Raw genomic sequence first — 57,671 nt, 5'->3', positions numbered from 1 at the left:
GCGTACAGCCCCTGCTGACCTGGTCGGTTGTAGTAGGGGTTGACCAGCATGATGCCGTGGGCACCGCGCTTTTCGCCTTCGCGGGTCATGTGGATGCTCTCTTCTGTGTTGTAAGAGCCAGCACCAAAAATAACAGCTGCCCGGTCTCCGACAGCATCGAGGACCACTTCGAGAAGTTTAAGTTTCTCCGCCTCGGAAAGTGTCGGCGACTCGCCTGTGGTGCCATTTACTACAATGCCATCGTTCTTTTGAACGTCGACCAAGTAAGAGGCCAGACGGGCTGCCTCGTCAAAGTTCACGGATCCGTCGTTGTTAAACGGTGTGAGCTGAGCCGTCAGAAGCGTGCCCCAATCTCGGGGGCCGAAGAATGCGCCCATATCCATAAGGGTACCGTCTCCGCGAACCCGATGGGGTCCATTGGGGAACGGAATCGCGAATAGTTCCTCCTTCCTATGCCCGCCTAACATCTACCGTTTCTGTTGATGGTTGATGTTGTGCGAATTTTTCGGAATTTGGGAAATTTTTTGGGATGTTCGGTTTTCAGAGGTCGTTTGGGGGTGTTCCTTGATTGGGATGTTACGGGACAGTTTTTTTTGGGGTGGGGCTTTGGGCTGGGTTTGAATCTGGGGATGGGGTGGTTTTTGGGGGTTGGGGTGGATGAGTTGGGGGGTTGGATTGGGGGTTGGAGAGGGCGTGCTGGGTGAAAAATAGTACTAAAATTTGGTGTTTTTTGGGCGTTTTTTTGGGTTTTTCTTGGTTTTGGGGCGGTTTTGGCGAGGGGTGAAAGTGGGTGGCAATTTGGGGGGATGTCGGTAATAATGGACCGATGGTAGAGGCTGTGCTTGTTAGTTTTGTCTGGGGAGTTTTGAAACCTCATTTGGTGGAGCTTGCGGGGTCTTTGGGCGGGAAGGTCCTTGAGGGGGCGGCTTCGGAGACGGGTAAGCAGGTCCCGGGTTTGGTGAGCAAGGTTTGGGGGTTGGTGCGCGGGAAGGTCGAAGAGAGTCCAGCGGCTTTGGAAGCGGTGCGTGACCTTGCCGAGTCTCCTGGGGATGAGGATTATGAGCGGGCTTTGGTTGGGCGGCTGAAGAAGCTTCTGGAACAGAACCCGGAGATTGCTTCTCAGCTAGAGGCGCTGCGACAAGAAGGGGATGTTTCGGCGGGCGCCGGGTCGGTGGCTTTTGGGCATGGTGCTCACCACAATGCGGTGGTGATGGGCGACGTGGGTGGCGATTTGAATATCAAGGTTTAGTCGGGCTTTATGGACTCATCCCAAGTAAATAAACCGGGCATTTCCGTTGGCGATCATGCAACTGGGGTTGCCGTTGTTCAGGGCGGTGTGCGTGATGTGCATTTCCATGCTGCGCCTGTACGATCGAGCTTGCATCAGCTTCGTGCGCCTTTGGGTGACTTTGTGGGGCGGGTTGGAGAGATTGAGAGGCTTATGGCGGCGCTTCAGCAGGATGGGGCTGTTGGGGTTACTGGCATCAACGGGATGGGTGGGATTGGGAAGACTCAGCTCGCTTTGGTTGTTGCCAATCGGCTGAAGGACGTGTATCCCGATGGCCAGCTTTTCCTTGATATGAAGGGGACTGATGAGCATCCGCTTTCAGCTGAGGATGCGCTGAGGTGGTGTATTTGGGCTTTTGATGAGTCGGCTAAGAAGCTACCGGATGACCTTGAGAGTTTGAAGTCTTCGTATTTGGCGCGGCTTCATGGGAAGCGGGTTTTGGTTGTTTTGGACAACGCGCTGGATTACGCTCAGATTGAAGCTTTGCGTCCGTCTGAGGGATGTGGGCTGTTGGTGACTTCTCGGCGTGTGATCGGCGGGGTCACTGTGGTGCGGTTGGATCAGTTGCGTCCGGAAGAGGCACTTGCGCTTTTGAGTGAGCTTGCGCCGCGTGTGTCGCCAGAGGTGGGAGCGCGGATTTGCCAGTTGTGCGGCCATCTACCACTGGCTATTCGGGCTGCGGGGAGTTTGTTGGGCGGGACTCAGTCTTTGGAGCCTGAGGATTATGAGCAAGAGCTGCTTGATGAGACGACGCGGCTGGAGGCGATCGGGGCAGAGGGGGTCGCCAATGGCGTTGAGGCGACGCTTCGGTTGAGCTATCAACGGCTGAGCAGCCCGCAGCAGCAACTGTTTCGGTGGCTTTCGGTGTTCCCTGGAAGCTTTGCCTCGAAGGCCGAGGCCGCAGTGTGTCTGGATGAGCGCAACAAGGGGATTCAGGAGCTTGAACGGCTGAGTTTGGTGGAGTTTGACAGTGTCGCCAAAAGATATCGGCTGCACGATTTGGTTCGATTGTTCAGTAAGGGTTTTGAGGATGCGTCCAGGTTTGAGGCGGAGCTTCGGCATGCACGACACTATGCGGAGGTTTTGGCTGAAGCGGAAAGGCTGTACATCAGTGGGCACGACGGCGTGATGGCTGGTATCGAGCTTTCCAAGTTGGAACTTGAGAATAGCGAGGTTGCGCAGGCGTGGTGTGCGCAGAACTATCAGATCAGCGAGGAGATTGCAAACATGTGCAAGGAGTACGCGCTCAATGCCGTGGATCTGATCGACTTGTTGTTCCACACAGAAAGGGTGATTCGCTGGCTTCATGATGGTCTTGATGCGGCGCGTATGATTCAAGATCGGATCGGTGAGGCTGCATTGCTTGGCAACCTAGGAGTTGCTTATTCCGACCTCGGTGATGTTCGCAAGGCAATTGAGTACTACGAACAATCTCTGGTGATCTGCAAACAGACAGGCGACATCCGGGGAGAAGGAAATGCCCTGAACAACCTGGGATTGGCTTATTCCGCCCTGGGTGATGTTCGCAAGGCGATTGAGTACTACGAACAATCTCTGGTGATCTACAGACAGACAGGAGACATCCGGGGAGAAGGACAAACCCTGAACAACCTAGGATTGGCTTATTCCGACCTCGGTGATGTTCGCAAGGCGATTGAGTACTACGAACAATCTCTGGTGATCAAGAGACAGAGAGGCGACGTCCGTGGAGAAGGAGCTACCCTGAACAACCTAGGGTTGGCTTATTCCAACCTCGGTGATGTTCGCAAGGCGATTGAGTACTACGAACAATCTCTGGTGATCTGCAGACAGACAGGCGACATCCGGGGAGAAGGACAAACCCTGGGCAACCTAGGAAATGCTTATTACAACCTGGGGGATGTTCGCAAGGCGATTGAGTACTACGAACAAGATCTAGCGATCTGCAAACAGACAGGCGACATCCGGGGAGAAGGAAATACCCTGGGCAACCTAGGAAATGCTTATTACAACCTGGGGGATGTTCGCAAGGCGATTGAGTACTACGAACAATCTCTGGTGATCAAGAGACAGAGAGGCGACGTCCGTGGAGAAGGAGCTACCCTGAACAACCTAGGGTTGGCTTATTCCAACCTCGGTGATGTTCGCAAGGCGATTGAGTACTACGAACAATCTCTGGTGATCTGCAAACAGACAGGCGACGTCCGTGGAGAAGGAGCTACCCTGAACAACCTAGGGTTGGCTTATTCCAACCTCGGTGATGTTCGCAAGGCAATTGAGTACTACGAACAATCTCTGGTGATCTGCAAAGAGACAGGCGACATCCGGGGAGAAGGACAAACCCTGAACAACCTTGGATTAGCTTATTCCAACCTCGGTGATGTTCGCAAGGCAATTGAGTACTACGAACAATCTCTGGTGATCTGTCGACAGACAGGCGACATCCGGGGAGAAGGACAAACCCTGGGCAACCTAGGAAATGCTTATTCCCACCTGGGGGATGTTCGCAAGGCGATTGAGTACTACCAACAAGATCTAGCGATCTGTCGACAGACAGGCGACATCCGTGGAGAAGGACAAACCCTGGGCAACCTAGGAAATGCCTATTACAACCTGGGGGATGTTCGCAAGGCGATTGAGTACTACGAACAATCTCTGGTGATCAAGAGACAGACAGGCGACGTCCGTGGAGAAGGGAATACCCTGGGCAACCTAGGAGTTGCTTATTCCGACCTCGGTGATGTTCGCAAGGCAATTGAGTACTACGAACAATCTCTGGTGATCTTTAGACAGACAGGCGACATCCGTGGAGAAGGAGCTACCCTGAACAACCTAGGAAATGCTTATTCCAAACTGGGTGATGTTCGCAAGGCGATTGAGTACTACGAACAATCTCTGGTGATCTGTAGACAGACAGGCGACATCCGGGGAGAAGGACAAACCCTGGGCAACCTAGGAATTGCTTATTCCAACCTGGGTGATGTTCGCAAGGCCATTGACTTCTATGAGAAATCATACGGGATATTCGTTCGGATAGAAGATCCGAATGCACCAAGGGTGTTGGCTATGCTTGAGAATCTACGTTCGAGCCTTTAGACGTAGGGTCTCGCAGACTTTGCAAGCAAGTATCACTTATCTTAGCTACGTCCCGATCCTAGGTCATATGGCAACCTCGCGGCAGTAGATAGGTGAGTTCGGCGCATTGCGCTGGGGCGAGGGGTTTGGTGTGTTTAGAAGTGCAGCTTAGTCCGTACGCCATTTCCCCGATAAATGGTGTACGGACCGTGCTGCATTTGGTTCTTTTAGGAAGAAGTCAGGTTTTGCTTAGCGTTTTTTACTGAGCATCGCCTGAGTACAGTCTTGAGAAGACGTTCTGGCCGTTTGCTACCTTGATTTCGTAGAGTCGGCTTAACTCGACCGATACTGCGTGACCATCTGTGGCAGCGTATGAGGCCTGTCCTTTTGGTAGGCTGCCGTCGCCTGCACTACAGGTTTTTCCGCCGTTAAACGATCCTGAGGCGTTCTTTCTGGGCCAAGGACCGGCGACGAACTTTGCAGTCCATGGCTTCACTGCTGCTGGACTGCAGCCGCCCGTTGGGAGGGATACAGATCCTGATCCGCTTCCTAGAAATCCTAGGTCGAATGCGCCGCCATCTGCGACCATGACTACATCGGCTACGCGAGCGATTCCTGAGCTCGTGATGGACGGGATGCCGTAACCGCCTTCGATTGCGTAACCAAAAGGTCCATCGACTAACGCGGTTCCGATTGATCCGGGGCCGTCAAAGGCGTAAGTCGAAGCGGCGCCTTGTCCCATGGATGAAGCTGTTGGAGCGACTCCATAGTAGTAGTAGCGATCCGTATCCGACGTTGGGTTCGACTCTAGTGGAGAGGCGTAAATGTTTCGGTTCTTGGTGTATGGGAACACTAGTTCTTGCCAAGGCATGAACGGAGCGCCCGTAGGTGAGACAGCCCCTTGGCGAACGGTGAGGGGGAATGCGTCGTCGGAGTCGTTTGCGTATTGGATGTTTGCTAAGGCTAACTGCTTAATATTGCTGAGGTTTGCTGAAGCTTTAGCCGCAGTCTTTGCCTGACTGAAGACCGGGAAAAGGATCGCGGCGAGGATTGCAATGATTGCGATGACTACGAGTAACTCGATAAGTGTAAATGCGCCGGATTGTCGTTTGTATGCGATAGATTTTGTCATGTATTACTGATCCCTTACGAGACGATTCTTTATTCATGTCTCGATTGAGTAAGACGACGGGCGTAAAACACGATTAGTTCAAGATGTAATGATTGAATATAGAATTAAATGCCTTGTAACTATATGTGTCGGTTTACTTAGTATCGTTGTTTAATGCTTTACTTAACCGTGTTTCTCTTTAGGTAAGTCTTCTTGGACAAGACCATTTCGTTTTGGTATCTAGGAGACGGTGTGGCAATGGGAAATAGATCGAGGCTGGGCATAGGTAGATTGACGTGATTCTTAGGATGAGGACCAGTGCGAGGTGCTTGGGGTTTTGTTTGTTTTTCAGGTCAACTTGCAGCGCCGGTTGGGGCTGTTTGGGGGGCGTCTGTTGCTGGGTGCCAGAAGGCGGAGTTAGAATGGACAGGACGGTAGGAGTTGGAACGTATCACCAGCTGCACCCTCGCGCTCTTTAAGTTCGTCTAGGGGCATTGGTCTAGGGCTACTCCTTATTGCAATCAAATGACGTTATGACTGGTGTTCTTATTCTGAAATCTTCTCTCGATAAACCATGTTAAGTCTTCTCTTGTTCGCAGTCGATGTGTTGGGCGTTGATCACGCTCCTCGTGTTATGGGGGATCAGGTTAGGAGTGCCTATCATTCTTGGGCTTCTACTCCTCCGATGGGTTGGAACAGTTGGGACTGTTTTGGGACTACTTTGACTGAGGATCAGGCTAAGTCGCAGGCGGATGCGATGGTGAAGCACTTGAAGCCTTTTGGGTGGAATGTATTTACTGTCGACATTCAGTGGTATGAGCCGCATTCGAATGGGCATGTTTATAAGGATGGGGCCACTTTGCAGATGGACGAGTTTGGGCGGCTATTGCCTGCTACCACTAAGTTCCCTGCTTCGGCAAATGGTCGGGGGTTTAAGCCGCTTGCTGACTACATCCATGCTCGCGGATTGAAGTTTGGGATTCACATTATGCGTGGAATTCCTCGTCAGGCGGTAAAGAACAACACACCCATTAAGGGGACGAAGTATCGGGCGAGTGATGTGGCGGATGTGACCAACACTTGCAGTTGGAACCCTGATATGTACGGGGTTGATTTGCGGAAACCTGGTGCGCAGGCGTATTACGATTCCCTGTTTAGTCTTTACGCTTCTTGGGGGTTGGACTTTGTGAAGGTCGATGATATTTCTCGGCCTTATGACGATTTTCAGCTGAGGGAGATTGAGGCGATTCGTCGTGCGATTGACAAGTCGGGGCGGAAGATTGTGCTGAGTTTGTCGCCGGGCAATGCGCCTTTGGAGCGGGGCGATCATGTGAGTAGTCATGCGAATATGTGGCGTATTTCTGACGACTTTTGGGATCGGTGGGAGCCTTTGCACGGCATGTTTGACTTGCTTGACAAGTGGACGCCTTTCCGAAAGACGGGTGCGTGGCCGGATGCTGACATGTTGCCTTTTGGCATTGTTGAGTTTCAGCGGCGGACGCACTTTACTCCGGACGAACAGACGCTTTGTATGAGTTTGTGGTCGATTGCTCGGTCCCCGCTGATTTTGGGGGCGGACATGACGAAGATGGACCCTTTCACGCTTGGTTTGTTGACGAATCCGGAAGTGATTGCGGTGAACCAGAAGAGCACGGGGAATCGGCAAGTTTCAAGGCAGAACGATCTGATTGTTTGGACGGCGGATATTCCTGGTAGTCAAGATCGATACGTGGGGTTGTTTAATGCTCAGGATAAGCCGACTCCTTACGACTATTCTAAGGCCGCTTTTAAGAGTGCTCGCATTGATGGCAAGCCTGAGGAGAAGGTTGCTGAGATCCATGCTTCACTTGGGAAGAGCAAGCGTTTGATTTTGATGGTTACGGATGGTGGCGATGGGTTCTCGTTTGATCATGCTGCTTGGGTTGAGCCGACTTTGACGGGACCTAAGGGGAGCCTTAAGTTGAGTTCGCTGAAGTGGCGGTCTGCTAGTGCGGGCTGGGGCGAGGCGCGAGTGGACCGGACTGTGGACAATGGGCCGGTGATGATGGGCGGTGTGGCGCATTCGGGGATTGGGACGCATTCCCAATCGGTGATTGAGTATGAGATCCCTGAGGGGTACGACACCTTTGATGCGAAGGGCATTCTTACTGAGGGGAGCGAGGGCAAGGGCTCTGTGGAGTTTGTGGTGCTGACAGAGAGTGCGGTTTTGGAGAGTCCTTCACATGTTGCGGTTCAGGTGAATCTGGCTGATCTGGGTTTTCGGGGACCGGTTCAGGTTCGGGATTTGTGGCGCAGGAAGGATCTTGGAACGTTCTCTTCTACTTTTGAGCAGAAGATCTCGTTCCATGGTGCGGGATTGTATCGGGTGAGTCCGAGCTCTCACTAGCGTCCGACGTCGATGCGTTTGGCTACGGCGCGGACTAGGGCGCTGGGGTCGTTTCTTAGGGCCATTGCTTTGGCCCTGAGGTCTACGGGGATTCTTCCATTTAGCGCTAGCAGGGCTTGGATTCGGACGCCTGGTAGGGGGCTGGTTAGGGATTGGCCGGCTAGGGTTAGGGCCTCATCGGTGGCGCTGGCGGCTAGGATTTCGATGGCTGTTCGCTGGGTGGGTTCATCGTTTTCTGAGAGGAGTTGCCTTGCTACGACGAGCGCGATTTTCGGGGATTTGCCTAGGAGGGAGATGGCGGCTTTTCGGACTTGGATGTCGGTGGATTTGAGGAAGGGTTGGGCTGTACCTGCTGCCGATTCGTCGCCGATTGCGGCTAGTGCGATCATGGCGTAGCGGACTAGGACTGGGTCTTGGGAGCCTGCTAGGGTCATGAGTTCTGAGAGGCAGGACTTCTCTTCTAGGACTCCTGCGGCTTCTGTTACGAGTCGGCGGATGGAGGTTCTTTTGAAGAGTTCTGGCAGCATGGGGCCTGCGGTTTTGGCTTTGGCTTCGATTACTACGGAGAGGGCTTTGGCTACTGCGGCGTCGCTGGGGTCTGTTAGGGCTGTTTTGAGTGGGTCTTTGGCAGCGTCTGCTAGGAGGCGTGTGATGCTGGCTAGGGCCTGGATTTGGGTGGGGGTTGCGGTGGGTAGCTTGTTTGCGAAGAGCCATTTGAGGGCGGGGGCGCCCATGCCGACGAAGGTTCGGATGGCTTCGGAGCGCTCTTTGGCTACGGGTCCGACTCCGGTTGCGGTGGCTTGTTTGTAGAGGGCTTCTAGCTCTGGGGGGCTGACTAGGGGCAGGGAGCCGGGCTTGGGGATTTCGGTGTCGGGGAGGACGGCTATGTCGCCTCTGGTTTCGCCTGCGGCGAAGGCTACTGCCCAGGTGTCGTCTACTCTGGCTTCGCCGTCGGCTAGTCCGCTGGCGAACTTGGTGGGGCCGCCGAGGTCGCAGAATAGGCCGATGGAGCCTGTGCCGTGTGCGCCGTTTCCGCTGGCGGGTGGGCCCATGTAGCGGTTTTCGCCGTCGGTTGCGAGGAAGATTCCTACTCCGTTTGCGTTGCCTGTTCCTGGTCGGCTGTCGTTGGCGGCGAAGATGGAGTTGGACTCGCGGCTGAGGAGGAAGGCGACGCCGGACTCTTGTCCGAAGGCGTGGCAGACGGAGCGGTTGACGGTGAAGTTGTTGTCTCCGCCTAGCTCGAATAGGAACGAGCCTCCTGCTCGGGAGGCGAAGGATTGGGCGTGGTTGTGGGCGGAGAATGTGTCGCCGGGGCCGGAGTCGTAGATGGAGCCGATGCCCATTCTTTCGCCTACGGCTTGGCAGAAGGAGTCGCCGATGTAGGTGTTTCGTCCGCCTAGGCAGGTGACTAGGCCGAGGCCTCCGGTGGCTCCGTTTTCGAAGCCTGAGGACCAGCCTTGGCTGTTGCTGCGGGTGACGCCTGGGAAGAAGGGGGAGCCTTGGAGGAGGCCGGCTGCGCGGAAGATGTTGTCTCCGGCTTGGTCTACTAGCCAGCCTACTCCGAGGGTTCTGGCGCTGCCTTGGACGTAGCCTTTGCCTTCGTAGTGGTCGTTGCCGCCGGAGTCGAGGAGGAGGCCGATGCCGTACATGCCGAAGCCTTGGGAGAGGGCCGTGGATCGGTAGGTGTCGTTGCCTCCGTCTTTGTAGAGGGCGCCGACTCCGGCGATGCCGCTGCCGAAGCAGAGGAGTTTGCCTACGAAGCGGTTGTTGCCGCCTAGGACGTAGGCTAGGCCGATGCCTAGGAGGCCGGAGCCCATGTTGAGGTCGGGGCCGTCGAAGACGCTGTCTTTGCCGCAGTCGATCATGACGGAGGCGTAGTCGATGCCTGCGCCGTAGCGTCCGGTGTAGGTGTTGGTGCCGCCGAGGTCGATGCTGAGGTTGGTGTCTCGGCTGGTGTGGGTGTCGTTCTCTTGTCCGCTGACTTCGACGGTGACTCCTCGGGAGGCGAAGCGGACGCTGCCGGTCATTTTGGTGGTTTTGGCTAGGGCGCGGAGTTTGGGGAGTTCGTCTTGGATGCGTTTGGAGAGGAGGACGGAGGCGAAGCGGATTTCTGAGAGGTTGACTTTTGAGAGGAGCTCGTTGGTTTTTTCAGTGGAAAGCATGGGCTGCTTTACGAAGTCGAAATTGATGGAGGTATCGAGTGCGGCTAGGCGTGGGAGGGTCTCGATGAGGCTGCGTCGCTCTTCTTTGGTGAGTTTGGCGGTGGCTTCGCGGATCATTGCGTTGGCGGCGCTGACTGCGTCGATGAGCTTTGCGATGCTGGGGTGTAGAGCTTCGGGGATGCCTACTGGGGGGATGTCGGCTTTGGCTTCGGTGGGGGCGGCGGACTCTATGTCTCCGTAGACGTCTTTGGAGAGCATGGCTAGGAGGGAGGCTAAGGTGCCGTCGCCTTTTGCGTGGATGGTGAGGAGGGTATCGGCGGCGTCTAGGGGCTTTTCGAGGACTTGGTCTAGGAGGCTAAAGCGTTTGGGCGGGAGGGTTAGCGGGCGGAACGCGCCTAGGTCTTTCACGTTCATGTTGCCGAGGTAGAGCGTGTCTTCTACCCCTTTGCGCTCGCGCTGGGTGAGTTGTGCGTTCGCGGAGGACGCGAGGAGGAGTGCAACGAGCGGATAGAAACGCATGGCCTCCCCGAATTGTAGCTCCAACCCCGCAAGTTCGCTGGGGTTCCGGCGAATTTCTAGTCCAGGCCAGCTAATACGGCGTCTGAAACTGAGGTGGTTGGGAGGGTGCGCTCTTCGAAGGCTCGCTCGTCGAATGGGATCCAGGATTGGGTGTCCATTTTGTGTTGGAACTTTAGGGTGAGGCCTGGGCCTTCGGTGGAGGGGGATACGAGGGTGACGGCGGCTACGTTTTTGAGGGCGTCTTCGGCGAGCGGTTTTAGGAGGACGTCATCGAATTCGCGCACGAACCAGTGGAGCTCTTCGATTTGGTCGTTCTTTCGGAATTGGGTGGGGGCGTCTATGCAGACGATGTTGAGTTCGTTGGCTAGGCACTGCTCTGCTAGTTTGCTAAGGCGGGTTTGGGTGCCGGTTCCGAAGGCGTGTCGGTCGCTGTGTCGGTATCCGACGAGTCTGGTTAGGCCTGCCATTCGCATGCTGTTGCTGTAGACCATGGCTGGCTCTCCTCGTCTGATTGCGAGGTTGGGGACGCTTACTCGGGGGCCGTCTCCCCAGGGCCAGAGGATGTTCAGCGGCGGAATGCCTTCGTCTTCTCGGCGAGCGTTTAGTTCAAGTTCTGAAAGGAGGTTGAGGGAGTCGTCGATGTACATGCGGAGTTGCTTATCGCCGTCTCCTTCTGGCTGTACTTCTTGGAGGGGCTTTTGCTCGACCTCGGATGGGGAGTAGGTTCGCATGTCGCCTCGGTCTTCCCAGACGAGGCCGTGGTCTAGGGCTTCACCTTTTACGAAGGTGAGGAGTTTTGTGTTGAGCTTTGGGACGACGGCTAGGATTTGCTCAAGCTCTTTTTCCGTTGGGAGAACTGTGGGGGAGCTTAGCTGGCCGCTTGTGTGGGAGAGGATCGAGAGGTGAAAGTGGGTGGATCGATCGGGGGGATCGGCGGCTAGGGCCGAGATGGTGAGGGGGCCCTGGCGCATTTGGGCTTCGTTGGGGCGCATGCCTAGGAAGAGGGCCTCGGGGGTGTCGATGGCGGGCATGCTGCCGAGGCGCGAGAGCTTTCCTAGTTCGGTTAGGCGCTGGAGGACGGGTAGCTTTTGGCGCATGGGCGAGTCGCTGTCGCCCATTTTAAGTAGATCTGGAACGATTAGAACCGTTCTTCTCACAGACTAAGACTCCTATGAATTTTCGATCAACCGTGGTTGTCCTACGGCGACTGCTGCGATTTCGCCCGTTTCTGGTGCGTCGTTGAATGCGTGTTTGGTGAGGTCGTCGGGGACTGGGATTGGGTAGTCGCCGTTGAAGCAGGCTAGGCAGAACCGGCCCTTGTCTCCGCCGGATGCGTTTACTGCTCCTTCGATGCTGAGGTAGCCCAAGGAGGTGGCTCCGATGTACTCACCTAGCTCCTCTAGGGTCATTCTGGAGGCGGCTAGCTCTTTTTTGCTGGCCATGTCGATGCCGTAGAAGCAGGGGAATTTGATGGGTGGGGCTGTGATGCGGACGTGGACTTCTTTGGCTCCGCTGTCGAATAACAGTTTGACGATCTGCTTGGTGGTTGTTCCTCGGACGATGGAGTCGTCTACCAATACGATGCGCTGTCCTCGGATGTGGTCTTCGAGGGGCGTTAGCTTCATACGGACGCCGAGTTCTCTTAGTTTTTGGTCGGGTGCGATGAAGGTGCGATGGATGTATCGCGACTTCATCATTCCTTCTCGGTAGGGGATTCCGCTTTGCTTGGAGTAGCCGAGTGCTGCTGGGATACCGCTGTCGGGGACTGGGACGACGATATCGGCTTCGACTGGATGCTCGATGGCTAGGTTTGCACCCATTCGCTCTCGGGCTGTGTAGAGCGAGGTGCCGTACATGTTGGAGTCTGGGCGTGCGAAGTAGATGAACTCGAAGAGGCACATGCCGCCGGGTTCTTTGTCGTGTCCTTTGGCGTATCTCATGCCGTTCTGGTCGATGATGACCATCTCACCGGCTTCGAGTTCGCGCTCGGGGACTCCACCTACTGGGCCGAATGCGCAGGTCTCGCTGGCTACCATGTAGCCATCTCCGAGTCGGCCCGCCGTCAATGGTCGGACGCCGCTAGGATCTCGGAAGCCGAGCACCATGGTGGGTGTTAAGACCGTAACACTGTAGGCGCCGCGGACTCGGCGCATGACTTCTTTGACGGCTTCTTCGGGGCCTTTGTGCATGTTGCGCACGAGGAGACGAGCTAGGACTTCTGAGTCGCTGGTGCTGTCGAAATGCTCTCCCGCTTCTTCGAGCTCGATTTTGAGTTCTCTGGCGTTGATGAGGTTGCCGTTGTGGGCGACGGCAATTTGGCCTACTTGGCTCTGGCAGAAGATGGGTTGTGCGTTTCGGAGGGCGCTCGCGCCCGTGGTGCTGTAGCGGGTGTGGCCTACGGCCATGTGGCCTTTGAGCGATTCAAGTTGCTCGGCGCTGAAGACGGTGTTGACCAGCCCCATGCCCTTTTCCATGGCAACTTTGGAGCCGTCGCTTACAGCGATCCCTGCCGATTCTTGGCCACGGTGCTGCAGTGCGAACAGACCGAAAAATGTGATTCGAGCGGCATCCTGATTCGGCGTGTAAAGGCCGATTACTCCGCACTCCTCTTTAGGTCTGTCATCCAGTTCGAGCGGATCCATGATTTGAGAGTTTACCGATGAAGGACTTAACATTTGACTCGTAAATCAGCCACATCCAAAGAAGTAGCAAATTCGAAATTCGGACTTGAAAAATGGAAAACCATAAAAAACTTAACCCCGAGCGGATGCCCGAGGTTAGATACGTTGTTTTTGGCTTAAAACGCTTAAACGTTGTAAGAAGGTTTCTTCAACCAAGCCTTTGGAATTGGCTTGAGGCCGCAAGCTACCTGATTGAACTCCAGGCTCTTGATTACCGAAGTAGCAACCACGAGTTTCACGCTTCCGTTAGGAGTTTTGAGGTGAACAGTCTGGAGGTTCGGGAGCTGAACACGATTCTTGTGCGGTGCCTTATATTTCCAACCTTGTGAGTGTTGGTTTCGAATGTGCTTTGCGTTGTTTGCACGCTTACCGCTAACCTGACAGATCTTCGCCATTTTCTTAAACCTACGCACACCATTGCTGGCAGCGAAACGAGATTATACCAGCGGATATGGCCTTCGGTCTACACCCCTGCGCTTACTCTCCGAAAAAACCTGGTTAGATGGTAGGCACTGATGAGCAGTTCACTTGTTATACGCGAAATATTTAGCGTTGAGGACCCCATGTTCTTGGATGCGATGGAACTGTATGTGGAGTCGTTTCCGCGAGATGAGCGGATGCCGTTGTCGTCTTTCTTCAGTGCGGTTCAGCCGACTGCCTCTCATCGGTTGGGGGCTGGAACTCGGGTGCATTTGTCGATTGCCGAATCTGAGGGGGAGTTGTGTGGCATGCGATGGCACAGCTATCACCCCGAAGTCCGGCTTGGGTTCTTAACGTTCATTGCGGTTGATGGGCGGTTTCGAGGGCAAGGCATTGGTGAGCGGTTGTTTAACACTGCTGTTGAGCAGTGTCGATTTGATGCTCTTTGCCTTGGTGCCGAGTTGGATGCGATGTGTTTTGAAGTTGAGCGCGTTGATCTCGCTGCGGACGAGAATGAAGGGATCACCCGTAAGAAAAGGTTAAGGTTTTTCGAAAAGTTGAATACGGTTTGTGTGTCGCCGGGTTATGTTCAGCCGCCGATGGGGCCGGGGCGTGCTCCTGTTCCGTTGAACCTGATGGCTTTTGTTTGCCGGGAGGATTTGGACTTTGGTGATGTTGCGAGACGGTTTTGCGTGGGTTGTGTTGACTACTCGGCGAACGATGACGTGGTGACGCAGACTGTGGCCCGGGCAGGGCAACCGCCCTTATAAAAGGTTGTATGCTGGCCTTGCTATGACAGCACAAGAACTTATCCAACTGCAGATCAAGCAGGCGGGCAATCAACTCAACAAGGTCTTAGAGGGCCTGGGCGAGAGCCACAAAGACTTCCGGTCGTGTCCTTCTGCGATGACTGTTGGTGAGCAGGTGGCTCACCTTTGCGAGTGCTACCAAGCGGTGATTACGGAATCCGCTGGTGCCAAGTACGAGTGGGGGAGCTACGCACCGAAGAGCACCGAGTGGAGTGCTCTGATTGAGGAGTTCAACACGATTCGGAGCCAGGCAGCGGCGGCAGTGAACAGCGATGAAGATACGGCCATTCACCGCGGCACTGACTTCCTTGTGGCCCATGACAATTACCATGTGGGGCAGCTTGCTACTGCGCGTATTGCGCTTGACAGCACCTGGAACCCTTACAGCCTGTACGAGTGATTTTCTAGAGCACTCTGGCCAACGTCACTCCGTCTCCGATTGGGACTAAGCAAACCTCGACGCGGGGGTCGTTGGCCACCAGTTCGTTCAGCTCTCGAATGGCAATCGTCTGCTCTGTTTGATCCTTTTGATCAATCACTCGGCCGCTCCACAGGACGTTGTCGATGACGATGAGGCCGCCGGGTCTGACCATCTTTACTGCTCGTTCGAAGTAGTTTTTATAGTTCGGCTTGTCGGCGTCGATGAAGCAGAAGTCGAACGTTCGCCCTTCTGTTAAGAGGACGTCTAGAGTCTCGACTGCGGGGGCTATTCGCAGATCGATTTTGTGGCTGATTCCGGCTTCATTCCAGTAACGCCGCGCGACGTTTGTGTACTCCTCGCTGATGTCGCACGCTAGGATTCGTCCGTCTTCGGGCAGTGCGAGTGCCATTACTGTGGAGGAGTAGCCGGTGAAGACTCCGATCTCTAGCAGTTGCTTTGCGCCCGTGAGTTTGACGAGCATGGATAGGAAGCGGCCCTGATCTGCGCCGATCTGCATTCGGGCGTCGGGGGTCTTTGCGGTCTCTTCCCTTAGCCGAGTCAACAGTGGAGTTTCCTGCACCCAAATCGACTCGATATAACGATAGAGATCATTAGGAATCAGAAAACTCTTATTGTCCATGTTTTGGTTTTACTCGGGATATGCCGAACATTCGCCGGAATTGTTGACCACCGAAGTCATAAAAACCGGCCGTTCGCAGTCGATTCGCACACGCCAAACCGAGTTCGGGGAGCCTCGGGCGGGTAAGGTTCTAGAGTCATGAGGATTGCGCTAGGAGCCGATCACGCCGGGTTTGAACTCAAAAAGGATCTGCACGCCCAGATCGAAGCATTAGGTCACGAAGTTTTTGACCTCGGCGCACACGAATACGACGCCCTGGACGACTATCCAGACTTTGCTGCCAAGGTTGCGCATGCGGTGGGCAGTCGAGAGGTTGATCGCGGCGTGGTGGTATGTGGTTCTGGAATTGGAGCCTGTATTGCCGCCAACAAGGTGAAAGGCGTTCGAGCTGGGATCGCCATTGAGAGCTATACCGCCCGACAGGGTGTTGAACACGACGACATGAACGTCCTTGTGTTGGGCGCTCGCGTTACCGGCATTGAAGTGGTTCGAGAAGCACTTAAGTCGTTCTTGACGGCCGAATTTAGCGGCGAAGAGCGGCACGTACGACGACTCAACAAGGTTTTGGCTCTTGAAGCACACGGAGAAGGAATTTGAGCAACGGATTTGATTTTGGAATGATTGGCCTTGGCACCATGGGCCACGCGCTCTTGTTGAACATGGCCGATAAGGGGTTTAAAGTAGCCGGCTTTGACCTAGACCCCGCGAAGGTTGCGGCACTTGAATCTGATGGTGCTGGCGTTGCTGGTTTCAGCGACATGAAGGAGTTCGTTCAGTCCATCCGCAAGCCACGAGCGATCATGATGCTGGTGCCTGCGGGCAATCCTGTGGACCAGGTCATCGAGACTTTGAAGCCTCTTTTAGAGCCTGGGGACTTCTTGATTGACGGCGGAAACAGCCACTACAAGGATACGGACCGACGCGAGAAAGCCCTTCGCGGTGAGGGGTTTGGATTTATTGGAATGGGAGTCAGTGGCGGTGAGGCTGGAGCGCGCTCTGGTCCTAGCATGATGCCAGGAGGTACGCCTGAGAATTACGCACGCATCAGTCCGATTTTGGAAGCGATTGCTGCTAAGGCAAATGGCGAGCCATGCGTGGCACTGGTTGGCGCTGGGTCTGCGGGCCACTATGTGAAGACCGTGCACAACGGCATTGAGTACGCGATCATGCAGCTCATTGCTGAGACTTACGACTTTATGAAGCGGGGCCTGGGGCTTACCAATGAGGAAGCGGCCAAGCTGTTTGAAGAGTGGTCTGAAGGCGAGTTGGGTGGGTTCTTGGTTGAGATCACGGCTAAGGTTCTGCGATATAAGGACGCGGAGACTGGGCGTGACTTGGTTGATCTGATCTCGGATAAGGCGAAGGGCAAGGGCACTGGGAAGTGGACTTCGCAGGACGCTATGGACCTTGGGATTCCTGTGCCGACGATTGATGCGGCTGTTACGGCACGTGAGATGTCGGGCATGAAGTCGCAGCGCGTTCAGGCGGAGAAGCACTATGGCGCGAATCCGTTTTTGGGTCCTGATGAGAATGACGATCCTGAGAGCGCGCTTGGGGCGTTGGAGCAGGCTCTTTACCTGACGTTCCTTATTGCCTACGCTCAGGGAATTTCGCTGATTGCGAGTGCCAGTGAGGAGTATGGATTTGACACGGACCTTCGGGCTGTGGCGAAGACTTGGCGAGCTGGGTGCATTATCCGCTCTACCCTGTTGGGGCCAATCCAGAAAGCTCTTGATGCGAATCCGAAGATTGAGAACCTTCTGCTCAGCGATGAGTTGAAAGCGCTTGTGATGGAGCGGGAGTTCCTTTTGCGAGAAACCGTGTTCCGGATGGTGCTGAAGGGCATTCCGGCGCCTTGCTTCTCCGCTTCCCTTGCTTACTTTGACGGCTTCCGAAGTGCGGAACTGCCAGCCAATTTGATCCAGGGGCAACGAGATTTGTTCGGCGCACACGGCTACGAGCGCGTAGATAAAGAAGGCAGCTTCCACACGAAGTGGCTTGAAAAGTAAATTTAGATCTCGACAGCACGGATCGACGCGGATCCAACGACACGACAAACGTTTGGAAAATCGATGAACCCTACGCCACTGCAACCTTCGGTAGTCGTCATTTTTGGCGCTACTGGCGACCTTACAAAGCGAAAACTAATTCCCGCCCTATTCAATCTGTATTTGGACAAACATATGCCGTCCAAGTTCACCATTATTGGAGTTGGGCGACGCGGTGAGCTAGAGACATTTCGGCAGAACATGCACACGGCGCTTGCGAAGTACTCGCGGCGCGGAGTGCCTGACGCGGCAAAGTGGGAGGAGTTCGCTTCGCGAATTCAGTACCTGGTGGGTGGGTTTGACTCCCCTGAGCTGTACTCCGAGCTTTCCGTAAAGATTGAAGAATCGGAGGCCGAGTTTGGTGAAGCTGCCTCGCGCGTTTATTACATCTCTACCCCTCCTGAAGTGTTTGGTGAGATTGCGGGCGGACTTGGTCAAGCTGGTCTCAGCGTTCACAAGGACCGCGATCGTATTGTTATTGAGAAGCCTTTTGGTCGGGACCTTGCTTCTGCGATGGTTCTGAACAACCAGCTTTTGGCTGCTTTTGACGAGCTTCAGATCTACCGAATTGACCACTATTTGGGCAAAGAGACTGTTCAGAACATCATGGCGTTGCGGTTTGCGAACACGCTGTATGAGCCTGTTTGGAACCGTCGGTATGTGGACCATGTTCAGATTACGGTTTCGGAAGAGGTCGGCGTTGAGGGGCGTGGCGGTTACTATGAGACCTCGGGTGCGATGCGCGACATGGTGCAGAACCACCTTCTGCAGCTGATGTGCATCATTGGTATGGAGCCTCCGGTTAACTTTGAGGCGGACGAGGTTCGGAATAAGAAGGTCGATGTTCTGAAGGCGATTCGGGCCATTGGACCTCAGGAGATTGCGACTCACTGTGTGCGTGGTCAGTATGGGCCGGGCAACATTGAGGGCACGATTGTTCCGGGGTATCGGCAGGAAGAGGGCGTTGATCCGCACTCGGACATCGAGACTTATGTTGCGATGAAGCTTTATGTGGACAACTGGCGATGGCAGGGTGTTCCGTTCTATCTTCGAACGGGTAAGCGGTTGCCACGGAAGCTTTCGCAGATTGTGGTTGGGTTCCGACCGATTCCTCACCAGATGTTCCCTTCTACTGCGACGGACTCTTTTGAGGAGAACCGGTTGATTATCAATATCCAGCCGGAAGAGGGGATTCGTGTGAAGTTCCAGGCCAAGGAGCCCGGTAGCGGGATGCGACTGAAGACTGTGTCGATGGAGTTCAAGTACGAGGAGGCGTTCCACTCGCCTAGCCGTGAGGCCTATGAGACACTTCTTCAGGAAGTGATGGAAGGCGATCCGACGTTGTTCATGAGAACCGACCAGGCTTATCAGGCTTGGAAGGAAGTTATGCCGATTCTTCATGCGTGGGAGAGTGTGCCTGCTTCTAGTTTCCCTAACTACCCTGCGGGGACATGGGGTCCGGATGCGGCGGATGCGCTGCTGGCGCGCGATGGGCGAAGTTGGTACAACCCGTCTGTTCCTTTGAAATAAGCATGGAAAACATCCGAGTCTTTCAAGATCCGGCAGAAGTTGCTCTTGCCGCCGCTCAGCATATTCGGGCGGCGGTGGCGGCTAAGGAGGGGCTTTTCCATCTGGTGCTGAGTGGTGGGAGTACGCCTAAGGCTTTGTATGCGCTGCTGGCACAGGATCCGTTTTTCTCTGAGATTGATTGGGAGCGGGTTCATTTTTGGTTTGGTGACGAGCGGTTTGTGCCGCCTAGTGACGAGCAGAGCAACGAGCGGATGGCGCGAGAGGCGCTTCTGAACGAGCTTTCACTTGCTCCTGATCAGATTCATCCGATGTACGACGAGACGGAGGTTGATGAGGCTGCTGAGTCTTATGAGGCGGAGATCCGGTCTTGGTTGCCTGATGGACGCTTTGATTTGGTGCTGCTTGGGATTGGGCCTGATGCTCACACGGCTTCCCTGTTCCCTGGCGAACCTTGTTTGGACGAGAAGAGTAAGTGGGTTGTGCCTTCGTTTGGGCATGCTGGGATCAAGCAGCGGATTACACTTACTGCGCCGATTTTGAACATTGCTCGTGAGGTTCTGTTCCTTACTTGTGGGCCGGATAAGGCCGAGCCGATGCGGTGGATATTGAAGCAGGCGTTTGAGCCGCATAAGTATCCGGCGCAGTTGGTAGCTGCGGGGAATCCGAATGTGTTGTGGTTTGTGGACAAGCCTGCTACTGCGGGTTTGTAGCGGGCGTCGTACACTAGGCTATGGTGCATGAGCCGACTGAGTTGATTGAGTTTCTAGCTCCGTATCCACCTGCGGTGCGGGCTTTGACTTTGGAAGCTCGGCTTCGGCTTCATGAGTTGGTTGGGCCGGCTAGTGATCTGTTCTTCGACGCTACGGCTGCTGTTTGTTCGGGGGTCTCTTACACGGGGGAGGCTCGGGACAATTTTATTAACTTGGCGGTTTATGCGAACCATGTCACCCTCATCTTCCCGTGGGGGGCTCGTCTGGTGGATCCTCACCATCGGCTGAAAGGTGAAGGAAGCCGTGTGCGCAATATTCGGCTTACTAGTCTTGAAGTGCTTGAAGACCCTGACGTGTTGGATCTGATTGCTCAGGCGGCTGCGCTGGCTCCACGACCAGAGGTGCCCATTGAACCCGTCAAGTTTGTGAAGGTTTACAACGGGCCTAAGCGACGCCCTTCTTCCGTAGGTCAATAGGCCCAAAAGGTTAACCCAGGCTTAACGGGCACTCCTTGTACACTCTTTTTCGTCTGCGCCGGTAACGCTGACAACAACCTACCCCTGGACGAGGAACGCTAGGGTCGATAACGAGTCAAATCCCTATGAATCGGGACTGATGTGGGTGTTGGGCTTTTACCATGAGATATTCCACTATCCAGAAGAAGACGGGCGGTTTTACGCTCATCGAACTCCTCGTAGTTATTGCAATCATCGCGATTCTCGCCGCTATTCTGTTCCCTGTTTTTGCCCAAGCTAAGGCTTCTGCTAAGAACACTCAGGACCTGTCGAACATTAAGCAGGTCTCTTTGACTAACCTGATTTACAGCGGCGATTACGACGATTCGTTCGTTCCTTGCGGTGCTTCGGACCCTTGGAACAACGGCAGCCAGACTCCTTTCAACACGCCGAATCCTCCTGCTCCTAACGTGTGGCATGGTTGGGGACTTGAGCTTTCTAAGTATGCGAAGAGCAAGGAGATTTTCCGCTCGCCGATGCTTGAGAAGAAAGGGGCGTTCACTGGTGGTTGTGCCACTTCGAGTGGTATGGAGATGACCAACACCTACAGCATGAACTACTTGCTGAACGGCGACAATTCGTACAAGGACTACGGACCGACTGTTCCTCTTTCGCAGACTGCGGTTAACCAGCCAGCGAATACGGTTGCTTTTCTCCTAAGCAACTCGCTTCCTCCCTACGGATCTTCATGGGGCTGTATCTATACGACGCTTGAGGCGTCGGACTTCATCAACAAGATTCGATTCCGCGCGCACTATAACGATGGCGGAAACCTTGGGTTTGTGGATGGACATGCGAAGTTCTTCAAGGCTGCGCCAGCTGATGCTGCGAACAACGGCACGAGCAAGCTGCCTGGTTCCGGAAATGGTCCTCGCTGCACGATCTACACCTGGAAGAGCCGCAACATCTGGACCGTTCCTTCTATGCCTGACTCGAACGGCGGTTACGTCAACAGCGGCAGCGACTCTGACTGCCCACTTGAGTAGTCTTTCTTGCACGATGTGCTGACTTTATAGTCAGCACATTTAGGATTGCACTGGGGGGATTCGATGGTAGGTTGCGTCTCCCCAGACGAAGCCGATTGCGTCTAGGAAGGCCTTGGCGATGATGGCGTTGCCGTGTTCGTTGGGGTGGACTCGGTCCCAGGAGATGGCGGAGGAGTGGCAGTGTTTTAGGGCGTTGTCGAAGGCTGCTTGGGTATCGACCAGGATTGTGTTGCTTGTTTTGGCTTCGTGCCTTATTTGGTTTGAGTACTGGTCCATCATGGCTCGCATGGGATCTGCGGTGAGTGGCTCTATGTAGAAGGGGGTCATTAGGATGATGCCGTCTACTTTGGGTTGGGTTGCTCTTACTATCTCGTGAATCGATACCGAATACTGCTGGAGCAGCACGGCTTCGTTGGGGCGTGTGGGGGAGTCGAATTGGCGCCAGACGTCGTTGGTTCCGATCATGATGCAGACGTATTGGGGCATTAGGTCTAGGACGTCTGGTTGCCAGCGGTTGGCTAGGTCTGAGCTGGTATTGCCACTGGTTCCCATGTTCACGATTCGGAGGTTGAGATCGGGGTAGACGGCTTTGAGCAGACTGTCGACCATTGATACGTAGCCGTTGCCTAGTGCTCCGAATAGACCCTCGCCGATGGGGCGTGCTCGGCCGCAGTCTGTGATGGAGTCCCCGATCATAATCAGCTTTGATTTGGGTTTGAGAAGCATGGGTAATCACTTTACCCAGGACAAAATCGGACAGTTTCTGGACTTTGAAACAACTTTGCAATGGATACAGGGTGAAATACGAGCTATGCATCGCAGCAGATTGCTCGCCTTCGTAGCGGCCGCCGTTTCACTCTCTTGTTTGGCGCTTCCCTACGCTCAAAATGCCGGCGGAAAAACGTGCCTTGCCTTCATCACCTATGAGTTGGCGAAGGGCGATGGGAACTTTTTTAGTTATTACCGAATCTCGGATAAGAAGATTGCCATTCGGGACGGTGACACGTTTGTTTACAGCATCTACCTTGATCCCAAGAATCCTTTGCCTAAGGGTGGAGTGGATATTGATTTCCAGGACGGGGGCGTTCCTCTTCGGGACATGGGGCTCTCGGATCAGGACGGGAATCGGGTTCATGGGGACGGGAACCTGGAGAAGGCGAAGGGCAAATGGTATACGCGGCATATCCCTTTGAGCGATGCTAAGGGGCGCACTACCAAGTGGTTCAATATCCAGTCTGAGGGGGATTCGTACGGGCGATATATTCAGTTCCTGTCGGATATCTACATTCAGCACGCTGATGGGACGAAGGACGTTATCTATGACGGTGGCAAGCCGACTCACTCTGAAGCTGTCAGTGTGAATGGATATAGTGGTGCGCCTGCTTGCATTGCGGTTGATAAGGACCAGATTGCGGATGGCAAGGACATTGAGCCGTTTATTGCGGAGACGAATGCTCGGGTTCTTAAGCTACAGAAGTTGGATGAAGCGCGGAAGGACCTTGAGGTCACTAAGGCGTTTCTGAAGCGGACTCCGGACCCGGCAATTCAGAAGCATGTGGATGAGGCGATGGCTTTGCTGGATGCGGCTATTGCTAAGAATGCGAGCCCTGAGGAGATTCAGGTGGTGCTTCATGCGGCTAAGCATGCGCTGTCTCACACGCACCCTGTGATGACTCAGTACACGGGCCATTTGGTGGGGCATGCGCATATTGATTTGCAGTGGCTTTGGGAGTGGCAGGAGGGGATGGTTGCTACTCGGGACACCTTTAATCAGGCTGTGAAGTTTATGGACGAGTTCCCTGGCTTTACCTTTAGCCAGAGTTCTTCTTGCCTTTATCAGACGGTGGAGGAGAGCTATCCGGAGATCTTTAAGAAGATCCAGCAGAAGGTGAAGAAGGGGCAGTGGGAGCTGGTGGGGGGTCGCGTTTGCGAGGGCGACACCAACATGATCAGCGCGGAGTCGAATGCGCGGCAGTTCCTTTATGGGCAGCGGTACTTCCGGGAGAAGTTTGGGAAGACGGCTAAGGTGGGTTGGGAGCCGGATACGTTTGGTCACAACGCTCAGATGCCTCAGATTTTGAAGCTGGGGGGCTGTGATAGCTACTACTTCTGTCGCGGTGGAAAGGGCAAGCCGCTGTTTTGGTGGCAGGCGCTGGATGGCACCAAGGTTTTGGCTTTTGACGAGCCTGCGAGTGGGTCTTGGTATAACAGCGATCTTTCTTATAAGCAGTTCCAGGAGGTTTTAGACTTCCAGACGAACACGGGCTCTAAGGACATGCTTTGGGTTTATGGCGTGGGCAACCACGGCGGCGGGCCTACTCGTGAGCATATTGAAGAGGCGCTTCGTTGGATGAAGACGCCGGGCAAGCCGAAGGTGCTGTTCTCTACGGCGACGCAGTTCTTTGACAAGCTGAAGAGTTACGATCTCACCAAGATTCCTGTGATTGATAAGGAGCTCAATCCGGTGTTTGAGGGCTGCTATACGTCTCATAGTGAGATTAAGCAGTTGAACCGATTGGCTGAGTACTCGACGACTTCTGCGGAGGCTGTTTCGACGGTTGCTTCGTTCTTTGGGTTTAAGTATCCGCGCGCTGAGTTTCGGAAGAATTGGGAAGATATCTGCTTCAACCACCATCACGACACGCTTCCTGGTAGCGGTATTCATGCTCCTTATGACCGGACGCAGACTGATTTGAAGCGCGTTTTGGCGGACAACAAGGCGATTGTTACTCGGGCTTTGGAGACTTTGTCTGTGCGGGTGACGCCTGAGAAGGGTGCGATTACGATGATGGTGTTTAACCCTTCGGGCTGGAAGCGGTCGGGGTGGGTGGAGACTTATCTGGTGGCTAGCGGGTGGTCGCAGATTAATGTGGATATGGACAAGGCCGTGGCGGTTGCTCCTGATGGCAAGTCTTATCCTGTTGAGGTTGTTGACCGGGTGAGCCGACGGGTTCGGTTCTATGCTCCGGAGCTTCCTGCTTATGGGTACCGGGTGTTTAACCTGAAGAATGGAAGCACGACGGCTATTCCGGCTGTGGCGGTTAAGAGCTCGCTGGAGAACGAGTTCCTACGCGTGGAGTTCGATGTTGAGAACGGGACTATCAAGCGGATTTTTGATAAGGCTGCCGGTCGAGAGGTTGTTTCTTCGTCGGGTTCGTTTGGGCGACTTGAGGAGCACTACGAAGAGCCTAATGGGATGAGCGCTTGGGTTATTGGGCCGATTAAGTCTGTCAAGAACATGAAGTGTGTGGGGCAAAAGGGGCCGGGTGAGTTCTTGTACTCGACTCCTGCGCATCATAACCCTGGGAAGGAGACGACGGTTGTTCAGCGATTCAAGCTGGCGCCGGGCAGCCGACAGGTTGAGGTTGAGGTCGATTGCGATTGGCAGCACATCGGGACCGACAACGAGGCGATGCCGTTCTTGAAGGTTGCGTTTGATACGGCGGTTGCTAACCCGACGGCTACTTATGAGATTCCGTTTGGAGCGGTGACCCGGCCTGCGGATGGTAAGGAGTGGCCTGCGCTGAACTGGGCGGACCTGAGCGCTAACGATTACGGGGTGAGCATTCTTAATGATGCTAAGAGTGGGCACTCGGCTAATGGAAGCAGTTTGCGTCTTAGCTTGATTCGGGCCAGTTACAGCCCCGATCCGAACCCGAATCCGGGTCGGCATGTTTGGCACTATGCGATCTATCCTCACTCGGGTGGTTGGCAATCGGCTGAAACGGTGAAGAAGGGGCTTGAGTTCCAGACTCCTTTGATGCCCGTTGCGGTGCCGTTTGACGCTCAGGGGAGCGCTCCTCAGGAGTTCTCGCTGTTGGGGCTGAACAACCCGAACGTGGTAGCGACTGGTCTGAAGTTGGGTGAGGACAGCGGGAACTTGATCTTGCGCATGTATGAGTCGAGTGGTCGTAAGGCTGATCTTAAGTTGGATACACGATTCGACAGTACGGGTGCCTCTTGGGTGAACTTCATTGAGGACAGTCTGGGGGTTGCGCCGCTGAGCAAGCAGCTTCTGCCGATTTCTCTGCGACCTTTCGAGATCCGAACGGTTAAGTTCAAACTGGCGCCTTTCCATGTTAAGTACTAAGCTGGCGTTGATGTTGTTGGTGGGTTGCGGGCAGGTGTCTGCAACCACCGACGCGCGTGTGGCGAGTAAGCAGATTCAGGCTGTTTACGACCAGTGGTCGAAGGCGTATATGGCGCTGGATGTGGATGTGCTGATGTCGATTTTGGCTGACGACTATGTGCTGACCTCTTTCACCAAAGACAAGCTCACGCGCAAGGAGTATGAGGCTTATCTGCGGTTGAAGAAGCAGCGGGCGGTTCCGGATTTGACGAAGACTCGCACGAAGGTGGACAAGGTTAAGTTGAGCGGGAATTTGGCTGAGGTGCGGGCTACTGAGACGATGAGTAGCGAGGTTTTGGATCCGGGTACTCAGAAGCGTGCGCTGAGTGTCCATCGCCATATTTATAAGGATGTATGGCGATGGAGTGGGGAGTCGTGGAAGTTGGCTAGTACGGAGACGATTAAAGAGACTACTGAGTTGAAGCCGATTCGCTAGGCGTCATGATATGTACGCCATGCGCATGCTGATTACGACCCAATCTTTGCCGAACTTGCGAACGACGACTTCATAGCCTGCACCACTCAGTCCGCCAGAGTAGACCGAAATCATGACTGTTGCCTCTGTGTGAGTGCGGTTCCACTTGATAAATCGCTCTTCCCAGGGCTTTCCAGGAGCGGTGACCATTTGGTCAAAGTGGATGAACGCAATCCCGTGTTCATAACACTGCTCAAGTGGAGTCGACCATTTCCGGTTATCATCATCCACGACCCATAGCGTCGGTCCCTGTCGTCCTACCATCTCGAATGGCTTCATCTCCCTGGGTGCAAAAAAGAGCGCCGGACCTTCTCCGTCTTCGTCGTGAAAGCGTGCTTCAAACGCCGCATCTAAGACTTGCTCAGCGTCGGAGAGGGTGCGTGGTGCGGCATTAGGCCACGGATCGATCTCATCGGGTACGCCATCTCCATCGGTATCCTTCCGGTTAGGATTGGTCCCTAGTCGTTTCTCGACAATATCCGTTAGTCCGTCGCCGTCGCTATCGCGACTCAACTCGGGATTTCCTACAAGCAATGTGAACCAGTCACCTGCTAAGAGTTGCTTCGCTGTCTTGCCCGCAAAAGTTGGCTCCTTTGGACGGGGCTTGGCCCAAGTACTTACTCCCATTGTGGAGACGCCTGTGTATAGCGGGTTCGACCAGTGTCCATCGACCTTTTCGGCTAGCCAGAGGTCGCCCGCGCTTCCTAACACTTCACTTTCCAACAATCCCCAAACGCGCCCATCTTTGTCTGTCTTTTCCGCCAAGACTTTGGACTTCTTGCCAGACTCCTCTGCGTCCAGCCAACCAGTCGTGACTCGTTGTGCAAGAGGCCTGATTAAGGTGCGCTTTTTTCGCTCTGCCAAGACGGCCCGCAAACCCTCTTCTCCGCCTGTACCGGCAAGGTGCAGGTAAGCCTCATTACGCAGTTCAGGGTCCGCCTTGGGGTCTCTCAACTGCCTGATCATGAACTGAACTGCTCTTGGGTCCGAGGATGTCACCACATACAGTTTGGATATGAATGACACTTCCTGAGACACCTTATGGTCGGTCGGACCATTGCCCTCTAACTGATGGATAAAATAAGGTGTGACGTCTTTGGGATCTCCTACTTTTGCCAAGAGATGCACGAGTTTAGGTAAAGCAGAGACTAAGTCCTTTCTCTTGGTGAGGAGGCTTAATAACTGCCCTGCGTGCTTTCGGGTCGTCACCGTTTCGAGGCTATCTCCCAACTGACGAGACCGTGAGTAGAGTTGATATTTGTTGGCGTCTGAGCTATTCGTGTCGGACTGCGCCGATGCCGAGAGAAACGCATCGAGAAGGGGGGAAAACGCGTGGTCGCCTAGGGCCTTCAACTGCGCTATCTCTCTTGGGTCCAATTGATCGATTTGCGCAGCCAACTTCGTTGCAAGTGCACGCTTTGACGGGGAATCGACAGGCATCTGCATTTTGCCGGAATGGACATAACTCATGAGCCGCGTGCCATCGAAGCATACAATTTGATTGCCACCCAACCAGATTGGGGTCGGCAGCGCATCGTCCGCTTTGCCGCTCCAGAAAGCATGTCCCTTTGCATCGCAGATGAGCGCCTTGTCTGCACCAACCACGAAGATCCTGTCCTGCAAGACTGAAAGATATTGATTCCCACCGTTTCTATTGCTTGGCCCAACTTCATGACTCCACAGCTTGGCCCCTGAGGTCACGTCAAACGCTGACACCTTGCCGCTGCCAAGCACAATGATTCGATTCCCGATGGCGGCCGTTTGATCGACTCGTTTATCCGGCTTCTTCACCAGAACTCGCCCGGTCCGTAGATCCCGCACGATCAGTCCGTCCAAATAAGGCATGCAAACGTAGGTAGGCGTTATCGTAAGCCTCTCGCCATATACCTCGCTATTTAAATAGGTTTGCGGTTGTGACCACAAGATCTCCCCCGACTTGGAGTTGAGGCAGTAGCTGATGTTTGCCATTCCGAGTGCCACGAATCCATCAGTCGCTGAAATGCACTGCGCATCCAAAAGGCTTTCATAGGGTTTGTCTGGGCGTGGTATGGGTGTTGTCCAAAGAACCTTGTGGGTCCTCACATCTACTGCAGAGACTGAAGACGGCTTCAGTGAAACATAAGCTGTATTGCCCGTCACAGCGACGGGCGAACTGCCGCATGTTCGCGCTATTGTCCATCTCAGTTGCCCTGTCTTGGCATCATAACAAGCTAGCGTCCCGACTTTTCCGAATCGATCTCCCGGCGATGAAATCAGCAGGACGCCTTTCCCGGCGCAGAAAGAGCGGCCGAACTGACCGCCATTCGTGTTGGTTGTCCACAACTTGGACATAGTGGGCAAAGAATAGGCGACGCATCCCTGACTGAGTGAGTAGAAAACGTTGCCCTGAACAGCATAGGTCGATGTAAATCGCTGACTAAAAACCTGAACTGTTGCGGTCCGCGAGTACGGCGGCATTGGTACGGAACTGTGTTCGACTCCCACACTTGCCACAGTTAACAGTAACGAATACGCAATTTTGCCGTTCATAAAATGGACCTACATCACCTGGTGAATACCACTAGGATAGTCGTTTTGGAGGACCGAAACGTTCGGAGGAAATCGACCTAGGAGCTTAGCTGCGCGACTTCGTTCTACATTCTAAAATGCTTCACATGTGGATATGAGCTGAGGAGGGTTGTCAGATATTCCATGTGGCGATCAGCGACGTTCAGGGCCACGACTTCCTTGAGTTTTGTTGTCGGTGGGAGTTCTAGCGGCTGAGGGCCTTCGAGCATCTCTTTGGATATGTAGGCAAGCCGAAGAGTGGGAATAGAGAAAAGCAAATTCCACGAGAGGGGAGAGAGGTGCGTATTGTAAGCGTATAAGGCCCGCAGCTTCGTATTCTGGGCAACGCGTATTAGGTCTGCGTCCGCGAAGGAAGAATCAACCACATCGAGAGTCCTGAGTTTGCGAAGCTTCTTTAGACGCTCCCAAGGCAAAGATACTTCCGGCCTCCACGAAAGCATCGAGCTTGTCAGCCCTTTTTGGTCCACCAGCCATTCGAATGTTTCGCAGGTAATCGGAGAGCCACTCAAATTCAACTCTTGTAGGCAGTCGAAATCCCCAAATCTGGAAAGAAACGATATGTCCTCGCAGTTGTAGACCGAAAGTGTCGTAATGCTCGAACCGCAAAGGGAGGTAACCAGTTCGCGAGTCGCATCTGGATATGTGGACTTATAGCGCGATAGTATTTCACTCAATGGCGTGCCCCCAGCATCCAACCCAGCACCGAAATTGCCTTGGTGCACGGTAAGCCTCTTGAGACTTGTCCAGGAAGCGCTGCCTGGCCTGCAACTTGGGGGTTTGACGGCTGTGCATCCTTGGATCCACAGTCTGCGGCAGATTCTGGGAAGCCTTGGTGGTTTCCACCAGTTCTTTCCGAAAGCGCATCCAATCAAGTTCACGTCGGCCCACTCTTCACAGAGCTGAGCGAATATCTTTTGGGTTAGGAAGCACCGGCTCAAATGGATGCTCGCATCTGGAGCTAAATGCTCTCTTGCAGCATTTAGAATCGGCGAAATGTCGATCTTCTGATCGGGCGGACAAATAATGGAGAGCTCCGAGATCCGCTGGTCGTCGTAGCAAAGATCATCCAAAATGAATCCAGGGACGGTCGCTAAATCTTTAGGGAGGATTACGACCAAGTGATCCGTGGCAAAAGGAGCCGTGCTCTGAAGCTCTTCCCGAGCTAGTGGTCTCTTTGAAGCACCCCTCAGGACGAACTTGAGGGAGAACGTCGCTTGGCGTAATGCTGCGTCGAAACCTCCTTCTGTCTTTTTCATCCGCGATCAGCCGTGCTCGTCTGGCCAGTCGCATTATAGATCAGCATGCATTTGGGCGGTAGTGCCACTCGGGGGTGACTTCGGGGAGGGATGCGTTTTCGTCTCGGCTTGCATACCAGTCGATGGTTCGTTTGAGGCCTTCTAGGAGGGTGTAGCGGGGGAGCCAGCCTAGCATGACTCGGGATTTGCTGGCGTCTAGGTGTTGGTCTCGGATTTCGTTGCTGGCTTCGTTTTTGACGATGGGTTTGAGGTCGCTTTCCATTAGGCGGAGGATCATCATCACCATTTCTAGGGCGGAGGTGGGTTGCTCTAGGCTGAAGTTGAAGGGTTCGCCTACTACGATCTTGTCTTGGGACATTTTGTAGGCTAGGTTCATGTAGGCTAGGGCGGCGTCTTCTACGTAGAAGTAGTCGCGGATGAAGCGTCCGTCTGAGCGGATGACTGGGGCTTGGCCGTCTAGGATGGCTTGGATGGTGCCGGGGATGAGGCGGTTCCAGTTGAGGTCTCCGCCACCGAAGAGGTTGCCGCAGCGGGTTACGCAGACGGGTAGGCCGAAGCTGTAGTGGTAGGACTGCGCGATGAGGTCGGCGCAGGACTTGCTGACGTCGTACGGGTGTCGGCCGAAGAGCGAGGTCTGTTCTGTGTAGGGCAAAACCTCTTGTGCGCCGTAGGCTTTATCGGATGAGGCTACGATCACTTGTTTGACGAGTGGCGAGCGGCGACATGCCTCTAGGAGACACCAAGTACCTTTTATGTTGGCCTCGAAGGTGCTTACGGGGTTTCGGTTGGCTATGCCTACGATGGTCTGGGCTGCGAGGTGGAAGACTGTTTCGACCTCGTGTTCGCCGATTACTCGCTCCAGGAATTCTTGGTCGCAGATGTCACCACGGACTACTCGGACCTTGTCGATGATTCCTTCGGAGATGAGGAGGGACTGGGGGACCCAGTCTCGGACTAGGCAGACGACATCGGCTCCATCTTTGACGAGCTGACGGACTAGCCAGCCGCCCAGTAATCCTGTGGCTCCAGTGACGAGTGTTACGCGGCGTTTCCAAAAGCCAGACATAGATTTTCTTTTCTCCAAGGTGCGTTGCCCGATTGCCAGAGCTCTTCTAGCAGTTGTCGGTCGCGTAAGGTATCCATGGGGTGCCAGAAGCCTTCGTGCTGATAGGCGGACAGCTCCCCAATGTTTGCTAAGTGCTCTAGCGGACCTGCCTCTAGGGGCATGTGGTCGCCGTCGATTAAGTCGAAAATTGCGGGTTCGAGGACGAAGAAACCGCCGTTGATCCAGCCCTCACCGGAGTGGGGTTTTTCTTTGAAACCACGGACGTGTGAACCGTCGAGTCGCAGGCTGCCGAAGCGTGAGGGGGGCCTCACTGCCGTGACGGTTGCGAGTTTGCCGTTCATTTGGTGGCTGCTTACCAGGGCGTCTAGGTCGATGTTTGCGACGCCATCGCCGTAGGTGAGCATGAAGGGCTCGTGTCCGATCCAGTTCTTGAGGCGCTTGACTCGTCCGCCTGTTTGGGTGTTGAGGCCGGTGTCTACCAGGCTGACTCGCCAGGGGGTGTTGGTGGTGTGGTGAACCTGCACGCCGCCTGTTCCGAGGTCGACGGTGAGGTTGTGGTTCATGGTGTAGAAGTTCAAGAAGTAGTTCTTGATGACTTCTGACTTGTAGCCTAGGGCCACGACGAACTCGTTGAACCCGTAGGACGAGTAGTGGTTCATGATGTGCCACAAGATCGGTTTGCCTCCGATCTCTACCATGGGCTTCGGCACCGTCTTGGTCTCTTCGGACAGACGTGTTCCAAAACCTCCGGCTAGGATGACAACTTTCATGGTTGTCATTTTTATCGGGCTATTCCATAAATATCGTTAGATTTCATGCCTGTATTTCTGGCAGTATTTCGCCGACGTTATGGATAAGCCATGAAGCGTATACAGCTAGCCCATGCCGTCATTGAAGATTCGGCACGTCCTGACAAGAGTCGATTCCAATCGGCCCTGGAACACCACCAGGCTGGTCGTTTCCCTGAGGCTGCCGGTGGGTACCAGGCGATTCTGGCTACGGACCCGGAGAATCCGGAGGCGTTGCACATGTTGGGTGTGCTTGCGCACCAGTTGGGGCAGCCTGCAAGCGCTATGACTTTGCTTGAGCGGGCATTGCTGCATGACCCTCGGAATGTGGAGCTTGTTTGTAACCTTGGGAATGCTCAGTTGGCGTGTGGCGAGGTTCATGCGGCGATCGTTACTTACCGAAAGGCTCTTGGGTTAGATGCTCAGCTTCCGGGTGTTCATTACAACCTTGGGAACGCTTTGTGCCAACTGAATTCGCTGGACGAGGCGATTGGTGCTTATCAGAATGCGGTTGCGATTCACCCGCAATTTGTGGCCGCTCACTTTAATTTAGGAAACACTTACTTGATGCGGGGGGAGCTTGAGGAGGCACTGGCTTCTTACCGGAAAGCGGACGCGATTCAGCCTAACTTCCCTAGTTTGCAGAACAATATCGGTAACGTTTTGCATCAGCTGGATCGGCTTGAGGAGGCTGAAGTGGCTTTCCGAAAGGCTGTGGAGCATAACCCGCGGGACTCGCAGTCGTTTAATAACCTTGGGTGCATTCTTGGGACGCTGAGGAACCATGAGGAGTCGTTTAAGTTTCTGAAGAAGTCGGTTGAGCTGGACCCGGATGTTCCATCGAACCTGGCGAATCTTGCTCGGGCTGCTTATATGTCGGGGCATCTTTATGAGGGTGTGAAGGCGGGTGAGCGGGCGCTTCAGTTTGAGCCGGACAACTTCTTGGCGCTGGCTTCGCTTGGCGTTATTTACGGTGGGTTGGCTCGGTTTGAGGATTCGTATCAGGCGTTTAAGAAAGCGCTGGTTTTGGAGCCTCTAGACTTGCAGATTTTGAGAGGGTTTGCGACTCATGCGGCGCTGGTTGGGGAGACTTACCAGGCGATTGAGGTGTACCAGCAGATCATTGAGATTGAGGGGCCTTCTGCGGAGATTCTGTCTTCAATTGGGTTCTGTTACAAGGATGCTGGCGAGCTTGATTTGGCGATTGAGTACACGGCCAAGGCGCTTGAAATTGATCCGCACCATGAGAGCTCTAGCAGTAACTATTTGATGCTGCACACGTACAGTCCGAAGGCCACGAACGAGTTCATTTTGGAGAAGTCCGTGGAGTGGGCGAAGAACATGGTTGTGGATGGACCCCGTATCAACGCTAAGCCTACTGCGAAGAAGAAGATTCGGATTGGGTATCTCAGTGCGGACTTTCATGCACACCCTGCGGGTTACTTGTATGAGGCGCTGTTCCCTCACCATGACCGCAGCAAGTTTGAGATTGTGTTGTTTGCGAACATGCAGGCGGGTGACGACTGGACTGTGCGCATTATGAAGGCTGCTGATAAGTTCTACTTTGTGAAAGCACGTACCGACGCGGAGCTTGCGGAACTTGTTCAGGAGGAAGAGATCGACATTTTTGTGGACCTTCTGGGGCATACGGCGAACCACCGGCTTGGGGCTTTTGCTATGCGGCCGGCACCTGTGCAGGCTTCTTGGCTTGGGTACTTTGCGACCACGGGAATGTCGGAGATGGACTACATTCTTGCGGACCAGTGGATTGTTCCTTCGGGTGAAGAGTCTAGTTATTCCGAGGACGTTGCGCGGATGCCGAACTGTCTTTATGTGTATCAGCCGCCGACGTTCAACATTAAGCCCAATCCGTTGCCCGCTAAGAAGAATGGGTACGTCACGTTTGGGTGCTTTAACAACACTTGTAAGATCCACGAGGATGTGGTGGCTTTGTGGGCTGAGGTTTTGAAGGCGGTTCCTGGGTCCAAGCTGATTTTGAACCGCGTGCCTTATCGGTCGGAGAAGGTTCGTGAGACGTTCGTCAAGATGTTTGAGGATCACGGGATTGAGGCGTCACGGCTTGAGTTCCAGGCGACGCTTGGGCGTGAGGCTTATTTCCAGTCTTACCATCAGGTGGACATTATGCTGGACACCTTCCCGTTTGGTGGAGGCACTACTACGAGTGATGCCACTTGGATGGGTGTGCCGGTTATGACTTTGCCTTGGGACCGGTTTGCTGGGCATATGACCGAGAGCATTTATCATACGGTGGGGGTTCCGGAGCTGCTGCCTGTGTCTCGGGAAGAGTTTGTTGCGCTGACGGTTGGGTTGGCGAATGATCTTGATCGCCTAAGTTCGCTCCGGGAGAACTTGCGGACTCAGATGACGAGTTCTCGGCTTTGTGACATCAAGAGCTTTGCTAAGGATCTGGAACAGACTTTTGAGTGGATGTGGACTGAGAAGACTGGTCTGCCTCTTCCGAAGGCTGCCTAGCTACTGGGGGTGTTGTACTTCTTGTTCAATACCCCTTCTGATCCGCTTGGACTGGGTTTGGTCCTGATAGACTGGGTCTATGCCACAGGTGTCCCACGAAGTTCAGGCTTATGTAGATCGAGAGTTGCAGTATGGAACTCATAACTACCACCCGCTGCCAGTTACGCTGGTGAAGGCCCAGGGCGAGCGCGTTTGGGATGCTGAGGGTAAGGAGTACATCGACTGCGTGGGTGCGTACTCTGCCGTTGCGCACGGGCATCTTTCGAAGCCGATCATTGAGGCTTTGAAGGCTCAGCTGGACAAGATGACGCTGGTGAGCCGGGCTGTTTATACTCCTGAGCTGGGCAATTTCTTAGAGACACTTTGTAAGTACACAGACATGGACATGGCGTGCCCGATGAACACGGGGGCCGAGGCTGTTGAGACTGCTATCAAGCTAGCTCGTAAGTGGGCCTATACCGTAAAGGGCGTTCCTCAGGACCAAGCTGAGATTTTGGTTGCTGAGAACAACTTCCATGGCAGGACGACTACCATTGTGGGGTTCAGCACGGAGGCGCAGTATAAGGCTGGATTTGGGCCTTTTGCGCCTGGGTTCAAGGTGGTTCCGTTTGGGGATCTTGAGGCTATTCGGAAGGCTATTACGCCTAATACTGCGGCGGTTCTGTTTGAGCCGATTCAGGCTGAGGCGGGCATTCTGTTTCCACCTGCTGGGTTCATGAGTGAGCTTCGGAAGCTTTGTACGGAGCAGAATGTGCTGCTGATTTGGGATGAGATTCAGACGGGGTTTGGGCGTACTGGGAAGCGGTTTGCTTGGCAGCATGAAGATGCGAAGCCTGACCTGATGATTCTTGGAAAGGCTCTTGGGGGTGGCGTTTACCCTGTGAGCGCTGTGGTGGGGCGTCGGGAAGTGATGGAAGTGTTTAAGCCGGGGGATCATGGCAGCACTTTTGGTGGGAATCCGTTGGCGGCTGCGGTTGGGATGGCGGCTATTGAGACGATGGAGAAGGAGCAGTTGGTGCAGCAGAGTGAGATTCTGGGTAAGCGGCTGATTGACGGCTTCCTTGGTTTAAATTCGCCCTCTATTGTTGAAGTGAGAGGTCGAGGGCTGTTGGTTGGGTTGGAAGTATCGGAGAATGTGGATACGGAGAAGCTCCAAACTGCGCTGCTGGCGGAGGGTGTGCTTACCAAACAGACGAGGCATCGCACTTATCGGTTTGCACCTCCGCTTACTATTAGTGCCGACATTGTTGATGCGATTGTTGCTAAGGTCGGTAGAGCAATATCCTCGTTGAGCGCTGATTAGTCTCATTCAATAGTTTGCTGCGCGACATTTTGCGTTACGACTATCGCGGATAGTACTTACTAGTACTATCCGCGATAGTCGTTTCAATGTATAGGTTTACTCATCTATCTTGCATAATTAACACGATTTTGCAAATCTAGATGCCCGTGAATTATGCAATCAGTCGTGTCGTTATTTAGTGAAAGTCCTAATCTTAACAATTATATCTACTCATCACTGTAGCTGCGTGAACTCGGGACTTACGAGCATTTTCGAGTTCACATGGGTTCAGGATTTCAAGCCGAACAGCTAGAACTTGCGTTACATTCACCATGTTGAGTCCTAACTTCCCTGCTCCTTTCAGCGGATTCAATGTTAACGAGTCTTATATAGTCTAAGCGTTAAGATAGTCATTTACGAATTCTTATCGTTTTCATATTCTTGCACTGAGGAATAGCAGTTGCCATCTCGATAATTGCAGTAAGAACCCCTTTTCGGATGTGCAAATGAAAAATATACTTATTAACCTAAAGATGAGCCATAAGCTGCTCGTAGGATTTGGAGCTTGTCTTGCTCTCATGTTGGGAATTGGTCTCGTGGCTTTGTCCGGATTTAGAGGACTCAAATCTAGCCTGGATACCATCACTAAAGATTCCATCCCGGGAATCAATGCCTGTAATCAGATTTTCAACTCGATGGCGAACTATCGGCTTCGGCAGTTTCGGCTTTCTGGACACACTGATCCCAAAAAGATTGCTGAGCTCTCCAAAATGACCAATGAGGGATTTGATCTTACAAGTAAAGCCCTTAAAGAGTACGAAGCCCAAATGACTCAGAAGGAAGATATTGAGAACTTCAAGGTGCTCCAATCTTACTGGCAGGAATACCAAGCAGCGTGGGACAAAGTTAAGGCAACCGCTGAGAATCCTGACGAGAAAGATCGCTTCCTCACGGTTGAAAAGGCTTTGACGCCCATGTATCAAAAAAATCTTCGTCCTCATCTTGAGAAGATGAACAAGTGGAACCGTGAGTACGCGGAGAAGATTAACAGGCAGGCTGCTGCAACCGTAAGTGCACAGACCACTTCGGTCTACTTCATCTTAGGCTTCGCGATCGTCGTTGCCGCTGCCTTTGGCGCGATGCTCAATAAGATCATCACTCAGTCCATTAAGGAACTGTCTGTGAGATTGGAGTCTATGACAAATCACTGCGTGACCGACCTGAAGGCTGGCATCTCTGCGCTTTCTGAGGGAGATCTGACGCAGAATGCGGTTCCTGTCACGAGTCCTGTTGCAAATCCCAGCAAGGATGAGCTTGGGCAGATGTCTGCAACGTTTAACAAGATGCTCAGCATGATGGCTGAGACGATTCAGGCTTATAACGACTCACGAAAGTCGCTTGGACAGCTCATTGGGAAGGTAGCTCAGAGTTCTACCGAAGTGTCGGCGACTAGTCAGACGATTGCTGCAGCGGGTGAAGAGAGCAGCGCGACTTCTTCGGAGATTGCAAATGGTAGTGAAAAGCTTGCTGTGAGCGCCACTGAGGCTTCGGCTGAGATGAACAAGCTTGCCAAGCAGGTGGAGATGGTTGGCAAGAGCAGCGAGAACCAGAAGGATCTTGTTGAAGCAGCTTCTGCGACGATTGATGAAGCCACTCAGGGCATCTTCACTGTGAGCAACGTTGCCAAGGACATGTCTGCTACGGCTGTTTCTGGAAACCAGGCGGTTACTGAGACGATTGAGGCGATGCAACGAGTAAAGACCAAGGTTAGTTACTCGGCTGCTAAGGTTCAGGATCTTGATGAAGCTGGTCAGCGAATCGGTGAGATTGTTAAGGTGATTGAAGGCATTGCCGAGCAGACTAACCTTCTGGCACTCAACGCGGCTATTGAAGCTGCGCGTGCTGGTGAGCACGGTCGAGGCTTTGCGGTAGTTGCTGATGAAGTGCGAAAGCTGGCTGAACAGGCTGGTGGCGCTACCAAGGAGATCGCAACGCTTATTGATGGTGTTCGAAGCACTGTGAACCAGACCGTTGATGCGATCCGAAGCACTACTGACGAAGTGGAGGAAGGCGCGACTCGAAGCACCCATGCTGGGAATGCTCTTCAGGAGATTGTTCAGGCTGCTGGAGAGGTTGCTCAGCATGCTGATTCGGTGTCCAAGCTCATGGCTGATGCCAGCAAGGGGATGGGGTTTGTCTCTAATGCGGCTACTGAGAACTTGCAGGTTGTGTCTGAGATGACCACTGTTACTGATCTGATGGTTGGCTCCATTGAGGGAGTTGCTGCTATCAGCGAGGAGTCTGCGGCGGGTGCTCAGCAGCTGAGTGCGAGCATTGAACATGTCGGTGCAGCGGCTCAGTCTTTGGCTCATATGAGCCAGGATCTTCAGGAGCTAGTGGCAAGCTTTAAGCTCGAGGGAGAATCTACAAGAGGGGCAACACTCAAGATCGCTGCTTAAGAAAGCTACTTTGGCGAACGCGACAGGGTCCCAGGTTTATTACCTGGGACCCTGTCGCGTTATTTGTACTTTGTGTCAGCAAACTTGTACATTTGAGCGCATGAGCATGATTAGGGGATTGAGATGAACTGAAGCAATGTGTGGAGGCTCCATCTCGAGAATCACCCAATGAAGAATCTGTTTTTGAACTTGCGTATGTCCATGAAGCTTGCGATCGCTTTTGGCCTTTGTGTCGCACTTGCCATCGGCGTCGGCGCGTCATCACTTGTTGGTTTTAAGGGGGTCGAAGCCAAACTCAACACGATCACCAATGATTCGATCCCGGGGATTGTCGCTCTGGCCAAGTTCAGCGAGCGGTCGCGGCAGATGCGCACGTGCCAGTTCCGTGTGGTAGTTCACTCGGAGCCGGAAAAGATAAAAGCCATGTTGGCACTGGTGGCAAAAGCTCGCGACGAAGCCAATGCAGGTCTGGACGAATACGATAAACAGATTGATCTCAAAGTGGACCGGGACAACTTCGACCAGCTCAAGAAGTATTGGAGTGAAAACCTTGCGCTTTGGGACAAGATGCTGGGCGATCTTACTAATCCTGAGTCCAAAGATCGACTTGGGAAGTACGAAAATGCAACAGAAGAGATCTATCGAGCGAATCTGCTCCCACAGATCGATAAGATGACAAAGTGGAACCTAGCATTCTCTCATGAAGCTAACAAGGATGCCGCCAAGACACTCGCCAGAGCCCGGCAATCTGTGGTCACGATCCTAGGTGCCACTGTTCTGATCGCTGTCATGTTTGGGATTTTCCTTACTCGAGTGATTACCCAGTCCGTTCGCTTGCTCTCTGCAGGCTTGCAGTCTGCGAGAAACCATTGCGTTACCGACCTTAATGCAGGCATGAGGGCCCTATCTGTTGGCGACCTGACGTCGGACGCGGTGGCTGTGACGCCCCCTATTGCCACGATCTATAAGGATGAATTGGGGCAGATGTCTCAGACCTTTAACGAGATGCTTGGTCAGTTGAAGGATACGATCCAGAATTACAACAACGCTCGAAGATCGCTCGGCGTGCTTGTTTCCCAGGTTGCGGCCAGTTCTGACAACGTCGCCAATACAAGCCAAATGCTTGCTGCCGCGAGTGAACAGTGCACGGCAACCTCCGGTGAGATCGCAGGTGGTAGTGAAAAACTGGCTGCCGGTGCGACCGAAGCTGCTGAGAACATGAACTCGCTTGCCAAGCAGGTTGAGGCTGTTGGTGTTAGCAGTGAGTCTCAGAGAGACCTCATTGCAGACGCATCTACCATTATTGAAAATGCGACGTTCGAAATTGAGAACGTGAGCCAGGTGGCGAAGGAGATGTCTGACGTTGCCAATGCCGGTAACCAGGCTGTTTCGGAGACCGTTCTTGCTATGGGCAAGGTTCAGGACCGAGTGAACTACTCTGCTGAGAAGGTTCAGGATCTTGACAGTGCTGGTCAGCGAATCGGTGAGATTGTTAAGGTTATTGAAGGGATTGCTGAGCAGACCAACCTGCTTGCGCTTAACGCGGCTATTGAAGCTGCACGAGCTGGGGAACATGGTCGTGGCTTTGCGGTTGTTGCTGACGAGGTGCGAAAACTTGCTGAGCAGGCGGGTGGAGCTACCAAGGAGATCGCAACGCTTATTTCCGGGGTAAGGAACACGGTTACGGAGACTGTGAAGGCGATCAACAGCACGACTGCTGAGGTTGCAGAAGGCGTAAGCCGTAGCTCTCAGGCGGGTGAGGCGTTGCTCCAGATTGTCAATGCTTCGGTCAGTGTTACGAATCAGGCGGATGCTGTTACCAAGCTTATGTCTGAAGCGAGCAAGGGCATTGGCAATGTGGCTCTTTCTGCTAGCAACAACCTTGAGACTGTGTCGGTGATGACTTCTAATGCGAACAACGTGGTTGGCTCCATTGAGGGAGTTGCTGCTATCAGTGAGGAGTCTGCGGCGGGTGCGCAGCAGCTGAGTGCGAGCATTGAGCATGTGGGTGCGGCTGCCACTTCCCTGGCCCAGATGAGCCAGGAGTTGCAGGAGTTGGTTGCCAGTTTCAAACTTGAAGAGCAGACTCCGACGGCGGCAAAACTCAGGATCGCCGCTTAAAATGATCCCCTAGCAAACGTACGGGTTTCCAGGGCTTCGCCTGGAACCCCGTCGTATTATTTGCACTTTCCGTCGCTAGATTTGTCCAAATCAATACCTGAGACTGTGCATTGGCCTGCCAATAACTGAAGTTATGTACGGAGGCTCCGACTCGAGAATCACCTTATGAAAAACCTGTTTTTGAACTTGCGCATGTCCATGAAGCTTGCGATCGCCTTTGGGCTGTGCGTTGCACTCTCAATCGGCTTAGGCATCTCTGCCTTGATCGGATACGCTGGACTGGAATCCAAACTCAACACAATTTCCAACGATGCAATTCCTGGAATTGTGGCATTGGCCAAGTTCAGCGAGCGGTCACGGCAGCTCCGGACGACACAATTTCGGGTGGTCGTACACTCGGAACCTGAGAAGATCAAAGCAATGCAGGGTTTAGTAGCAAACGCCCGAAAATTGGCCACCGAAGGTTTTAATGATTACCAGCAGCAGATCACGGAGAAAGAGGATCGCGAAAACTTCGAAATCCTGAAGAAGCACTGGCTTGCTAATTTGGCAGTTTGGGACGGGATGGCCAGCGACATGGCAAATCCTGCAACAAAGAACCGGCTTAAGCGGTACGAAGAGGAGACCGAAGAGATCTATCGAGCCAAATTGGTGCCCCAGATCGACAAGATGACCAAGTGGAACATCGACTATTCCAAAGCTGCAAACAAGGCTGCGAAGCAGACACTTCTTTCGGCGCGGCGTACGCTTTCGATCATTCTTGGTGCCACTGTGGTTATCGCTTTGTTCTTTGGCGTGTTCCTTACCAGAGTCATTACCAAGTCGGTTGCATCTCTTTCGGCAGGCCTCAATTCCGTCAAGAAACATTGTGTGACGGACCTCAATGCAGGCATGAGAGCCATTTCAACAGGTGATCTCACCTCAGCGGCAACACCTGTAACCAGCCCGATTGCTGACACCCACAAAGACGAATTGGGTCAGATGGCGAATACGTTTAACGAGATGTTGGCGATGCTCGTCGATACTATCTCCAACTACAACAATGCCCGACGGTCTTTGAGTGCGTTGGTTTACCAGGTTGCCAACAGTTCGGAAAATGTTTCCAACACAAGTCAGATGCTTGCGGCTGCGAGTGAGCAGTGCACGGCTACCTCGGGTGAGATTGCTGGTGGAAGCGAGAAACTGGCGGCAGGCGCGACCGATGCTGCTGGAAATATGAACTCGCTGGCTAAGCAGGTTGAGGCTGTCGGTATCAGCAGTGAGTCTCAGAGAGACCTCATTGCAGACGCATCTACCATCATTGAGAATGCAACGTTCGAGATTGAGAACGTAAGCCAGGTAGCGAAGGAGATGTCTGACGTTGCCAATGCCGGTAACCAGGCTGTTTCGGAGACCGTTCTTGCTATGGGCAAGGTTCAGGACCGAGTGAACTACTCTGCCGAGAAGGTTCAGGATCTTGACAGTGCTGGTCAGCGAATCGGTGAGATTGTTAAGGTTATTGAAGGGATTGCTGAGCAGACCAACCTGCTTGCGCTTAACGCGGCTATTGAAGCTGCACGAGCTGGGGAACATGGTCGTGGCTTTGCGGTTGTTGCTGACGAGGTGCGAAAACTTGCTGAGCAGGCGGGTGGAGCTACCAAGGAGATCGCAACGCTTATTTCCGGGGTAAGGAACACGGTTACGGAGACTGTGAAGGCGATCAACAGCACGACTGCTGAGGTTGCAGAAGGCGTAAGCCGTAGCTCTCAGGCGGGTGAGGCGTTGCTCCAGATTGTCAATGCTTCGGTCAGTGTTACGAATCAGGCGGATGCTGTTACCAAGCTTATGTCTGAAGCGAGCAAGGGCATTGGCAATGTGGCTCTTTCTGCTAGCAACAACCTTGAGACTGTGTCGGTGATGACTTCTAATGCGAACAACGTGGTTGGATCGATTGAGGGAGTTGCTGCTATCAGTGAGGAGTCTGCGGCGGGTGCGCAGCAGCTGAGTGCGAGCATTGAGCATGTAGGTGCGGCTGCCACTTCCCTGGCCCAGATGAGCCAGGAGCTTCAGGAGTTGGTCGCTAGCTTTAAGCTCGAAAGCATCAACGGCACAGAATCCAAGAGCCACCTCAAAGTGGCTGCTTAGGGTTCTTCATATCAAGCGCAAGGTCCCATGCTCTCCGCAAGAGAGCATGGGATTTTTTGTTGCCTCGGGCGCATTAGTTCGTACATGTTTAACTCGTGAAAGTTGCTTTTTTTGCCACTAGAATCCATATAGTTGCATGAGTCCCATGGAACAGCTTTGCTGGCGACCCAATAAATATTTTGGGTACAGAAGAGGGATTTAATAATGAAGAAGACATTCATGAACTTACGAATGTCCCTGAAGATGGCGGTCGCTTTCGGGATATGTGTTCTGTTGACGATCGGAGTAGGCGCAACCGCCTTCCAGGGACTAGCAAGTGTGGAATCTCGCGTTAACACGATTACCAAGGAAGCCATTCCTGGGATCATTGAGATTGCACAGTTCGACTCTTGCGTCCGTCAATCGCGCATTTATCGCATGCGACTAGCCACGTACACCAGCGGCCCTTTCGTGAAGGACTCGCAGGAGAAGCTGGACAAGTTCCTGAAGGAAGCATCTCTGCACTTGGATAACTACGAAAAGCAGATTTACAAGAAAGAAGATCGTGACAACTTCGACTTTTTGAAGGCTGCTTGGAATAAGTACAACGCTAAGTGCGAGGAGATGAACAAGATTTTATCGACCTTCCCTGACGCGGAAAGACTCTCCAAGTTTGAAGAAGCGACTGTCCCAGTGAACCGCAAAGAGCTTCTTCCAACTATGGAGAAGATTACTAAGTGGAACTTGGCGAACTCGTCTTCTGCGGCGCGATCTGCTCAGGCGACTGTTGCTTCTGCACGAAATACGCTTACGCTTATCATTCTTGCCACTGTTGCTATGGCATTCTTCTTTGGGGTGTTTATTAGCAAGAACATTACGCTTGTTGTTAACGAACTTTCGAGCCGACTTAGCTCGGTAGCGGACCACTGTGTTCACGGTCTCAAGAACGGGATGGAAGCTTTTTCTGTGGGTGACTTGACGGTCCCTGTATCGCCTGTCACGACGCCGATTCCGAATGTGAACAAGGATGAACTTGGACAGATGGCTGGCACCTTCAACAAGATGCTTGCCGATGTCACCAATACGATTTCTAGTTATAACCAGGCCAGAAGCTCCCTGGGAGAGCTTGTCACTAAGGTTGCCGACAGTTCCAACAGTGTTTCTAGCACCAGCCAGACGCTTGCCGCTGCGAGTGAGCAGTGCAACGCTACAGCGCATGAAATTGCGACGGGCAGCGAGAAACTGGCGGCCAATGCTACGGATGCATCGGGCGACATGAACGCCCTCACTCAGCAGGCCGAGGCTGTTGGGGCCAGCAGCGAGCGCCAGAAAGATCTGATTGCTACCGCTTCTGAAATTATTATCAATGCCACGGAGGAGATCTCCAACGTGAGCACGGTTGCGAAAGAGATGTCTGGGATTGCAAACGCGGGCAATCATGCCGTGTCTGAAACCGTGAAGGCGATGGACAAGGTGAAGGACCGGGTTACTTACTCTGCGGGCAAGGTCCAGGATCTTGATGAAGCGGGCCAGCGAATTGGCGAGATTGTTAAGGTGATTGAAGGGATTGCTGAGCAGACTAACCTTCTGGCACTTAACGCCGCTATTGAGGCCGCACGAGCTGGGGAGCACGGTCGGGGCTTTGCGGTTGTTGCTGACGAGGTGCGGAAACTTGCCGAGCAGGCTGGTGGAGCTACGAAGGAGATTGCCACGCTTATCGACGGAGTGAGGTCCACTGTTGAAGAGACGGTACACGCCATCAATAGCACCACGCACGAGGTGGAAGAGGGCGTTGCGCGTAGTAACGAGGCTGGTGAGGCTCTTGTCCAGATTGTGGAGGCCTCGGGCAACGTTGCTAAGCAGGCGGACGCGGTTTCACGCTTGATGTCGCAGGCGACTCATGGAATTGCGACGGTAGCGACGGCTGCGTCGGAGAACCTTTCTGCTGTGAGCAATATGGCTCAGAATGCCGAGAACGTTGCGGAGTCCATTGAGGGTGTTGCGGCTATTAGTGAGGAGTCTGCTGCTGGAGCTGAGGAGCTTAGTGCGACGATTGAGCAGATCGGTGGCGCTGCCACTTCCCTTGCCGAGATGAGTCAGGAGCTTGAGGCGCTTGTGTCCGTGTTCAAAATTGAGGACACTCCTACGCATGGTCGAGAGCGGCTGAAAGTCGCTGCCTGATCTCTTTTGTCATAACAGGACCATTCCCAGCCTTGGGGGTGGTCCTGTTTTGTTGTAGATGGACTGCTTGCATCAAGTTGGGATTGTCTGTCTTGATTCTTAAGTTTAAGTTTTTAATATATTTTATATACATATCTATCCTTTCACTTAAATACCCCCGATGAATTACTTGTAGTCATTGAGGATGCCATGAGATCTCTTCTTCAGAATTTAAAAATAAGCCACAAACTTCTGCTTGGCTTCGGACTTTGTGTTTCGCTAATGCTTACCATCAGCGCGACCGCCATTTATGGGTTCAATTCACTTTCTGGAAAGCTCAATCTTGTTGCTGACAAGTCATTTCCTGGTGCCGTGGCGATAGAAGAGTTCAACGCTCAAACCAGGCAGTTGAGAATCTTTCAGTTTCGTATTGCCCAGCACACAGATCCCAAGATGATTGCTTCTATCACTAAGAAGATGGACGACCAGGCCGCGAGCATCGAGAAGGTGCTTGCTTCCTATGAGTCCACTGTAGTTGATGAGAATGATCGAAAGAATTACGAGCAACTCAAATCGACTTGGAAGGACTACACGGTTGTGTGGAACGAGATCGCACCCAAGGTGAGCAATCCGAAGGAAAAGGATCGGAATGCACTATTTGAAAAGAAGACTCTGGATCTCTATTTTAAGCGCTTGATTCCCCAACTGACGGCGACCGTCAAGTACAAAGTGGACGGGGTGCATGCGGCGGAGAAACAGGCTCGACAGGCGGTAATTTCTGGTGTCGAAACCATTTGCGTGCTCGCAGCGGTGGCTACTTCTCTGGCTGTTTTATTCTGTTTCGTTCTTACTCGGATGATCACCCGACCGATTTTTGAGCTTTCTACAAAACTGGATTCAGTGACTTCCCGCTGCTTTTCTGAGTTGAGCCAAGGCATCACGGCCCTTGCGTTGGGCGACCTCACGATGACCGCCAAATCATCCACCGAGCCTATTCAGCATCTTAGCCGTGACGAGCTAGGACACATGTCGGGCACATTCAATAAGATGCTTTCGACGATGAGCGAGATCATTACTTCGTACAACGAAGCGCGATCATCGCTTGGCAACCTTGTTTCGCAGGTGAGCACCAGCTCGGTTAGTGTGTCGAATACGAGCCAGAACCTTGCTGCTGCTAGCCAACAATGCAACGCGACCGCCCATGAGATTGCATCCGGGAGTGAGAAACTGGCACTTGGTGCGACGAGGGCTTCGGAGGATATGAATTCTCTGGCGAAGCAGGTTGAAGTGGTGGGTTCGAGTAGTGAAAGGCAGAAGGATCTGGTTCAAGATGCTTCTGAGCTCATTGAAACTGCTACTAAGGAGATCTCTCATGTTAGCTCTGTTGCCAAGGAGATGTCTGGCATTGCTAACACAGGAAACCTGGCCGTGTCTGAGACCGTGAAGGCGATGGACAAGGTCAAAGATCGAGTCACTTACTCTGCTGGCAAGGTTCAGGACCTTGATGAGGCAGGTCAGCGAATCGGCGAGATCGTGAAGGTTATTGAAGGCATCGCGGAACAGACCAACCTGTTGGCTCTTAATGCGGCTATCGAAGCTGCCCGGGCGGGTGAGCACGGGCGAGGGTTTGCTGTCGTTGCGGATGAAGTGCGCAAGCTGGCTGAGCAGGCGGGGAATGCGACCAAAGAGATTGCCACACTTATTGATGGAGTCAGGACTACTGTTGAAGAAACTGTCCACGCGATCAACAGCACCACGCATGATGTTGAACAGGGGGTTGCAAGGAGCAACGAAGCTGGTAAAGCGCTTGTGCAGATTGTGTCTGCTTCTGATGACGTTGCGAATCAGGCTGATGCCGTTTCACGGTTGATGTCTCAGGCAACGCAGGGGATCTCGACGGTGTCGTCGGCTGCTACAGAAAACCTTTCGGTGGTGAGCAGCATGGCAGACAACGCTGGAAACGTGGCGGAGTCCATTGAGGATGTGGCGGCGGTTAGTGAGCAGTCTGCTGCTGGGGCAGAAGAGCTTAGTGCGACGATTCAACAGATTGGTGACGCTGCAAGTTCGTTGGCAGAAATGAGCCAGGAGCTGGAGGCGCTTGTGTCTGTGTTTAAGATTGAAGGTAGTTTGGCGCCGAGCAGTGATCGATTTAAGATTGCTGCGTAGCCTTATGATTTTAAAAATAAGAAACGGCTATCGGGATTGGGCTGACTCGCCATAAATTCAGGTACCAATTGCTTGCAAAAGGTTGACTAAATCGTGACCTATTAAAGAGTTTTAACAGTTTTTCCACAAGAAATTTCTCATTAGTTTCTCTAAGTTAAACGATTATTTAGACTGGCAATTTGCAAGTTTGTTTTATTTTACTTGCCTCTTTCTCTCTTCGCTTCTAAAAGACCACCTGGTTATTCTGTCGGATCCTTTTGCGGTGCATTAGGTTCAAATTGCGGCTCCTTTATTGAGAATAATATATTATTCAGTAGATATTCATCATCATCTTCTATATATTTCTCACTACGAAACCGATCTATTTTGGCCATCCTTCAGTACCCTAACGTAAGATTATTCTTACTCCAATGATGACCTCATACCACACGACGAAAGGAGTTCCATGAAAACCTTACTCTTGAATATGAGGATGAGCCACAAGATGGCTGTCGGATTCGGACTATGCATTACGTTAATGCTAGCGATCGGAGCCTCGGCTGTATCAGGATTCAACTTCCTCAGTTCCAAATTAGATGTGATTGCCAACGACACGCTCCCAAGTGTCATCGCAATCGAAGAATTTAATTCCGAGTTGCGCCAATACCGCATTTACCAGTTCCGTGGCGCAGGACAATCTAGACCGACTGAACTAGCTGAACTCAAGACCAAATTGGCGGAGCAGTCTGAGAAAGTGTCGAAGCGGCTGGAAATTTACGGGCAATCGATTAATTCGGACGTTGACAAGAAGAACCTTGAAGCCCTGAAGACTTCGTGGAAAGCGTACCAAGACGTTTGGAAAGAAATTGCACCTCAAGTGATGGATCCGAAGACAAAAGAGCGAGCAGAACTATTCAATAGTAAAACAGGCACACTCTTCTTTAACGAACTCAACCCACAAGTAGAGAAGATGGTTAAATGGAACGAGGAACACGCTAATGTCAACGAACAAGAGGCCAAAGCTGCTGTCAAATCGCGCCTCCAAACCGTGTATGTGCTCCTCTTTTCCGCAACAGGTATTGCCCTGGCATTTGGAGCGTTCCTTACCCGTCTGATCACCCAACCTATCGGACAGCTCTCTAATCGACTGGAATCCGTGCGAGACCACTGTGTGTCTGACCTGAACAAGGGAATCTCTTCTCTCTCAACCGGTGACCTCACATTCCCCGTGAAAGCGGTAACAAGTCCGCTTACCCTTGATTCCAAAGACGAACTCGGGAAGATGTCTAAGACGTTTAACGAGATGCTGGCCATGCTGAGCAGTACGATCACTTCGTACAACGAAGCTAGGGCTTCACTGGGGCAACTGGTTTCTAAGGTAGCGATGAATGCAAATAGTGTTTCCAGTACAAGCCAAACACTTGCTGCATCGAGCGAAGAAACAAGCGCCACCGCCAGCGAAATTGCCACTGGCAGCGAAAAGCTGGCTAGCAGCGCTAGTGACGTCGCAAGCGAGATGATCCAGTTGGCTAAGCAGATCGACGAAGTTGGTTGCAGCAGCGAATCTCAGAAGGACCTGATCTCGAACACCTCTATCAAGATCGATCATGCATCTCAGGAGATCGCCCACGTGAGCCAAGTGGCCAAAGAGATGTCCTCGGTGGCAGACGCTGGAAACCTGGCGGTCTCTGAAACTGTTAAGGCGATGGACAAGGTGAAGGAGCGGGTGAGCTTCTCGGCCGGCAAGGTTCAAGATCTCGATGAAGCAGGTCAGCGAATTGGCGAGATCGTCAAGGTCATCGAAGGAATTGCGGAGCAGACCAACCTCCTTGCACTCAACGCTGCCATTGAGGCTGCAAGAGCTGGAGAGCATGGTCGAGGCTTTGCAGTCGTCGCTGACGAAGTGCGAAAATTGGCCGAGCAAGCAGGCATGGCTACTAAGGAGATTGGAACGCTGATTAACGGGGTTCGTAGCACCGTTGACCAAACAGTTAAAGCGATCAACAGCACGACGCAAGAGGTGGAGGACGGCGTCTCTAGAAGCAGCGAGGCTGGTGAGGCCCTTCAGCAGATTGTTGCGGCATCGAGCAACGTTGCCGTCCAGGCTGACTCGGTGGCCAAGCTGATGTCGGAAGCCACCAAGGGCATGCTTGAAGTCTCTGACGCAGCGTCTAGCAATCTATCGATTGTCCAATCGATGACCGAAAATGCCAACAGCGTAGTGGGAGCGATTGAGGGAGTCGCTGCGATCAGCGAAGAGTCTGCGGCCGGAGCCGAGCAGTTGAGCGCAAGCACTGAGCAGGTCGTGAACGCAGCAACCCAACTCGCTCACATGAGCGAAGACCTCAACGAGCTTGTATCGAGCTTCAAAGTCGATACAGCGACTAGTCACCTGAAGATTGCTGCCTGAAGCGATCCAGAAGGCAGACGAGTAAGGTGCAGAAGGGCCGGAGGTTTAACCTCGGGCCCTTTGTTCTGTTTATTTGCTTCCCATGTATGGTGAGGGAATCCTCTTCGTAAGTTCCTATGCTCTTACCGGCAGGATGCGTCTATTATCAGTTGAGATGAGAACGTCTGGACTGGTTTTGTGCTTGATTCTTGGGGGCTGTCTTGCTTCTTCTTCTGATGCGCAGGTCACGGTGCGTGCGGATCGGAGGTCTGTGGTCATTGAGTACAACGTGGGGCTGATGATGAATCCGGCTGTGCGGAGGGACCTGAGGCTTTCTGCTGCGCAGTCCAAGAAGGTTCAGGATGTGATGACTCATCAGGGGGACAAGGTGTTTGGGTCGATGAGTCGGAAGCCTAAGACGGCTGTGGAGCAACGGGCAGCGATCCAGCGCATGGTGGTTGAGTACCACAAGATGGAGCAGATCGTGACAGGTTCCTTGACGGTTGCTCAACGACAGCGGTTGCGGCAGCTTACGCTCCAGAATATTGGGGCTGAGGCGGCGATTCATCCTAAGAATGCTGCTTTGCTTGGCCTTACACCGGCACAGAAGGACAAACTCCAGCGATCTTTCAATGAGATCGCGCGAACGAAGTTCTCTACGCGCAAGGCTAATCCGACTCAACAGGATTATCAGGCTATGTTTCGGCTGATGGCTGTGAAGCAGAAAGAAGCGAAGATAAAAGCGGACCAGGTACTCGGGCAGGTGTTGAATCCGTCGCAGAAGGCCAAGTGGAAGGCTCTGCTGGGGAAGCCTCTTCGTCTCTAGCATGAGGGCCAGGCCATCCTCTAAGTAAATAGTTAAGGATCGCTACAATTTCTTAACATACACATCCAATATCTTTTACCGTTTCAGTAGCTTAAAAAAGTTTAAGCTCATCTTATACTTTTTAACAATCGAATAGCCTTAACAATTTGATAATTCGTTAGAAATATCTTCTACAGCGTTACGTCCGCAAGGAGATATTTCGACTATGTTGAAACGCGCATTCACCCTTATAGAGCTTTTGGTAGTCATTGCCATTATCGCTATCCTCGCAGCTATTCTCTTCCCCGTTTTCGCACAAGCCAAAATGGCAGCCAAGAAGACTGCCGACCTTTCGAACATCAAGCAACAAGGTACTTCCATGTATCTGTACCTTGGAGACTCCGACGACGTGCTCTTCCCTTACCGATGGAGCGACGCAGGCGGAGCGCCGGTCAACCCGTTCGCGAACGATCCTCGGCTGGACCCAGGTACAAAGTCGACTGTTTTCTGGGCAATGATGCTTCAGCCTTACAGCAAGAACCAGGATATGTTCAAGTCACCGACTCTGGACCAGAAAGCTTGGTATGGCGTTGATCCACAGGGTCCAGCTGCTGGTCATGATAGCTGGGGCGGTCAGAACTCATACGGTTTGAACCGGATTGTGTTCAATCCTAGCATGAACGGTTTCAGTGCAAGTGCTCTTGCTGAGACAGCGAACACCCTTATCATCACCGACACCACCTACTACGACTTGATGCCAAAGATGACGAAGCATGACGCAACCGATGCGTTCGCGCTTGGACAGTTTATTGGTGATCCAACAGGCAAGAAGTACGGTGTCACCGAGCGCGGTAACTGCGGATATTTCTATTACTGGGTTCAGCTTGGTAACGGAACATGCGGTGCATCTAACCCAACTACTGTGGACCAAGAGACCGCAGCTTTCAACAAAGTTGCAACACGAAACGGTGGAGTTCTTAACAGCGTGTTTGGAGATACTCACGCTAAGTCGTACCCAGCTACCCGAGTCGTTTACGATCTCGTAGACAACAACGCGAAGAGCTTCTGGGATCCATGGAAGCAGGGCGTACAGTAAGAGGTCTAGGCAGGGTGAACAACTTGCCACGATTCTTTGTTCAGTGCGTGTTGGTTGTCCTGGCCGCTGCGTTGCTCTGGGGATGCTCCGGTCAGTCCAACGACACCAATCCGACTCCTAAGGATGTTTCGCAAGAGAGAAACAACCGCGAGAAGGCGGAAGGTTAGATTGAGCTCCGCTCCTTTCCATTGATGGAAAGGGGCGGAGTTTGCTTTTGAATTCCGTTAGGCATCTGATTGAGTCATCCATCGGCTCGAAATGTACAACGAGCCGGTTAGAAGTCAAAACATGGATTACCAATAGGGTGTAGGAGTATATTGTGCAGGTGATACGGAGAGAATCGCCTAGCTCATGAATGCGGTCCTAGAATTTATCCAGAAGGGCGGCGTCATGATGTACCCGCTCGTTTTCTGCTCGGTGTTGATGATTGCCATCGTCATTGAGCGCGTGGTGGTTCTGCGCAAGGCAGCCTCGGATCCTGAGTCGCTGCTTGACGAGATTAAGGCTCAGTACAAGCCGGGTGAGGATGCTACTGCCGTGATCCAGCTTGCTCTCAAGGGCGGTTGTATTGGGCGAATTTTTGCTCGTGGGTTGAAGAACGCGGCAAGATCTGCGGACTCCATTGAGATGGCCATGGAGCAGGAGGCGGCGAACGAGACCCCTACTCTTGAAGCCAACTTGCCGATTATCAAGACGATCGTGAACATTGCTCCGCTCCTTGGGTTGCTGGGAACGATTGCTGGAATGATCTCGAGTTTCCGAGCAGCCAGCGCTAAGGGGTTGAGTAATCCTACTGAGATCCTCGGGGGTATTTCCGAGGCGTTGATCTCCACTGCCACGGGTATTACGCTGGCTCTGATTGGATTCTTGGCTTATAACTACTTTGCGAATGTGGTTAAGAAGACCATTGAGGACATGGAGTATTACGGCGCGGAGCTTGTGAACTACCTGACCGGTCGTTTGGACTAACCGATGCGAAGACGCGTTCACATTCACCGAAGGAAGCATATTGAGGAGCCTGAGATCATCGTGATTCCGATGATCGATGTGATGATGTTTCTGCTGTTCTTCTTTATGGTGGCGAGCTTGGCGATGGCTGTACAGAATGCGCTTCCTGTTAGCTTGCCTAAGTCGAGCACCAGCAAGAACACGCCTTTGCAGACCGTGACCATCACGTTGCAGGCGGGTGGTGGGATTTACGTGAACACGACGAAGGTGAGCATTGATAAGCTCAAGGACACGTTGAGTTCTCTGGGCGTGACCAGCAAGAACATGGTGACGTTGAACTCGGATGAGCATGTTCCTTATGGGACTGTGGTTGCGGCAATGGATGAGGCTCGGAAGGCTGGCGTGACCAACTTTGCCTTTGCGACGAACCGCTAGGAAGAACTAATGTCGAGACGCCGCAAGAAGAACCCGCTTTTGATGAAGATCCTTGTGATCTCCATTGCGGCGCATGCGGTGGCTTTGCCGATTCTGGCCCACTTTGGGGCTTTTGATAAGCTTAAGAAGGAGTTTGGCGAGTCGAAGGTTGTGATGGTGACTGTTGCTCCTGCTGAGCAGAAGAAGCAGCCGGAGAAGGAGGAGCGGAAGAAGACCAAGACCGATCCAGCTCCGAAGAAGGGACCTTCGGCTAGCGACAAGAACACCTCTAAGTCCAACTCGAATCTTCCTCAGCCCAAGGTGGTTGCTGCGGGTGGAGATGCGAGCGGGTCTGGCAGTGGGCCTGCTGTTGATCCGAACGGGACTGGGGTTGCGGGTCGGATTCCGGTTGATCCGAACGCGAAGCCAAAGCCAGACCCGTCTGCTGGCACGACGCCTCCTGTGACGAATCCTGATCCCAAGCCAGTTGTTAAGCCCCCTGTTGATGCGGTGGCTAAGGTTGACCCTAAACCGCCTGTTGAGCCCGTGAAGCCTCCGGTTAAGCCTAAGGTGTTTCGGCAACTTGAGGCTACTTATAGCCCAGAACCGGTGATTCCGGACGATTTGAGAACGGAGCCGTTTGAGAAGACGCTGGTTCTTGAGGCGACGGTGGATGTGGATGGCAAGCCTTCGAATTTGAAGGTGCAGGAGTCTACGGGGACCAAAGAGCTGGATGATCTGGGCCTCTCTACCGCAAAGACTTGGCGGTTTAAGCCGGCCACTCTCGACGGTGAGGCGGTTGAGGGAAAGATCAAGCTCCGCATTGTTTTCAAGGTTGATTAATGGCTCAGAATTTTCGAATCGCCGCTCTCGCGCTTAGTTCGCTTGCTTGTTCCGCTGGTTATGCGGGAGGATTGGGGGCGGTGCGGTTTGTGGTGGTTGATCCTGTGACCCGACAACCTGTTACGGGAAAGGTGATTGTTCAGGATGAGCTTGGGCACAACGTTCAACTGCTTACAAGCATTGTCCAGCCTGGCACAACGCCGGTTTTGGATACGCGGAACTTTTTGGTCAGGAGAAGTGGTGGTGCCAGCACGACCGTGACGATTCCTTTGGGGACCACTGTGACGCTGGTGCAGCAGCAGGAGGTTCCGGTGAAGGAGATCACGATCCGTGTGACTGCTTCGCGGATTAAGCCGAACCAGGCTCCGACGACCAGCAATGGGACTAACCGGGATCGGAATGAGATCACCAAGTTTGTCAACACGACCAATGCGGACACGAAGGCTCTTACCAAGGGGCAGTCGGGCGTTGCGGAGGACTCCGCGGGGCAGCAGCACGTTCGTGGCGAGCATGCTGAGATAGCTTATGTGATTGATGGGGTGATGCTGCCTGATACGCTGAGTGGTCGTCAGGGTAGCGTGGTGGTTCCGAGCACGATTGAAAATTTGGAGATCATTACGGGAGGATTTGCTCCTGAATTTGGTGGTCAGACTGCCGCGATTCTGAATATCTCTACCCTTCCGAATGTTAAGCGGGCTCGTACGGACATGACGATTCAGGGAGGCTCTTATGGGACTCTCAATGGCGACCTTACTTCTGTGGGTCCGCTTGGGTTGAACGCCAACTACGTGATCAACCTGAACGCTACGCGGACGAACAATGCGGTTGAGCCTCAGCAGCCAGATAAGCAGACTGCTCACAATGGCGGATCGAGCCGAAACATCTTTTCTAAGCTGCGCGTGTCTCCGAATAGTCGCGATGCTTATACGATCACTATTAGCCATAACCCTGACCAGTTACAGATTGGCAACCGGACTGGGCTTGATAGCTCATTTGCGGCGGCTGGACAAGGTTATGGGTTTCTTGGAATGCGGAATGCGGATGGGACTCGTCCGGATGTGACGCCGGATACTGCGGGGCTGCTGGGTGCGCAGAAGATCTTGTTGCGGTCGCAAGACCAGGAGTTGCAGGATATTAACCAGCATGAGGTCAGTGAGTTTGCGACGCTGAATTTCCAGAGGAAGATTAGCAAGACCGAGTCTGCCCAGCTTGCGGTGACGATGTTGCACAGTGGTCAGGAAGTGACCAACAACAATCCGTTGGTGGATCCGTTCAACCTGCCCGTTGATAACAGCATCGAGTACAACCCGTCGGCTTATCGGAACGTTCACCACGTTCAGATGGCGGGGAGTTATAACTCGGCGCTGGGCGGGCATAAGGTTAAGGCTGGATTCTTGCTGGATGCTCAGACGGGGAACGAATCGTATCGGATTGAGGCTGGTAGTCAGCTTGCGCTGGATGCCTTGGCAGCCACGGCACCGAACTTGGCTCCGGCGGGTACGACGAATGGGCAGATGGACGTGAATGGGAACCCTGTGTTTACGCCGTCTGGGGCGGTTCCGACGCTTAAGGTAAAGCGAGTGGGGACCTATAAGGCAGCTTATGTTCAGGACACTTGGGCTGTTGGGCGGCTGACTGTAAATTATGGGTTGCGAGGCGATTGGTACAGCCAGAATCAGGATCTTGGGCAGCCAAGTGTGAACACTTTTGAGTTGTCGCCTCGGTTGAACTTCCAGTACAAGCTGAACCAGAAGACCAACTTGCGGTGGGCTTATAACCATCTGTTTAACACGCCACCGCTGGCTCAGGGTGCGGTGGTGGGTCAGGCTATCCAGCCGGAGACGTTAGACCAGTATGAGGTTTCGATTGAGCACAAGGTTCGTCCAAATCAGACTTTGTCGCTGGCTTATTACTACAAGAACATCAAGAACCAGGTGGATACGGGGCTGCTCATTCCTGGGAGCCAGATTGGGCTTTACAGCGCGGTGAATTTGGCGAAGGGTGGGGTTCACGGCGTTGAGTTTAGCTACGACATTTCTGCCCCGAAGGGTGTGGGTTGGGATACGTACTTCAACTACTCTTTTAGTGCTGCGAAGCCGAACGGTAAGGACAATGCTGGTGGCGATGTTCCTGACTTTAACGACCATGATCAGCGGCAGACTTTGGGAGTTGGTGCGGCTTATACGTGGGCTTCGGGGGCTACGGCTGCGCTGACGTTCCAGCACGGTAGCGGATTGGCGAGCAGCATTGTTGCGCCGAGTCTTGATCGGACGCCTCGGAGTGAGCTGGATCTGCGGTTTAACACTGGGGATCGGCTTTTCCACGGGAACGGAGGGATCGCTCTTGATATCTCGAACCTGTTGGATACCCGTACGGTGATTAACTTCCAGTCGGGCTTCAGTGGAACTCGGTTTCAGCAGGGGCGAAGGATTTTGATTAGTGCCTCTTATCACTTTTGAGTTGTCCCGAATCCCGGTACATCGTCGGTTTTCTTAACAGCTGGGGCGCATAATGCGAGTTTGGACTGCCATGAATCGATCTCATTTATCTAGAATTGCCCTTGCCTCTTTGGTTGTTGTGGCTGCTGCTGGGACAACTGCTTTTGTTGTTCGTCGGAACCAGGTTCCGGGTGCGGAGAACGGTCGGACGCTTCTTCACAACGGCTGGTATTTGACGCCTGTGGGTGTGCACGTGGCGCTTCCTGGGGACATGCCTACAACGGTGGTTCCGATTCCTGGGACTTCGATTGTGGCGGTGAACTCATGTGGTTACCACGACCCTAGCCTGACGCTTATTGATGTGAATACGCGTGAGGTTGTGCAGAAGATTGCTTTGGCAAACGACTGGATTGGGATGTGCTTTGACCCTACGCGCCAGACTCTTTTCCTTTCTTCTGGGCATAACATTGCGGGTAAGACACCGACTCCGATTCAGGCGTTCAAGTGGAATGGGAAGCAGTTGGAGGCTGTTGAGGGCATTTCACTTCCGATTGCGGATGCTGATAAGCGGTTTGTGAGTGGGATTGCCACCGACGGGAAGGGCACTCTATTTGTGGCCAACATTCAGACGGACATGCTTTACAAACTCTCGGGCGACAAGCTGAGTGTGGTGGGTTCGAAGCAGGTTCCCTATCGGCCTTATGGGGTTGCGCTTTCGCCAGATGGGCAGACGCTGGCGGTTTCTAGTTGGGGCGATCAGAGTGTGAGTCTGCTTAATGCGAGCGACCTGAGCATTCGCAAGACGGTTCCGGTAGGGATTCATCCGAACGCTGTTGCTTACGCGCCAGACGGTCGGTTGTTCGTTGCGAACGCTGGCTCGAACTCGGTGAGTGTTCTTAAGCAGGACAAGGTTGTGGAGCAGATTCGTGTTTCGCTGGATGCGGATCCTAAGTTGGGTGCGACGCCCGTTGCTTTGGCGGTTGATCAGGATCGGCTTTATGTGGCGAACGCGGACAATAACGCTGTTGCGGTCGTGAATATTGCTAAGGAGAAGGCGACGCGGGTTCTTGGGTTTGTTCCTACTGGGCGGTATCCGAGTGCTCTGGCTGTGGTGCAGGGCAAGCTTCTTGTGGGTACTGCGAAGGGGCTGAGCGACACGAAGAACGTTGACGATAAGGATGTTGATCAGAACTCCAAGGTGTTTAGCGATGCGGATGGGAAGCTTGGAACGCAGGCGCCTTACACGTACATCGCGAGGCTTCTGAAGGGGCACTTGAGTGTGATTGATCTTAGTAGCATCAAGGACCTCAAACCGCTGACTTTGCAGGTTCGGAAGAACATGCCGAACACCAATCGGGGGCAGTTGAGTGCTTCGCAACAGAAGGAGACTTTGCAGGCACTTCGGAAGATCAAGCATGTGCTTTATATCGTTAAAGAGAACCGCACTTACGACCAGGTTCTTGGCGATGTGAAGGCTGGCAATGGTGATCCGAGGCTCACGTTGTTCCCTGAGCGCGTGACCCCGAATATTCACGCTTTGGCACGCAGACATGTGCTTTTGGACAATCTTTACTGCGATGGTGAGGTGAGTCAGGTGGGGCATCAGTGGACCGACGCTGCCTATGCCAATGACTACACCGAAAAGCAGTGGGAGCTGTCTTATAGCGGTCGAGGTGAGGTGGACAGCGATGCTCGGATGTTTACTTCACCTGGCGGTTACATCTGGGAGAATGCCAAGAAGCACGGCAAGACGGCTCGCATTTATGGCGAGTATCTGCAGTGGCAGGAGGATCACGACTCTGCTCATGATGAGGTTAAAGCTGATCCTGAGAAGTTTGGATGTTCAGCTGAGTTTGAGAAAGTGTTTGCTCGCCATGGCCGGGATACTGAGAAAGCCGATGTGTTCATCAAAGAGTTGAAGGAGTTTGAGAAGCACGACAACTTGCCGAACTTCATGGTGATGGCTCTGAACGAGGACCATACGAACGGAATGAGCGCGGGAAGCTATACGCCTTGGTCTTGCGTGGCTTCGAACGATTTGGCAGTGGGGCGTGTGGTGGAAGCGCTGAGTAAGTCGAAGTTCTGGGCTGAGACGGCGATCTTTATTATTCAGGACGACGCTCAGGATGGCCCTGACCATGTGGATGCGCATCGAACGGTTGGGCAGGTGATCTCGCCTTACTCGGTGAAAGGCATCGTGGATTCGACCATGTACACGACGTGTTCGATGATCCGCACGATGGAGCTCATTTTGGATCTGCCGCCGATGTCTCAGTACGACGCGAAAGCGACTCCGATGTACGGCTGCTTTACGACGAAGCCTGATCTCACGCCGTATACGGCACTGCCTCCGCAGGTGGATTTGAGCAAGAAGAATCCTAGTAAGGGCAAGCTGGCTGAGCGGTCTAAGAAG

41 protein-coding genes (2 of these 41 only partly in view) are annotated in these 57,671 nt (G+C 53.3%); 29 read left to right on the top strand and 12 right to left on the bottom strand.

The window, feature by feature from the left end:
• On the bottom strand, positions 1-383 hold the 5' portion of the coding sequence (gene dapA, locus ACZ51B_RS18475; protein WP_464294815.1) for a 4-hydroxy-tetrahydrodipicolinate synthase. Its footprint begins 553 nt before the window's first position; 383 of the gene's 936 nt are visible here — the first part of the coding sequence; it begins with the start codon at positions 381-383; the stop codon falls past the left edge of the window.
• 443 nt (positions 384-826) lie between these two features.
• Here dapA and ACZ51B_RS18470 point away from each other — a divergent pair, with 443 nt between their 5' ends.
• Together ACZ51B_RS18470 and ACZ51B_RS18465 are read left to right on the top strand one after the other, a co-directional pair.
• Complete coding sequence (locus ACZ51B_RS18470) at positions 827-1,249, top strand: hypothetical protein (protein ID WP_464294814.1); 423 nt, start codon at positions 827-829, stop codon at positions 1,247-1,249.
• Positions 1,250-1,258: 9 nt separating this feature from the next.
• Entirely contained in the window at positions 1,259-4,363 is a 3,105-nt protein-coding gene (locus ACZ51B_RS18465) for a tetratricopeptide repeat protein (RefSeq protein WP_464294813.1), read from the top strand.
• A 238-nt stretch (positions 4,364-4,601) separates the two neighbouring features.
• Here the strand turns inward: ACZ51B_RS18465 and ACZ51B_RS18460 are convergent, their stop codons facing one another.
• Positions 4,602-5,474 carry a type II secretion system protein gene (locus tag ACZ51B_RS18460; RefSeq protein ID WP_464294812.1) on the bottom strand — a complete coding sequence of 291 codons (873 nt, stop codon included), beginning with the start codon at positions 5,472-5,474 and terminating at the stop codon, positions 4,602-4,604.
• A 553-nt stretch (positions 5,475-6,027) separates the two neighbouring features.
• On the opposite strand from ACZ51B_RS18460, the gene ACZ51B_RS18455 reads away from it, so the two are divergent.
• Entirely contained in the window at positions 6,028-7,839 is a 1,812-nt protein-coding gene (locus tag ACZ51B_RS18455) for an NPCBM/NEW2 domain-containing protein (protein ID WP_464294811.1), read from the top strand.
• Here ACZ51B_RS18455 and ACZ51B_RS18450 read toward each other — a convergent pair.
• The 4 genes from ACZ51B_RS18450 to ACZ51B_RS18435 form a co-directional block, all read right to left on the bottom strand.
• Positions 7,836-10,520 (bottom strand): HEAT repeat domain-containing protein, encoded by a 2,685-nt coding sequence (locus tag ACZ51B_RS18450; RefSeq protein WP_464294810.1) that lies wholly within the window; start codon positions 10,518-10,520, stop codon positions 7,836-7,838. The two genes, ACZ51B_RS18455 and ACZ51B_RS18450, sit on opposite strands and share 4 nt — an antisense overlap.
• A 56-nt stretch (positions 10,521-10,576) precedes the next feature.
• Positions 10,577-11,677: a hypothetical protein gene (locus tag ACZ51B_RS18445; protein ID WP_464294809.1), complete on the bottom strand. Its 1,101-nt coding sequence runs from the start codon at positions 11,675-11,677 to the stop codon at positions 10,577-10,579.
• A gap of 12 nt (positions 11,678-11,689) precedes the next feature.
• Positions 11,690-13,162, bottom strand: coding sequence for an amidophosphoribosyltransferase (purF, locus tag ACZ51B_RS18440; protein WP_464294808.1), 1,473 nt, complete (start codon positions 13,160-13,162; stop codon positions 11,690-11,692).
• A gap of 164 nt (positions 13,163-13,326) precedes the next feature.
• On the bottom strand, positions 13,327-13,596 hold the full coding sequence (locus tag ACZ51B_RS18435; protein WP_464294807.1) for a large ribosomal subunit protein bL28: 270 nt from the start codon (positions 13,594-13,596) through the stop codon (positions 13,327-13,329).
• Between the two features lie 120 nt (positions 13,597-13,716).
• Between ACZ51B_RS18435 and ACZ51B_RS18430 the strand changes: the two genes are divergently transcribed.
• Both ACZ51B_RS18430 and ACZ51B_RS18425 read left to right on the top strand, forming a co-directional pair.
• Positions 13,717-14,391: a GNAT family N-acetyltransferase gene (locus tag ACZ51B_RS18430; protein WP_464294806.1), complete on the top strand. Its 675-nt coding sequence runs from the start codon at positions 13,717-13,719 to the stop codon at positions 14,389-14,391.
• A 22-nt stretch (positions 14,392-14,413) separates the two neighbouring features.
• Complete coding sequence (locus ACZ51B_RS18425) at positions 14,414-14,830, top strand: DinB family protein (protein ID WP_464294805.1); 417 nt, start codon at positions 14,414-14,416, stop codon at positions 14,828-14,830.
• A gap of 4 nt (positions 14,831-14,834) precedes the next feature.
• Here ACZ51B_RS18425 and ACZ51B_RS18420 read toward each other — a convergent pair whose 3' ends face one another.
• Positions 14,835-15,491: a class I SAM-dependent methyltransferase gene (locus tag ACZ51B_RS18420; protein ID WP_464294804.1), complete on the bottom strand. Its 657-nt coding sequence runs from the start codon at positions 15,489-15,491 to the stop codon at positions 14,835-14,837.
• 138 nt (positions 15,492-15,629) lie between these two features.
• On the opposite strand from ACZ51B_RS18420, the gene ACZ51B_RS18415 reads away from it, so the two are divergent.
• The 6 genes from ACZ51B_RS18415 (at position 15,630) to ACZ51B_RS18390 (ending at position 21,280) form a co-directional block, all read left to right on the top strand.
• A complete protein-coding gene (locus ACZ51B_RS18415; RefSeq protein WP_464294803.1) occupies positions 15,630-16,088 on the top strand; it encodes an RpiB/LacA/LacB family sugar-phosphate isomerase in 459 nt (152 codons plus the stop codon).
• Positions 16,085-17,500, top strand: coding sequence for an NADP-dependent phosphogluconate dehydrogenase (gndA, locus tag ACZ51B_RS18410; protein WP_464294802.1), 1,416 nt, complete (start codon positions 16,085-16,087; stop codon positions 17,498-17,500). The genes ACZ51B_RS18415 and gndA overlap by 4 nt, the downstream gene beginning before the upstream one ends.
• A gap of 63 nt (positions 17,501-17,563) precedes the next feature.
• A complete protein-coding gene (zwf, locus tag ACZ51B_RS18405; protein WP_464294801.1) occupies positions 17,564-19,069 on the top strand; it encodes a glucose-6-phosphate dehydrogenase in 1,506 nt (501 codons plus the stop codon).
• 2 nt (positions 19,070-19,071) lie between these two features.
• The gene (gene pgl, locus ACZ51B_RS18400) at positions 19,072-19,779 is read left to right on the top strand and encodes a 6-phosphogluconolactonase (RefSeq protein ID WP_464294800.1); all 708 of its coding nucleotides are present in this window, start codon (positions 19,072-19,074) and stop codon (positions 19,777-19,779) included.
• 20 nt (positions 19,780-19,799) lie between these two features.
• Complete coding sequence (locus ACZ51B_RS18395; protein WP_464294799.1) at positions 19,800-20,255, top strand: hypothetical protein; 456 nt, start codon at positions 19,800-19,802, stop codon at positions 20,253-20,255.
• A 161-nt stretch (positions 20,256-20,416) separates the two neighbouring features.
• A complete protein-coding gene (locus ACZ51B_RS18390; protein WP_464294798.1) occupies positions 20,417-21,280 on the top strand; it encodes a prepilin-type N-terminal cleavage/methylation domain-containing protein in 864 nt (287 codons plus the stop codon).
• Positions 21,281-21,319: 39 nt separating this feature from the next.
• Here the strand turns inward: ACZ51B_RS18390 and ACZ51B_RS18385 are convergent, their stop codons facing one another.
• Positions 21,320-22,006 (bottom strand): SGNH/GDSL hydrolase family protein, encoded by a 687-nt coding sequence (locus ACZ51B_RS18385; RefSeq protein ID WP_464294797.1) that lies wholly within the window; start codon positions 22,004-22,006, stop codon positions 21,320-21,322.
• Positions 22,007-22,091: 85 nt separating this feature from the next.
• Between ACZ51B_RS18385 and ACZ51B_RS18380 the strand changes: the two genes are divergently transcribed.
• Both ACZ51B_RS18380 and ACZ51B_RS18375 read left to right on the top strand, forming a co-directional pair.
• Positions 22,092-25,370, top strand: coding sequence for an alpha-mannosidase (locus ACZ51B_RS18380; protein ID WP_464294796.1), 3,279 nt, complete (start codon positions 22,092-22,094; stop codon positions 25,368-25,370).
• Positions 25,357-25,845 carry a DUF4440 domain-containing protein gene (locus ACZ51B_RS18375; RefSeq protein ID WP_464294795.1) on the top strand — a complete coding sequence of 163 codons (489 nt, stop codon included), beginning with the start codon at positions 25,357-25,359 and terminating at the stop codon, positions 25,843-25,845. Before ACZ51B_RS18380 ends, ACZ51B_RS18375 begins: the two co-directional genes overlap by 14 nt.
• Positions 25,846-25,848: 3 nt before the next feature.
• Here the strand turns inward: ACZ51B_RS18375 and ACZ51B_RS18370 are convergent, their stop codons facing one another.
• From ACZ51B_RS18370 to rfbF, 4 genes are all read right to left on the bottom strand, one after another.
• The gene (locus ACZ51B_RS18370; protein WP_464294794.1) at positions 25,849-28,413 is read right to left on the bottom strand and encodes an outer membrane protein assembly factor BamB family protein; all 2,565 of its coding nucleotides are present in this window, start codon (positions 28,411-28,413) and stop codon (positions 25,849-25,851) included.
• Positions 28,414-28,517: 104 nt separating this feature from the next.
• A complete protein-coding gene (locus ACZ51B_RS18365) occupies positions 28,518-29,708 on the bottom strand; it encodes a hypothetical protein (RefSeq protein WP_464294793.1) in 1,191 nt (396 codons plus the stop codon).
• A gap of 40 nt (positions 29,709-29,748) precedes the next feature.
• On the bottom strand, positions 29,749-30,774 hold the full coding sequence (locus ACZ51B_RS18360) for a GDP-mannose 4,6-dehydratase (RefSeq protein WP_464294792.1): 1,026 nt from the start codon (positions 30,772-30,774) through the stop codon (positions 29,749-29,751).
• Positions 30,747-31,544, bottom strand: coding sequence for a glucose-1-phosphate cytidylyltransferase (rfbF, locus tag ACZ51B_RS18355; protein WP_464294791.1), 798 nt, complete (start codon positions 31,542-31,544; stop codon positions 30,747-30,749). The genes ACZ51B_RS18360 and rfbF overlap by 28 nt, the downstream gene beginning before the upstream one ends.
• Before the next feature lie 90 nt (positions 31,545-31,634).
• Between rfbF and ACZ51B_RS18350 the strand changes: the two genes are divergently transcribed.
• From ACZ51B_RS18350 to ACZ51B_RS18275, 16 genes are all read left to right on the top strand, one after another.
• Entirely contained in the window at positions 31,635-34,055 is a 2,421-nt protein-coding gene (locus ACZ51B_RS18350) for a tetratricopeptide repeat protein (protein ID WP_464294790.1), read from the top strand.
• 79 nt (positions 34,056-34,134) lie between these two features.
• A complete protein-coding gene (gene rocD / locus ACZ51B_RS18345; protein ID WP_464294789.1) occupies positions 34,135-35,358 on the top strand; it encodes an ornithine--oxo-acid transaminase in 1,224 nt (407 codons plus the stop codon).
• A gap of 485 nt (positions 35,359-35,843) precedes the next feature.
• Entirely contained in the window at positions 35,844-37,796 is a 1,953-nt protein-coding gene (locus tag ACZ51B_RS18340; RefSeq protein WP_464294788.1) for a methyl-accepting chemotaxis protein, read from the top strand.
• Between the two features lie 168 nt (positions 37,797-37,964).
• Positions 37,965-39,917: a methyl-accepting chemotaxis protein gene (locus tag ACZ51B_RS18335; protein WP_464294787.1), complete on the top strand. Its 1,953-nt coding sequence runs from the start codon at positions 37,965-37,967 to the stop codon at positions 39,915-39,917.
• Between the two features lie 165 nt (positions 39,918-40,082).
• Positions 40,083-42,041: a methyl-accepting chemotaxis protein gene (locus ACZ51B_RS18330; protein ID WP_464294786.1), complete on the top strand. Its 1,959-nt coding sequence runs from the start codon at positions 40,083-40,085 to the stop codon at positions 42,039-42,041.
• Positions 42,042-42,245: 204 nt separating this feature from the next.
• Positions 42,246-44,201 (top strand): methyl-accepting chemotaxis protein, encoded by a 1,956-nt coding sequence (locus ACZ51B_RS18325; protein ID WP_464294785.1) that lies wholly within the window; start codon positions 42,246-42,248, stop codon positions 44,199-44,201.
• Between the two features lie 189 nt (positions 44,202-44,390).
• Positions 44,391-46,346, top strand: a complete 1,956-nt coding sequence (locus ACZ51B_RS18320; protein WP_464294784.1) for a methyl-accepting chemotaxis protein — start codon at positions 44,391-44,393, stop codon at positions 46,344-46,346.
• A gap of 445 nt (positions 46,347-46,791) precedes the next feature.
• Complete coding sequence (locus ACZ51B_RS18315) at positions 46,792-48,735, top strand: methyl-accepting chemotaxis protein (protein ID WP_464294783.1); 1,944 nt, start codon at positions 46,792-46,794, stop codon at positions 48,733-48,735.
• A gap of 154 nt (positions 48,736-48,889) precedes the next feature.
• Positions 48,890-49,540 carry a hypothetical protein gene (locus ACZ51B_RS18310; RefSeq protein ID WP_464294782.1) on the top strand — a complete coding sequence of 217 codons (651 nt, stop codon included), beginning with the start codon at positions 48,890-48,892 and terminating at the stop codon, positions 49,538-49,540.
• A gap of 205 nt (positions 49,541-49,745) precedes the next feature.
• Positions 49,746-50,615, top strand: coding sequence for a prepilin-type N-terminal cleavage/methylation domain-containing protein (locus ACZ51B_RS18305; protein ID WP_464294781.1), 870 nt, complete (start codon positions 49,746-49,748; stop codon positions 50,613-50,615).
• 14 nt (positions 50,616-50,629) lie between these two features.
• Entirely contained in the window at positions 50,630-50,782 is a 153-nt protein-coding gene (locus ACZ51B_RS18300) for a hypothetical protein (protein WP_464294780.1), read from the top strand.
• Between the two features lie 184 nt (positions 50,783-50,966).
• On the top strand, positions 50,967-51,584 hold the full coding sequence (locus ACZ51B_RS18295) for a MotA/TolQ/ExbB proton channel family protein (protein ID WP_464294779.1): 618 nt from the start codon (positions 50,967-50,969) through the stop codon (positions 51,582-51,584).
• Between the two features lie 3 nt (positions 51,585-51,587).
• Positions 51,588-51,998, top strand: a complete 411-nt coding sequence (locus tag ACZ51B_RS18290; RefSeq protein WP_464294778.1) for an ExbD/TolR family protein — start codon at positions 51,588-51,590, stop codon at positions 51,996-51,998.
• Positions 51,999-52,007: 9 nt separating this feature from the next.
• Positions 52,008-52,820 (top strand): energy transducer TonB, encoded by an 813-nt coding sequence (locus ACZ51B_RS18285; RefSeq protein WP_464294777.1) that lies wholly within the window; start codon positions 52,008-52,010, stop codon positions 52,818-52,820.
• Entirely contained in the window at positions 52,820-55,279 is a 2,460-nt protein-coding gene (locus tag ACZ51B_RS18280) for a TonB-dependent receptor domain-containing protein (protein WP_464294776.1), read from the top strand. The genes ACZ51B_RS18285 and ACZ51B_RS18280 overlap by 1 nt, the downstream gene beginning before the upstream one ends.
• A gap of 70 nt (positions 55,280-55,349) precedes the next feature.
• Positions 55,350-57,671 carry the 5' portion of an alkaline phosphatase family protein gene (locus tag ACZ51B_RS18275; RefSeq protein ID WP_464294775.1) on the top strand. It continues 111 nt past the right edge of the window, so the window shows 2,322 of its 2,433 coding nt (coding positions 1-2,322); its start codon is at positions 55,350-55,352; its stop codon lies off the right edge, out of view.

This window comes from Fimbriimonas sp. LA-C6 (assembly GCF_055398105.1).
Note: the sequence above shows the minus strand (reverse complement) of the source record. Positions and strands in the feature narration are given on the sequence as shown.

Bases quoted from the DNA above. Each gene is read 5' to 3' on its own strand.
- ACZ51B_RS18470 (WP_464294814.1), top strand. From the start codon at position 827: ATGGTAGAGGCTGTGCTTGTTAGTTTTGTCTGGGGAGTTTTGAAACCT.
- ACZ51B_RS18465 (WP_464294813.1), top strand. From the start codon at position 1,259: ATGGACTCATCCCAAGTAAATAAACCGGGCATTTCCGTTGGCGATCAT.
- ACZ51B_RS18460 (WP_464294812.1), bottom strand. From the start codon at position 5,474: ATGACAAAATCTATCGCATACAAACGACAATCCGGCGCATTTACACTT.
- ACZ51B_RS18455 (WP_464294811.1), top strand. From the start codon at position 6,028: ATGTTAAGTCTTCTCTTGTTCGCAGTCGATGTGTTGGGCGTTGATCAC.
- ACZ51B_RS18450 (WP_464294810.1), bottom strand. From the start codon at position 10,520: ATGCGTTTCTATCCGCTCGTTGCACTCCTCCTCGCGTCCTCCGCGAAC.
- purF (WP_464294808.1), bottom strand. From the start codon at position 13,162: ATGGATCCGCTCGAACTGGATGACAGACCTAAAGAGGAGTGCGGAGTA.
- ACZ51B_RS18435 (WP_464294807.1), bottom strand. From the start codon at position 13,596: ATGGCGAAGATCTGTCAGGTTAGCGGTAAGCGTGCAAACAACGCAAAG.
- ACZ51B_RS18430 (WP_464294806.1), top strand. From the start codon at position 13,717: ATGAGCAGTTCACTTGTTATACGCGAAATATTTAGCGTTGAGGACCCC.
- ACZ51B_RS18425 (WP_464294805.1), top strand. From the start codon at position 14,414: ATGACAGCACAAGAACTTATCCAACTGCAGATCAAGCAGGCGGGCAAT.
- ACZ51B_RS18420 (WP_464294804.1), bottom strand. From the start codon at position 15,491: ATGGACAATAAGAGTTTTCTGATTCCTAATGATCTCTATCGTTATATC.
- ACZ51B_RS18415 (WP_464294803.1), top strand. From the start codon at position 15,630: ATGAGGATTGCGCTAGGAGCCGATCACGCCGGGTTTGAACTCAAAAAG.
- zwf (WP_464294801.1), top strand. From the start codon at position 17,564: ATGAACCCTACGCCACTGCAACCTTCGGTAGTCGTCATTTTTGGCGCT.
- pgl (WP_464294800.1), top strand. From the start codon at position 19,072: ATGGAAAACATCCGAGTCTTTCAAGATCCGGCAGAAGTTGCTCTTGCC.
- ACZ51B_RS18395 (WP_464294799.1), top strand. From the start codon at position 19,800: ATGGTGCATGAGCCGACTGAGTTGATTGAGTTTCTAGCTCCGTATCCA.
- ACZ51B_RS18390 (WP_464294798.1), top strand. From the start codon at position 20,417: ATGAGATATTCCACTATCCAGAAGAAGACGGGCGGTTTTACGCTCATC.
- ACZ51B_RS18385 (WP_464294797.1), bottom strand. From the start codon at position 22,006: ATGCTTCTCAAACCCAAATCAAAGCTGATTATGATCGGGGACTCCATC.
- ACZ51B_RS18380 (WP_464294796.1), top strand. From the start codon at position 22,092: ATGCATCGCAGCAGATTGCTCGCCTTCGTAGCGGCCGCCGTTTCACTC.
- ACZ51B_RS18375 (WP_464294795.1), top strand. From the start codon at position 25,357: ATGTTAAGTACTAAGCTGGCGTTGATGTTGTTGGTGGGTTGCGGGCAG.
- ACZ51B_RS18370 (WP_464294794.1), bottom strand. From the start codon at position 28,413: ATGAACGGCAAAATTGCGTATTCGTTACTGTTAACTGTGGCAAGTGTG.
- ACZ51B_RS18365 (WP_464294793.1), bottom strand. From the start codon at position 29,708: ATGAAAAAGACAGAAGGAGGTTTCGACGCAGCATTACGCCAAGCGACG.
- ACZ51B_RS18360 (WP_464294792.1), bottom strand. From the start codon at position 30,774: ATGTCTGGCTTTTGGAAACGCCGCGTAACACTCGTCACTGGAGCCACA.
- rfbF (WP_464294791.1), bottom strand. From the start codon at position 31,544: ATGAAAGTTGTCATCCTAGCCGGAGGTTTTGGAACACGTCTGTCCGAA.
- ACZ51B_RS18350 (WP_464294790.1), top strand. From the start codon at position 31,635: ATGAAGCGTATACAGCTAGCCCATGCCGTCATTGAAGATTCGGCACGT.
- rocD (WP_464294789.1), top strand. From the start codon at position 34,135: ATGCCACAGGTGTCCCACGAAGTTCAGGCTTATGTAGATCGAGAGTTG.
- ACZ51B_RS18340 (WP_464294788.1), top strand. From the start codon at position 35,844: ATGAAAAATATACTTATTAACCTAAAGATGAGCCATAAGCTGCTCGTA.
- ACZ51B_RS18335 (WP_464294787.1), top strand. From the start codon at position 37,965: ATGAAGAATCTGTTTTTGAACTTGCGTATGTCCATGAAGCTTGCGATC.
- ACZ51B_RS18330 (WP_464294786.1), top strand. From the start codon at position 40,083: ATGAAAAACCTGTTTTTGAACTTGCGCATGTCCATGAAGCTTGCGATC.
- ACZ51B_RS18325 (WP_464294785.1), top strand. From the start codon at position 42,246: ATGAAGAAGACATTCATGAACTTACGAATGTCCCTGAAGATGGCGGTC.
- ACZ51B_RS18320 (WP_464294784.1), top strand. From the start codon at position 44,391: ATGAGATCTCTTCTTCAGAATTTAAAAATAAGCCACAAACTTCTGCTT.
- ACZ51B_RS18315 (WP_464294783.1), top strand. From the start codon at position 46,792: ATGAAAACCTTACTCTTGAATATGAGGATGAGCCACAAGATGGCTGTC.
- ACZ51B_RS18310 (WP_464294782.1), top strand. From the start codon at position 48,890: ATGAGAACGTCTGGACTGGTTTTGTGCTTGATTCTTGGGGGCTGTCTT.
- ACZ51B_RS18305 (WP_464294781.1), top strand. From the start codon at position 49,746: ATGTTGAAACGCGCATTCACCCTTATAGAGCTTTTGGTAGTCATTGCC.
- ACZ51B_RS18295 (WP_464294779.1), top strand. From the start codon at position 50,967: ATGAATGCGGTCCTAGAATTTATCCAGAAGGGCGGCGTCATGATGTAC.
- ACZ51B_RS18290 (WP_464294778.1), top strand. From the start codon at position 51,588: ATGCGAAGACGCGTTCACATTCACCGAAGGAAGCATATTGAGGAGCCT.
- ACZ51B_RS18285 (WP_464294777.1), top strand. From the start codon at position 52,008: ATGTCGAGACGCCGCAAGAAGAACCCGCTTTTGATGAAGATCCTTGTG.
- ACZ51B_RS18280 (WP_464294776.1), top strand. From the start codon at position 52,820: ATGGCTCAGAATTTTCGAATCGCCGCTCTCGCGCTTAGTTCGCTTGCT.